Source organism: Bradyrhizobium sp. 35, assembly GCF_023073215.1.
Taxonomy (GTDB): domain Bacteria; phylum Pseudomonadota; class Alphaproteobacteria; order Rhizobiales; family Xanthobacteraceae; genus Bradyrhizobium; species Bradyrhizobium canariense_D.
In genome coordinates this window covers 1-57,671 of the sequence record NZ_JADPJC010000048.1, presented here as the reverse complement: position 1 = coordinate 57,671, position 57,671 = coordinate 1, and the positions used below count along the sequence as shown (strand labels likewise).

The following is a 57,671-nucleotide window of genomic DNA, read 5'->3' as shown; positions in this document are numbered from 1 at the left end:
GCGTTCTGCCGTGGGTGGCACCGGCAAATCCACGGCAGCAGGGCTGTCGTGCTTGTCGTGCGGCCCATCGCGGAACACCCAGCGACGCTCGACCGCCTCGCCCATGAGTACGGGCTGAGGGAGGAGCTAGACGAGGGATGGGCGGTGCGGCCGTTGGAACTCATCCGGGAAGCCGGTCGGACTATGCTGGTCCTGGAGGATCCATGCGGCGAGCCACTGCTAAATTTACTCGGGATCCGTATGGAGCCCAAGCGCTTCCTACGCCTCGCTGTTGGTATCGCGAGGGCCGTGGGCAAGCTTCACCGGCACGGCTTGGTCCACAAGGAGCTGAAACCCGCTCACATTCTGGTCAATTGTCCTGACGAACAGGTGCGACTCACTGGGTTTGGTCTGGCTTCCCGTCTGTCCCGCGAGCGCGTGCCGCCTGAGCCTGCCGAGTTCATCGCCGGCTCGCTGCCCTACATGGCGCCCGAACAGACCGGACGAATGAATCGCTCGGTCGATTGTCGCAGTGATCTCTATTCACTTGGCGTGACATTCTACCAGATGCTGACGGGCGCGCTGCCGTTCACGGGCTCAGATCCCTCGGAGTGGATCCATTGTCATATTGCAAGAAAAGCAACACCGCCCGTCGAGAAGTCGCAAACCCTTCCGGAGCCGATATCTCAGATTGTGATGAAACTCCTCGCGAAAACCGCCGAGGAACGCTACCAGACTGCCTCTGGCCTTGAGCACGATCTGCAACACTGTCTCGCAGCATGGGCCAACCACGGTCGCATCGACCCGTTTGAGCTCGGCACAGACGACACACCTGATCGGCTGCTCATCCCCGAGAAGCTCTATGGCAGAGCCCTTCAGATCGAGGTTTTGCTTGCCTCTTTCGATCGCGCGGTGAAGAGCGGCGCGCCGAAGTTGGTGCTCGTCGCCGGTTATTCCGGTGTCGGTAAGTCTTCGCTCGTCCAGGAGCTACACAAAGCACTGGTGCCCTCGCGCGGGCAGTTGGTATCAGGCAAATTCGACCAACTGAAGCGCGACGTTCCTTATGTGACGCTAGTGCAGACGTTTCAGAGTCTTGTCCGTCCTCTTCTCAGCAAAAGTGAGGGCGAACTCGCCACCTGGCGGCAAGCGCTCCTGGAGGCGCTCGGCACGAATGGACGACTGATGGTCGAATTGATCCCCGATCTGAGCCTGATCATTGGCGAGCAGCCCGCAGTTGCTGAGCTTCCAGCCCGGCAAGCGCAAATGCGTTTCCAGCTGGTGCTTCGCCGCTTCATTGGCGTGTTCGCGCGGCAAACCCATCCTTTGGTGCTCTTCCTCGACGATTTGCAGTGGCATGATGCCGCAACGCTCGACTTGATCGAGGATCTCCTGACGCAGTCGGATCTGCACCTGCTGCTGATTGGAGCTTACCGCAGCAACGAACTTGATGCAGGCCATCCACTCAAACGCAAGCTCGACTCCTTCAGGAGAGCCGACGTAAATTTCGAGGAAATCACGCTCTCGCCGCTCGCTGCAGACGATGTCGCGCAGTTAGTCGCGGATACCCTTCGCTGCGGACTAAAACGCGCTGCCCCGCTTGCAAAGTTGGTGCATCAGAAGACGATGGGTAATCCGTTCTTCGCCATTCAATTCCTTTCTGAACTGGCCGAAGAGCAGCTATTGACGTTCGATCACGAGTCGGCCCGCTGGCGGTGGGATCTCGAGCGTATTCACGCAAAAGCGTACACCAAGAATGTCGTGGATCTGATGCTCGGCAAGCTCATCCGCCTGCCTGAGGCAACGCAGGACGCGCTGCAACAGCTGGCCTGTTTCGGCAACATCGCCGGGTCGGCGGAGCTTGCGATCGTGCTCGAAATTTCGCAGGAGAAGGTGCATGCGACCCTGTGGCCGGCGATCCGGCAGGAACTCATCGCGCTCCACGGAACAGCCTACCGCTTCCTCCATGATCGCGTTCAAGAGGCGGCCTACTTCCTGGTGCCGGAATCCTCGCGCGCTCCTGCCCATCTGCGGATCGGTCGGTTGCTGGCGGCACACGTTCCTGCGCACAAACGCGAAGAGGCTATCTTCGACATCGTCAGCCAACTCAATCGAGGCGTCGCGCTAATTGCCTCCGGTCATGAGCGTGAGCAGCTCGCAGAGCTGAATTTCGTCGCAGGGCAGCGTGCCAGGGCGTCGGCTGCCTACGCCTCGGCACTCACATATTTCACCGTCGGTGCTGCGCTGCTCGCGGAGCACTCTTGGGGAAGGCGCCACGAACTCGCGTTTGCACTGGAGACAAGCCGGGCTGAATGCGAATTCTTGGTAGGCCAGCTGGACATTGCAGAGAGCCTCCTGTCGGTACTGTCGAAGCGCGCCTTGAACGCGCCCCAGCGAGCAACGGTCGCATGCTTGCGGGTCGATCTTTACTTGGCGCTCGGCCAGCACGGGCGGGCAGTGCTCACAGGGCTCGAATATCTTCACGACGTCGGGATCGAGTGGTCGCAGCATCCGACGGACCAGGAAACATTAACCGAATATCAGCGGATGTGGTCACAGCTGCCCGAGGCAATCGAGGATCTTTCTAGGTTGCCTGCAATGACAGATCAGACCATGCTTGCCACGCTTGCCGTCTTGACGCGCATTCTTCCGCCCGCAGGTTTCACGGACGCCAATTTATCCGCTTTGGTCATCTGCAGAGCTGTCACCATCAGCCTCGAATACGGCAACACTGATGCTTCTTGCGCCCATTACGCATGGCTAGGCCGAATCTTGGCCGGGCGCTTCGGCGACTACCAAGCAGCTGACAAATTTGGTCGTCTTGCTTGCGACCTGGTTGATCGCGGTGAGTTCTCCCGCTTTCGGGCTCCCGTCTATTTGGCCTTCGGGTGCAACGTGATCCCGTGGACGAAGCCCCTAAGAGGTGGCCGAGTTTTGATTCGGCGAGCGCTCGCAGCTGCGGTCAGCAGCGGCGATGTCATCTATGAGGCGTACAGCTTGCTTCATCTAACCTCAAATATGATGATGGCCGGAGATCCCCTGAAAGAGGTGCAGAACGAGATCGAGAAAAGCTTTGCTACGATACGGGATAGAAAGGTTCAGTTTGCTGCTGATACCGTAGCCGCTCAGCTCGCAATCATTAGAAGCATGCGCGGCCTCACGCGCTCATTCGGTTGCTTGGATGACCAACAGTTTGACGAGCTAGAGGTCGAGCGATCGTTGGCTCGGAGTCTGGAGCTGTCACCTAGTGAAACCGTCTACTGGATCCGCAAACTTCAGGCGCGATTTCTAGCCGGCGATTATGCTGCGGCTGTTGATGCTCGCTCCAAGGCGGAGCCCAAATTATGGACTATGCCGACAGAGCCCTTGATCGCGGAGTTTCACTTCTTTGGTGCGCTGTCTCACTCATGTTACTGCGACAAGCTAGGCGAAAGCGAACAACAGCAACATTGGCTTATCATTGATGCCCATTACAGACAGCTGCAGATATGGGCGACGAATTGCCCCGAAAATTTTGAGAATCGGACTGCCCTGGTCGGCGCTGAAATTGCAAGGCTCGAATACCGGGATGCACACGCAATGCGACTGTATGAACACGCAATCCAGACCGCAGCACGTAACGGTTTCGCCCACCACGAGGCAATCGCTTGCGAGCTTGCAGCGCGCTTTTATGCTGCGCGTGGTTTTGACAGAATATCCCGGGTTTACCTGCAGGACGCCCGGCGCGGCTACCTTCGTTGGGGGGCAGATGGCAAAGTGCGTCAGCTCGACGAGCAGAATCCCCACCTCAGCCATGAGGAGACCGCTCCTGCCGTGAATGGCCTGAGGATCGGAGCTCCGGTTGAGCATCTTGATCTCGCGACGGTAACAAAAGTGTCGCAGGCGATTTCCGGCGAGATTGTTCTTCAAAAGCTAATCGACACGCTTATGCGGACTGCCATTGAGCAGGCCGGCGCCGAACGAGGTTTGTTGATTCTGCTACATGGAGGCGAGCCACGGATCGAGGCGGAAGCCACAACGGTAGCGGATGCGCTGCTTGTAAAGGTGAATGAACAGCCCGTAACGCCGATGGCTCTTCCCGAGTCCGTGCTGCATTTCGTCCTGCGTGTCCGCGAAAACGTCATTCTCGAAGATGCTGTCGCCGAGCCTTCATTTGCGGAAGATCCGTATATCCGCGAGCGCAAAGCGCGTTCTATTCTTTGCCTGCCACTGATCACGCAGGGCAAGCTGATCGGCGTACTTTATCTGGAGAATAATCTCGCCGCGCGCATATTCTCGGCTGGCCGCAACTCGGTGCTGAAAATGCTTGCGTCCCAAGCTGCAACAGCGCTGGAAAACAGCCGCTTGTACAGCGAAGTTCAGCAACGGGAGTCGAAAATCCGGCGCTTACTTGACGCTAACATCATTGGAATATTCATCATTCGCGAAGGAGGCGAGATCATCGAAGCAAATCAAAGCTTTCTCACGATGGTTGGATACGACCGAGAGGATCTCGTCGCGGGGCGAGTGAACGGTCTCGACCTGACACCGCCAGAATGGCACGAGCGTACACTGAATGCGCGAACAGAAGCAAAAAGGACCGGAGCGGTTCAGCAGTTCGAGAAAGAGTATGTCCGCAAGGATGGCAGCCGCGTGCCGGTGCTAGTTGGCCTCGCCGTATTCGATGCGCGAGACGACCAAGGTGTTGGCTTCGTCCTCGACCTGACAGAGCGAAAGAGAGCGGAAGCGGAAGCCCGTGAAAGCGAACGACGGTATCGCGAGACTCTGATGGGGCTGGCACACGCCAATCGGATCACGACAATGGGACAGCTGGCCGCCTCAATCGCCCATGAGGTCAACCAGCCGATTGCCGCGATCCGGAGTAATGCGGGGGCGGGGCTAAATTGGCTCGGTGCTCAACCCCCAAATCTGGAAGAAGTTCGGCAGACCTTCGGGTTGATTGTCCGTGACAGTATGCGAGCAGGGAACGTGATCCGCCGGATCCGCGCTCTTATGAATAAGGCTCCTATGCAAACGGAGCTTCTCGCAATTGACGAATTGATTTTAGAGGTGCTGGGCCTAGTTCGCGCGGAACTTGCGAAAAATGATGTATGGGTGCAAACGCGACGGACTGAGGCGTTGCCGCTCGTCCGGGCAGATCGCGTCCAGGTGCGGCAGGTGATTCTCAATTTGATCACGAACGCCATCGAGGCCATGAGCGAGATCAACGAAAGTGATCGCGAGTTACTGATCAGTGCGCGGACAGATGACTCGAATAACGTAGTGGTCACTTTTCGGGATACGGGTCCAGGGCTCGATCCGAACTGCGCTGACCGCGTGTTCGATGCGTTTTACACCACCAAGTCCGAAGGCATGGGCATGGGGCTGGCCATTTGCCATTCTATTATTGAGGCGCACGGAGGCCGGATGTGGACGGGCGCCAATGATCCTCGCGGGGCCGTCTTTCAGTTCAGCATGCCGGTTGCGCCGGAGGGCGTGGATCGGTCGGAACAGGTCTCTTCAACGTCTTAGGCTCGAATTCGACATCGAGCAGGGCGCTCCGGGAGCCCCGATCATCGTGACAGAAGCAACGGCGAGACCTCGAGGATTTGAGACATTCGCGTTTCTTACTGCCCATCGGGGAGTGTTGGAGCGTGCGCAGATTGTCGCGAATTGTCAGAAGATCTGCAATCTGACCCTAACGTCGGATTCAAGACGCTTTGAGGGCTTCCTGCAAGTCTCAGAGGCTTGCAGGGCGTCAAGCGGAATCAGACGAAAGCTGCACACGCAGTGTTCGAGAGAATGACGGCAATCGCCCTCCAAAGCATCTTTTGTTTGAGTCGGGAGGGCGACATGATTTAACTTAATGCATGCAACCGTCGCCTGTGGCAGTGCAGATCTTCAGTGTGGGTGATCAGTTCGGCCCATCGCAACATTCCGTACTAAACTGGTTTCGAAACCGCTTGCTTTGATAACCGTGGAGCCGGGGCAGCCCACTTGAATCCGATCTCAATGCAGAGCATTCTGTCATGCGCCCCGAAGCGCACCTCGGATTGCAACCGGTGTACCGCTCTTCTTCTCCGGAGTTGGCCTCGGGGCCGCGCGCCGCTGTTGGCGGTTGCAATAGCTGACGCGCAAGCGATGGCGTCCTGTATGGTTTTCTCTGCTCTGTGAAAAGCACCTGCCGCGAGCAGGAACCGTCCGCTGCCGGCGCATCGCTGTGCAGAAGGAGAGCAGTCGAGATATGGAGAAATGCAGGTGGTACCGCGTCGTTCACAATACGTCGTTCGGGTTCGTCATCGCAATGAGGTGAGCCACACGACGGTCTTCGTCACGGTCGCTCTTTGATAACCCCTCGATGACGCCGGCGCGATCCGCCGCGTTGCGGTTCTGGCTCATCTTCCGCGTGCCATCGAACCGTGTAATTTGCAATCGCAGGCCGACAATCCCCTTCAGCTCCGTTTTGATGAAATCGGCACGGGCGTCAGACACCGCCCAGCGGTCTTTGCCCGAGCGCTCATGCACATCGGTCAGCCGCGTGACCACCCTTCGCAGCCGATCGGCATCATCGAAGAATTCGATCGGCCCGTAGGCATGCACAGCGACATAGTTCCACGTCGGTACGGCCTCGCCTCTCTCGTGCTTGGTCACGTACCAGGAAGGGCTGACATAGGCCTCCGGCCCAGCGAAAATGGCCATCGCCTCGCCAGCCGGTGTCAGCTTCCACTGCGGGTTCGCACGCGCCACGTGGGCGTAAATCGTGCCCATGGAGCCTTCGCGCTCGTCGAGTACTACGGGCAGCATCGTTCCAACAAGCCCTCCGTGAGTAGCGGTGATCAGTGTCGCCGTGCGTGCCTCGCGCATCGTCCGATGAACGTCGGTGATATCGACAACTTGGAAGGAGGGCGGCGTGTACATCGACGAAGCTCCCCGGCAGCCCGACGGAAAGCCGGGCGACTCATGATTCGGACTGGGGTACGCCTCGTGTCGGATCACCGAAACGATCAGTTTTGGTGGGTATTTTCGTTCCTCCGCGCGCGCTAGGCCCTTGGGCCAGTAAGCCTATGATGCGTCAAAGGTGCAGGTGCAGATCGGAGGGTGCGTTTGCACGCTGGCCAGCCGTTGCCTTCCACGCGCCGCCTGCAGACGAATTCGGCTCTTCGTGCCAATGACTGCAGCACATGAGCAGCTTCACCTTAGGGCTATGAGTGGGACGCCAGAATTGCGGCTGAGCCCTGCCGCATCAGCTCGCCGCGCCGCAAGTCGCAGGTTGCCGGTGACTGGTTGTGCTAGATCCGCGCCGGCACTGGACGGACATATCACAAGGAAATCTTAGCCATTCCGGCGGCGTGTGAGTGCCGGTCAAGAAGTCGATAAGAGGCGTCCGTCCGTGCGATGTGTCTGGCACGCGACATACGGGCCCAATCTGGCCCATATCGCAGACAGGGGCCTAACATCCGACGTGAAATCCAGGATTACGAGGATCCCAGCCGCGCCGCCTATCTGTTTCCCGCGGGATGCGAATGCACCACGCGTTCTGGTGCTGGTCGAAAATGCCGAAGAGCTCAAGCGCCTCCCGCCGGTCCAGCACGTCAGGAGCGGCGGCCCATCCTCCTAGGCCAGACGTGTTGCACCCTACACCATTCCTCTGACGGGACTCTCGAAGCATCGACCGCTGCTTTCATCGGCCGTGATTGGCTCAATGGCTACCCAGATCCATCACAGCTGGTGCGGAGCGTGCGGCTGCACCTGTTGCGTAGCATGGTTCCGATATTCCGATCCTGCCTTATTGAGGACGATCTGATGGCGTTAACGCCGGATGCTGATGGCCTATTCCAGTTCAGCATTTGAGTTCGAGAGTTCAAGTCCTCGTGCGGGTTTTCGGGGTAAAAGAGAGCACATGCCTATGAGGGACACGATGAAGCACATCAAACGGTCGTTGCGCGTGCTCGGTGGACTTGCTGTCGTCGTCGGCGTCTCTTCCGTGCTCGGATCGAACTATGTGCGATCGGAAGCCCTCAATGGCTTTGGCTCTGCAGCGACGGGCGGCCTTGGAGGCGAGGTAGTTCAGGTCAGATCAACCAAAGCTCTGAAGTATGAGTTGTGTCGTTCGTACAGCTTCGGGCGCTGCAATGACAATAGTCCGCGCGAGATCCAGGTAGCCGGAACCATAGACTTTACCGGTACGGAAGGGCAAGGCGAGGGGCAGGGTTGCCAATACGGCCGTGCTTGTTCGGCACCGTATAAAAGTGAGTCCCTTCTCCTTATAGATGGCAACGATGCGCATTGCGACGGCAAGGAGAAGACATTGGTCGGCTTCGACAGGGCCGGCAAGCACCCGCTGGAGATTGGCTCAAACAAGACGGTGATCGGCGTTGGCCCGAGCGCGACAATCAAAGGGAAGGGGCTGCGCCTAAATGGGGTCAGCAACGTCGTTATTCGCAACCTGACCATCAGTGATATCAATCAAGGCATGATATTTGCCGGCGATGCTATTGCAATTGCACGAGCCGACCTGGTTTGGATCGATCACAACCGGTTTTATAATATCGGGCGGCAGATGATTGCCGGCGGCCTTGGCCCTACGACGAATATTACGATTTCCTGGAACGACTTCGATGGCAGCGATACCTATTCCTCCTATTGTAACGGGGAGCACTATTGGAATCTCCTTTTTCTTGGTGTCCCGCAGACGATCACCATCGCAAATAACTATTTCCATGAGATCTCAGGGCGGGCGCCGCACATTGACGGTGCCCAGGCTATTATTCATCTCCTCAACAACTACTTCCACAACACGAACGCGCAACAGAGCGGCGGATTCTTCCATGCAGTGGATGCTGGACCATCTGTGCAGGTGCTGATCGAGGGCAACTACTTTGACAACATTGAAACACCTGTAAAGACTGGTAGTGGACATATCTTTGGCTTGTTGGGCAAATCCAGCCGGACCGTGCAGAACATCTGCCTTACCGTGCTCGGACGTCGGTGCATCGAGAACATCGCGAGCGCAGTGCCGCGGATCAATGGCTTTCGCCTGGATGAAGCCGTAGTTCAATCGTTTGGAGCTCTTCCAAGGTCATCTATTGCTCTTCCATTTCCAGCCGATGCTGTTTCGGCAGTGATCACGGCCAGGGCAGGTCCCGGACACCTTGAGAGCCGGTGATGGTCCGTTCGCAGAGGCGGCTCGAGACTGGCCGATTGCCGCAAACTGTTAAGCGGAGGGCGCATACTGGACGAGAACAGCGCGCAAAGCTGGCTGCCCGACGTTGCACGGGAACCGTATGGCCTTTCTCTTCGGGCCGAGCGGTACATTTCCTATCGACTATGCGCCCCATGCCTTTCGCCGCCGACCCGGGTGGGTTGGAAAGAGGGTGGGAGGTGGCATCGAGTTCCTGGCAAACTGTTCGACTCAAACCCGGTCCCGTACCTGACGGAGGTTCACAGCTCCGTTTTCCAACTGGCATGGTGCTTGCTCGAGAGTACCCGTAGCGCGAGGCTCGCCTAGGAAACCTAGTCACACGCGCCCTTGTCCGCTTGAAGAATCCGCAAAGCTTGGAAATATTCGCAATGAAACAAACGGCTTCGACCGAGAGGGTCATTCCACTGACCGACGTCGTCAAGCGCGCAGCGCGCATCGGTGTTGAAATCGGAAATATTAAGCTCTCGGGTGATTTACCGAGCCAAACCATCGCTGAGATCACCAGCTTGCTGCTCGAACACAAGGTGATCTTCTTCCGCGATCAGGGGCATCTTGATGACGCGGAGCAGGAGCGATTTGCTGCTAGATTGGGAAGGCTGGTGCCGCATCCGACACTCGGTACGGTCAATGGAACGGCCTCGATCATCGAGCTTGATTCCGCGCGCGGAGGTAGCCGGGCCGATGTATGGCACGCCGATGGAACCTTTCTCGCGGCGTATCCTAGACTTGCGGTGCTGCGAGCCATTGTGGTCCCATCGTCCGGTGGCGATACGATTTGGTCGAACGCTGTGGCCGCCTATCTGGATCTGCCGCGGCCGCTCCAACGGCTTGCCGACGAACTCTGGACCGTTCACAGCAACGCCTTCGACTACGCCGGGACCTGCCGTGTTCGCGAAATCGACCAGAAGCATTTTGATGAGGTCTTTACCAAAACGATCTATGAGACGGAGCACCCGGTGGTCCGTGTACATCCCGAGACCAGCGAGCGCGCCCTGGTGCTCGGCGATCTGGTGCAAAGGTTTATTGATATCCCAAAACGCGACGGTCAGAAGCTGTTTGATCTATTCCAGTCTCATATCACGGCACCCGAAAACACCGTACGTTGGAGCTGGAAAGAAGGCGATGTCGCGATCTGGGATAACCGCGCAACGCAGCATTATGCGGTCAACGATTACGGTGACCAGCATCGCGTCGTTCATCGTGCCACAATCGATGGTGACGCGCCCGTCAGCGTCGACGGTCGAAGCAGTGTAACGCGCCTCAAGACGACGAAGCGCCCGTCCACGAAGGTTGCCTAGCAAGGCTCGGCAAAATTCACCGATCATGCACTGCTCTTATCGCATGTTCGCGCGAATAGATGTTTGGAAGAGAAGTGAACCCAGCAGAACGCCACGCGCAATTGGATGGGAGCGCTAACGCGCCGCAGACTCGGGAGGCGACCTCCTTGCTGGAGTAAGATGCTAAAGCTCGTCTCGAGCGACGAAAATGAGTCAGCATTCGAGTGGCGCAAGTCATCCGGCCGCGTCCCGTCGATTTGCCGCCGAAGGGAGGCACGTGTCCGCCGACCTCGCGCAGTGCCACGACCGTCGACAGAGATAGCGATTGCCGTAGTTGGGTAGCTTTGGCATCTGTGTCGCGGTTCCGCTTACCACACCCCTTCGGCGTGAACTAAGCTCCGAGGGCACGATTTCGGCCTGTCATGGCAGAGTACGAGCTCGGGCGCGAGTCTGACGAGCTGCACCAGCAATCATCCGAAAGCAATGTCGCTGCCGCAAGCTCAGCACTCGATTGAACAAATGAGCATGGGAGATCATTCCGCGGCCGGAGGGTATAGCTCTTGCGCAAGTACGACGTCGGCCTATCGCTCGTAGACGGAAGCAGCAAAGGCTCTAACCTACCATTCCCAACAGCATGCTACGTTGGATATCAAGGCTCAATTTACGCGGTACCCGGCTTCGCGTCAGGAGCACAGCGGATACCAAAATCGCCGTGATGGGTGGCCCATACCGTTGAAAAGGGCGGGTGGGATATCGACTACATGACGCTCCGCGCAGTCCTGAGAGCCTAGAAGAATACCGACGTAGATACCAATATATTCAGGGCGTGTCCTGTTTGCGGCGTGTAGGTAATGTTTGTCGGGTGATTGATGTACGTCAGTCCTACGGTTGTATATATCCCGGGCGCCAGATGCGCCGTATACAGTCCCGAAATTGCTGTGCTGTCCCGGTGCGCCAGCTGCTCTTTCGCCAATGCAGCGTCCACCGCGAATTGGCTCCAGATGGTGTTGTTGACAACAAGACTCATCTGATCAGTGGGCCGGCTGTCAAACAGGCCCTTCGCATACAGGCGAAGCTCGTAGTACTGGCTAGCCCTATTTAGGTCAGGCGGAGCGTACATTACAGAGAACCCGCCATAGATTCCGCGAGATGCCGAGCCATGGACGTCAGACTGCCAGAATTGCCTATCCGCAGCTACATAGTAGACGCTGTTCGCCTTGGCTGTCGGTTGCGTCGGATGCTGTAGGTCCGTGTAGCTGCTGTTGTTAAAGCCCGCGCCAGCCCGCAGCCAAGTCTCAGGTACCCCGGGAGTAGGCTTGTTCTTATAGCAAACTTCATCAAGTAAAAGAATGCCCGCCTCGCGCGTGCTCCAGTTCAAGCCAGTGGGATTTTCGCTTACATGCGTATATTGACCGGCTGGACTAAGCGAGCGCTGGATTGAGAGCTTGTTATATAAGCGATCGTCAAAATTGTACTTCAGATTAAGAGCCGGCGTTGGCGCCCAATTGTTGCTCATGCCTGCTTGGAATAGCATCTTCGACGAGGGTCCAAAAACTTTTTCTCCGGCACCCGCAAACTCATGTTGGTTCCTGAGGTGACCCACTTTGAGTTCGATCTTCCTTTCGAACAATGTTTGATAGTAGGAAACTGCATTGATTCCCAGTCGGTCTGGTCCGGCGCTCTTCCATGTCCAATATTGATGCTCGGCTCCCACGACGATCTGACCGTCGGGAATTCCAAACCGAGCGAGGTCATAGGTCACGATCATAGAGTTGACCGTACTAAATGTCGGATTCTGCCCGACATATTGTTGATTGGCGATGGTGCTTCTGGCCGCATTACCGAGTTGATTGTTGATAAACGTGTTTAGGGTCCAGCCAGCGAATCCAATCCCGAGATCCGAAAGCTCGGATCTGACAGAAGCTGTATCCTGATCTATGGTGTCCGCAGGACCAGGACCAGTGAACGCCGCACCTTTTTCGCGGAGCTTCTCGAATTTTGCGAATGGGTCAATCTGCTTTTGACTTCTGCTCTTGGCGGTGACCTCCGCACTGTCGCGCGTTGTGGTAGACCTAGTTGCTTTTGGCAGCAAGTTCCCAGAAAGGCGCGCTGCTCCTTTGGGCCTGCCGCTTCGGAAGGTTACAGCCAGATTCGAGATTGTTTGGAGTCTTGCCTCGGCGAGCTCATCGGGGCTGTGACTTCTAGGGCCAGAGATATCACCAGGTTCTGCCTCCGCCGAACTGCAGGCGAGACTAGCTATCAGGGAAAGGAGAATACGCCCTCTTGGCTTCGCACTTGGTCGAGAGATGAAAGCAACTGCGCCAGCCGAGTATGCCCGCATGGATACTGGCGCTATACCGCAACAATACATCGTGATTTCCACGTCCGTCGATTTGAATAAGGTGCACGTCCACCTGACGGCATAGGCCGGTTCGCGATCCTAGCGCTCAGCGCGATGTAGGTGACGCTTGAGGCCAGGCGGCATCTCTGTGCCGACGAGACCCGCCCAGCCTTCCGTGCTATCACCACTGCTGGCGCAGCTTGGCCAACGTGGTGGTACCCAGCGCGGCGCAACCCAGCCGCTCGATCGCTAAGCGAGTGCAAGCATTTGCTGCACCGTGTCGAGACGGAGAGTGGCCTGCTCGATGTGACGTTCGCTGGCAAGAGATTGGCGGCCAGCGCACGGAGCCCAGGGATTCTCGCGACAAATCCGTTGCCACGAGGATGTTCTTCAACAGAGAGCCGCGCCAGTAGCTGAGCTCGCATAAGAACGCGCCGGACCCTAGAAACGCCTGCAGCTCGGTCCATGGGATGAAGCACAGGCGGGCAGAAGGGGCTAACATCTTTTGACGCCCGTAAGCTCGCTGAGGCCGGCACGAGGCCTTGATTGGCTCTCATGGGAAGATGGAGAGCGCGATTGGAGGCGTTTTGATAGCTGCGGGACCAGACAGAACATCCATCAGCTCGATTGGATTTACCGGATCTATATCGCATCGCGACTTCGTCCTTGATGTGGCCCGAGCGAGTTTCACCGGCACTGACTGGCATGTGTCCGTCATCTCCATCAATTGCTAGGTTTGGTAGGTTGACCGGGCGCGGGACGTCGGCCTCGCTGTGCGAATCCTAGGTATCGTGCCGCTCGGCGCGAGACCGTCCCGGCGTCAGGGACGAACTCCGGTATGGCAGCATAGAGTGGTGCCATTCGGGAAGGTCGCTTCGATTCCGGTTGCGCGAGGCTCTTACGGGAAACTTGTTTCGATCCCGCGGGATCCGGTTCTAACTGTGGTGCTCGATTATCGTTGGCGCCGTGTCGCGCTCGGCGCTGGTCCTTTTGTGCTCTTTGGTCTAGCTCATCGCGTCGACCAGCTGCTGCTCTGGATTGCACGCAGCGGATCGTAGCGATCCCGGTCGAGGGGCGACCATGCACATCAATAGGATCCGTCGTGCATCACCACGAAGCGCTCCTCTTTGCTGGGAGTTCCAGCGTAGATCGCAGGCTGATTGCGGTATCCCGCGCTGCCAGCGCTTGAGGAGGTCGAAATATCCTCGTACATCCGGACGAGCTTGATCAGGTTTTCGATACCGAAGTCGCTGAACGCCTAGATCTCATCTTCTCCGGCGCGCTAGACCCAGATGAAGCCGTCCTCGATCGCCATTTTGTTGGCGGCCTCCCGCAGCCAGTCGTCGTCCTGGTCGAGGTCCGCGGCCACACGGGCAATGGTGGTGATGTGATGAACTTTGTCGGTCACGCCGCTTGAGCGGACTGCGTTGCAGTCGAGGGCGTCCAATTCCCGGCAGCAACTCGCCTAGCCGTCTTCGCGGTAGGGCCGGGTCGGCTCTCGTCCCGCAGCTGCGCACGGCGTCGTTTACGAATTTGGCGCTGTACGTGAGTGCACCAGGTGAGCGAAAATCGTTACCCGGGCTTCTGGGCGCATAAGGGAAGGTGATGCATTCATACGATCAGCGCTCCTTGGCTGGTCTTAGCAGAGCGGCGCGCCAAGATAAGTATCGAATGCGGCGGCCACAGCGCGAGTTAGAAAACGATGCTCCTGCCTCACGCGGATGAATCCCTTTTCTACCTCCACGATCCCATCCTCGGCGAGCATTGCCAAGCGTTCGGGTGAACCGAGGAAAGGGACCGGGTCAAATCCATGAGTAATGCAAATTGCCGGCACGTCGACTTCGAAATCGCACATCAGCCGCTCGATGATTGCGGCCCGGACGCGGTCTTCGAGGCTGAGACAGTAGCCCTTTGCCGTCGCCAGACGGCTGGCATTGATTTGGTCGCTGTAAGAACCCGCTTCAACTTCGTTCTGGACGTAACCGTCGCCAAGGCGGCCGATGGCCGACGGGCCAAAGCCGATGACTTTGTGACGGGTGTCGGCCGAGTAACCCAGTGAGTTCCGCCGCAGGCGACCGGCTTTCTGCGCCAGCGTGAGCTCATCGTCCGGCAAGGCGAAATGGTCGAGTCCGATTTGGCGGTAGCCCGCAGCAATCAGTGTATTGGCCATCGCCGCGGCCTGTTCTGCACGGGCAGGGCTGTCTGGCAGCGTTGCCTCGTCGATCAGGCGCTGATTCTTCTTAAAGGAAGGAACGTGCGCGTAGCCAAATACCGCAAGCCGGTCTGGTCGCATGGCCACCGCCGTAGTCGCGGTCTGAACGCAGGACTGCACCGTCTGATTTGGCAGACCGTAGATGAGGTCGAAGTTGATGCGGATTACTCCATGCTGCCGCAGCATTTCGACAGCGCGCTCTGTTTGTGCCTCACTCTGAACGCGGTTAATGGCCTTTTGAACAATTGGGTCGAAGCTCTGGACGCCCAGGCTCGCGCGATTCACGCCGGCAGCCGCTAACGCTTCGGATGTGGCGAGCGTGAACGTGCGCGGGTCGATCTCAACAGCGATGGCGGCCGTTTTCGAAACCGCAAAGCGGCGGCGCAGAAGTTCCATCAGCGCCCCGAACTGCGCGGGCTCGATGAGGGTCGGCGTTCCACCGCCGAAGTGCACGTCGCTCACAGGCAGCCGTTGCGGCACCTGCGCCCCGACCAACTCGATCTCCTTACGAAGAACCGCCAAATATTCTAGGATGGGTGAATCCCGGCGAGTGATGCTTCGAGCGAAGCCGCAATACCAGCAAATCGATCGACAGAACGGAACGTGGAAATAGAGCGACACGGACTCATTAACCGGCAGGCGCTGCAGCCATTTCTCACAGGCTTCGGCGCCGACCACCGTGGAGAACTGGGCTACAGTTGGATAAATGGTGTACCAAGGAAGGCGAGCATCGCAATACTTTTCCAGGACCGAGGTCTGCAACGATTGTTATCCTATGTTTACGAAGTTTGTGGTCGCAAGCGAAGTCTTTTGCATTCCTTTTTGCCGATAGTATCCGGAATGTCGCTAGACAATTGGAAGCTTGCGTGACGGCCGATCTGCTGACGAAACGCGGTGTGGGATAGCAAGCCGTTCCTCTCGAAGACAGAGAACAACCGCTGCAGGCGAGATACTCGAATCAACACGGCCACGGCGGGGCCCCAGATTCAACTCCGCTTCGCTAATCTCCGACGTTCGCCAACGAGACATCCACCGGGGCCGTTGACGGTGCTAGAGCTCGAGCTGCTCCACGACTTGACTCGTGCGAGGTTTGTCGATCAAAATTGGTACGTCGCCTCGCAATCTTCAGCAACTGGCCAGGTTTGGTAGTTGACTTCTGCCTGGCGTATTCCCCATCCACCCAGGATACTGCGCCGGCTCGGGGACATCCCGGTACGTAGTTGAACTTCACCAATGCGCGGATCGTCGGTGTCGCGCGGCGCCACGGCTGTTGGCGTGAGTGTGCTCGAGTTGGTATGGAAAAAGTAATGACCGGGTAGGCGAGCGAGAAGTGATCGATGCAATTGAACAGCCGTTCAGACTTGCCACCGGTTTTGCACAGATCGTCAAGGCACCTATGGTGGGTGGTGGTCGTCTTCGTGTGTCTGGGCACTGCAGGGGTCTATTTTTTCGACCAACGTCAGACCATATCTCGAGAGCTCGGCGGTCCGTGAAGTTGCTCCAAGGCTGAGCTTGTCACCGACGCCGGGGCGGTACCTGTCGGAGGTTCCATCCGGACAGGCTCACGGTCAAGCGGCTTCACCCGAGCCCGTGTACTTCGTCGGGCACGGCGTGTGCAGAAACTTCTAAACACCGGCGCAAACCAGGACGTCGGGCGCTTCCCGAAGACGCATAGCCGGAACCGAGGCTCAAGACCAGAACGCATTCTTCTTCAAACAGAGCATCCAGCCTCTTGAGATTGGATGAATTGACCTACGATCGAGCCTCCGCCTCAAACAGTCTACTCGACGCCACTGTTCGTCCCATAGCCACAAAGCGCGCAAACCAACAAGCAAATCGTCCGAATGGACCATCCGGCGCATAGGCCCGGGAGATCGCGGCGCGCCTGATAGCTCTACGCGGTATTCCTGACTGCGTCAGCTAGCATCGCGTAAAGCTGCCGCTTGCCGACATGCAAGAAATGCGGTTAAGACAACGCCGCAGGCAAATTGCCAGAATGATCGCATCGGCGCGCCCTGAGGCCCAGCGTGACGCAAGGCGCTTCCAAATGACAATTTGAATCTGGGGAGTTCTAGCTTGATGGTCGCGCGACCATTGGAGTTTTTATGCACGCGCCTGCTACTTTGGAGGCGTATGTTTCCCTTTCATGGTTGACAGTTTTCATTCGTCCGCCATAGAAAAAGGGTGGTCCCCCGGGGATGCGCGCAATACTCAACTGCTTCGGTCGCAAGAATCGGATTACCGTTCGCCTAGCATATTCGGTGACGCGGGGACTTCGGGAGGGCGGTGGCTTCAAAATCGTAGGCGAGACAGGTGAGATTAAATTGTATCGCTTCGAGCTGCGAAATCGACCTGAGGCCATCTGACGGAACTGATCGAAAATGAGCCACGCTTCGGAAGTATCAGTTGAGCGGATCACGATTCCAATCCTGCAGCGATGGAAGCAGGAGCGGCGGCGTGTCGCCATGACCACCGCCTACGATGCGGTTACGGCAGGCATCGCTGACCCCATCGTCGACATCATTCTTGTCGGCGACAGTGTTGGCAATGTCTGCCTCGGATTCGACAGCACGTTGCCTGTCAGCGTGGCGATGATGAATCATCATCTCGAGGCCGTTGCGCGCACAAGGCCCCGTGCCCTGCTCGTGGCCGATATGCCGTTTCTTAGCTTTCACCTCTCTCGGGAGGAGACGATACGCAACGCCGGAGGATTCCTGCAGCGAGGTGCAGATGCAGTGAAACTCGAGGGCGGGGCCAAGCGCTTGGCAATGGTGCGCGCCCTGGTCGATTGCGAAATTCCCGTCATGGGCCATCTCGGCCTCACCCCGCAGAGCGTCAATATCATGGGCGGATTCAAGGTGCAGGGCCGGAAAGCCGATGACGCTTTGCGGCTGCTTGATGACGCTCACCGTCTGCAGGAGGCCGGATGCTTCGCGTTGGTGCTTGAAGGCATTCCGGCCGAGCTAGCCCAGCGAGCGACCGAATCGCTGTCGATACCAACTATTGGAATCGGCGCGGGTCCCGGGTGCTCGGGCCAAGTGCTCGTATTCCATGACGTGCTGGGGCTGACCGAAGGTCATCGGGCCAAATTCGTTCGCGCCTATGCAGATGGTTTTCAGCTGTTGCAGGAGGCGCTGTCGCGCTGGGCTACCGATGTCCGCAGTGGAGCGTTCCCGGCGCCGCAAGAGTCCTATCGGCTTCCTGAAAGCCTGGGTGACATCATCGCAAACTGGGCTCCTCCTAAGACAACCTGATGTAAGGTGCTACGATGCAGACGATTACGACGGTCGCTGAGCTTCGTCGTGAACTCGCGAAGGCGTGCAGCGCGGGCAAACGCGTCGGGCTCGTGCCGACAATGGGCTATTTGCACGATGGCCACCTGGCCCTGATCAAGGCGAGCCGAGCACAATGCGACGTCACCGTCGTTAGCATCTTCGTCAATCCGACTCAGTTCGGACCAAACGAGGATCTCAGCAGCTATCCTCGCGATTTCCTGCGCGATGAAAAACTGTGCCGCGATGCCGGTGTTGCGATTGTCTTTGCGCCCGGTGCACGGGAAGTCTATCCGGCTCAATTCGAGACCTTCGTCGAACCGGGCGAATTGGCGAAGCCACTATGCGGGGCTTTTAGGCGTGGGCATTTTCGCGGCGTCGCAACCGTGGTATGCAAGCTGTTCAACATGGTGCATCCGGACGTCGTGTTTTTCGGGCAAAAGGATTTTCAGCAATGCGCGGTCGTGCGTCGCATGGCAACTGATCTAAATCTTCCGATCGAGATCGTCACCGTGCCAACCGTTCGGGAACCGGACGGGCTCGCGATGAGCAGTCGCAATCGGAATCTGAGCGAGGAAGAACGTCGGCGAGCCGTTGCCATCAGTCGTGGGCTGTTCGCCGCGGCGGATGAGTTCCGCTCAGGAGTGCGCGAGGTGGACAAGCTGATTGCGATCGCGGAGCGGCATCTTGAGACCGTTGATCGGCTGCAATACCTTGAACTTGTCGATGGTGATACGCTCAAGCGCGCCACGAGTCCGTTGCGGCTTCCGGCGGCGCTCTGTGCCGCAGCCTACGTCGGTTCGACTCGGCTGATCGACAACGTACTGCTCGCGTTGCCAACTCTGTAGCGCAATTCAGAACCAAATCGACAAACTGTGTTCTTCTTATCCGTTTCGACGGTCTCGCCGGTGTAACCCTGGAAGTTCCGACGCGGCCGCCCCTCGCGCTTCGCCGCGGCAAGATTTCTAGCCGGGTAGATCGAAGTGGTCGGAAACTAATGCGCACGTAGCCCGCGTCGACCGGGGGCTTCCGCAATCAATTCCGACTGAAGATGACGCGCGACTGTCTGGGGCAGCGCGTATTCGCCGATCTTGCACTGATCCTCTTGAAGGAGAGAATATGCGCGTAACGGAACACCGACACGCGATCCGGACGGAGTTCGATGCATTTGGCACCGGATCTAGGTGTTTCGTCCCAAGCTTTGATGGTGCATTCTTATCGCATGATTCGAAGGATGCGCTATGGGTCAAGTTTTACACGGCTGCGCCACCACGACGGAGGCAGTCCGTCGTGCAATACAAAATAGTCAAGAGAGCTTGAGAGCGCTCGCCAAGCGCTACGGTATCAACCAGAAGACTGTCGCGAAGTGGAAGCAGCGCGAGACCGTCGCCGATCGCTCGACAGCCCCAAAGAAGCCAAGTCGACTGTCCTTTCCATCAAAGAGGAGGCGATCATCGTCGCCTTCCGGCGGCATACGCTGCTGCCACTGGACGATTGCCTCTATGCGCTGCAGCCAACCATCCCGCATCTGACGAGGTCATCTCTGCATCGCTGCCTCCAGCGTCATGGGATCAGCCGATTGCCGGAGGTCGAAGGCAGCAAGCCTTCGAAGAAACCGTTCAAGGCTTATCCGATCGGCTATTTCCACATCGACATTGCTGAGCTCCAGACCGCTGAAGGCAAGCTCTACCTCTACGTCGCCATCGATCGCACCAGTAAGTTCGCCTTCGTGCAACTGGTCAGAAGGACCTCCGCCTCGGCCTTCCTCGGAGCTCTGATCGCGGCGGTCCCCTACAAGATCCACACGATTCTCACCGACAATGGGATCCAGTTCACCTTCCCGCCGCGCTACGCGGACGGCCCGACGGCAAGATACGCGATCCATATGTTCGATATGCGCTGCAGGGAAAATGGCATCGAACATCGGCTGACCAAGATCAAGCATCCTTGGACCAATGGCCAAGTCGAGCGCATGAACCGAACGATCAAGGAAGCGACTGTCCAACGCTATCATTACGACCGACACGATCAGCTCGAGGCACACCTTGCCGACTTCATCACCGCCTACAACTACGCTCGGCGGCTGAAAACCCTGAAGGGCCTCACGCCTTACGAATACATCTGCAAATGCTGGACCTCCCAGCCACAACGATTCAATCTCAATCCGCTCCAGCAAATGCCGGGACTAAACACCTAGCACTACAGTTGCAGTTTTCGGGTGGTTCTGAATCTATGGCCACCATCATTCGGGATTTGATGATTGGTGGAGCGTCGGTCGAAGATGCGCAACGCTGTAGGCTTCTTTGTTGCGGCAGGCCAAGCAACGGATTCGTCCGCTGTTTACGCAGGAGCGGGTCGCAATCTCGGGCGGGGCAGCTTTCTGGATGGACTGTTGGGCAACGAGCGCATCCCTCCGCACATGGACAAGAATCAATGCCGGTCCATGTGCACAGCCAATTGGATGAAGAAGTCGTCAATGGCGAGCCGTGAGGGGGGCGTTGACCAAGACCGTGAGTCTAGCAGGCACATAAGCCTCTGCGTGTCTTCCATGATCAAAGTGTTTATGTCGGCGTCTACACTGCGATGTCGGTTGCCACAAACTATGGCAGACTACGCAAGCCCAGAGTAACAGGGTTGTAAACCCATCGCCTCGCATTGAGACCGATTGCGATCGGCCGATGGAGTTTCATCTCGTTGTCAGCTTTGCGACTGAGCCATGTTGACTTGTCGCGGATATGACTACGGAAGGCGAGGCCGCGTTGGCGCGCGCTGAAGGGCGTCACCGAATCGTAATACGCGGTCTCGAGGCGCACTCGGGTGCTTCGTGCTCCTTCCGTGCGCGACCGCGCTCACCAATCAGCAAGTAACAAGCTTGTTGAGAGCCCCCGACGCTCCATGCCTAGCCGGCACAGTTGTCCGATCGTATCGAGGTCGGATCGAGGCGTCACGTGCGTTTTCGCGGTGGCATCGTATTTGCAATCAAAGATGTCGTCGCGGATCGAACTAGAGTGACGATCGACGCGATCCGATATCACGCGCTGAACCGTCCGGCATGGCGGATTGCGCCAACAAACGATGTCCTCTCGACCGCCGAACCTGCGCACTCTCTGTCGCTCGGGAGCCCGTCGCTGGTACAGCGCCCGCGGGTCGTCTATCAATAAGGTCCCTGTCATGGCGTCTGCTGGTCAACCATCCTCTCGGTTAGCAACGCGTCTTGCATTCTTCGTTCCCGGGTTTGGCTTCGGCGCCTGGGCCCCGCTCGTACCATTTACGAAAGACCGGCTGGCGGCCGATGACGGCGTACTTGGCCTACTACTGCTCTGCCTGGGTGCTGGATCCATCATCGCGATGCTTCTGACCAGTGTTTTGAGTGTCCGCTACGGCGTCAGGCTGATCATTCTTGTGGGTGGGCTTAGTCTCGCGATCGTCCTGCCGTGCCTCACGACAGCTAGCAAGTTGGCGCTCGGCGTCGCGCTATTCGCCTTAGGCGCCTCGATAGGTTCGATTAGCGTGGCCGCGAACATTCATGCGATGGAGGTGGAGCGCACGGCGGAGTGCCCGCTGATGTCCAGCTTCCACGCTCAATTCAGCATCGGGGGACTTGTGGGGTCTGCAGCCATGACCGCTTTTCTCTCGCTGCAGATTGACGCATTTGTTTCGACTGTGGTCTGCTCGGGATTGATAGTGATCGCGATCATGCTGGCGTGGCCGCGATTGGTATCAACGGCGCAGGCGGACCAGGGACCGTCGTTCGTTCTGCCGCGTTCCATAGTGCTCCTTCTAGCCGCGATTGCGGCGATCGCCTTCCTTATCGAAGGCGCGATGCTCGATTGGGCTGCCTTGTTGGTCGTCGGCGCTGGTGTTGCTCCAAAGACGCAGGGCGGCTTAGCGTATGTACTGTTCTCCATAGCCATGACGGTGGGACGCCTTGCTGGCGACGCCGTCGTCGAACGCGCGGGGGACCGCGCGACACTTATGTTCGGAAGTCTACTGGCCTTGGCAGGTTTCGGAGCTCTGCTGGCGGCACCGGTGGCCGTCATCGCCATGATGGGCTTGCTGCTCATTGGTCTTGGCCTATCGAATGTCGCCCCGATTCTGTTCCGGCGCGCCGGCACGCAGGAGGCGATGCCCGTTGGTCCGGCGATTGCCGCGATCATGACGGTGGGTTATGCCGGAATTCTCATTGGACCAGCTGGTATCGGCTTACTGGCCAAGTACGTGGGACTGCCGGCCGCATTTGGGGTCCTAGCCGGGCTCATGTGCCTCGTCGTGCTCTTGGCGCCGATCGTGACGACGAACACAAGGTGAATGCGCTTGAAACGTGACATAGTGGCACCTCGCGGGCAAGAGAAGCTTCGATTGTGGCTTGTCTCTGATCGAGCAGACGGCAATGAGTTGCCTAACTGATATCTGCCTGTGGCGCCGATGATCGGCTCCTTTTTGCTGGTCCCGAAGCGGTGCGCTTCTCCGGAAGTGCTTCAGGCCCGGCGATTGGTGGTCGGCGCTCTTACAGAGATCTGCCTTCATGCCTACGATAGGTCGCTTGATGCGCTTGCTGATCGCCCAATCCCTTCCCTAGGCTTCTATGCCTATGTGAGTCCGCGCTTTCGGCTGTTCGCAAGCTCGAGCGTTCAACCCGATTGACCAAAGCGGACGTTCGCCGAGCAGGCGTTGATACCTAACGGACTTGGAAATACAGGTATCTGGTATCTCGCAGCCCCTGGACAGGTTTGTGCGGTGGCCTTAATCAATCTAATTCTGCAAACCCGGTCGATTTGATCATTCTTTCTCGGGACTATCCCGATGTTCGAAGCCTAGGCAACGTCGCGGGTGCGGGCGGTGCTCGATAGGGCCTACGAGAGTGAGAAGGACCACGAGATCGGCCTTCGTACGGATCTCGCATGGAAGAGTCTCGAAGTCGGCACCAGGAGAGAAAGCTCGATTGACGCGTACACGACGTGGAGATGTTGCAATTTTTGGTCGGCACGCTTTCTCATGGGAATGGCCCTTAGGATGGTGCCGCGCTTATCGCAAACCCTGCAGATGAACCGCTCCTTACAAGGCGAACGTGTGTCTGGCCATTAGTCGAGCCTAGACCGTGACGAGGTACTGCCGGACATTGGCGTCGACGATTGTCGTGTTTGAGATCAATTTCGACCGCCGACGCTCCCCGCATTTATCACGAAGCGCCTGCACCCGTTGGTTTTCAGAGTTGGTACGCGGTTTGGTCCGTTCGGGGCAACATTATGGCCCGACAATCACGATGAGAGCGCGTATTGCCTTATGAAGGGGGTGTTCCCGAAGACGATGCCTCATCTATTTTGCCCCCGAGAAGACGGGCGCACCGTACGGGGAGGCCGATCGTGGAGCTGGCCGAGGTTTGCGCAACGACAGGCTTCCCTGTACCGGAAGCGGGCGCTGTCACGGCGCAACCGGTGCGGAGTCGAGCCGCTCCGCAAGATCTGCCGATCCAATCAGTAGCGCGCCTGCCTGCTCGCTGCGTCACGATTGATGCGGCGCTGCGGCTTTCGCAGCAGCTTATTCGGCCAAAGTGACGATCTTTTACCTTGGCATGTGCCATACGCTTGAACACGCCTATGTCTTCCTGATCACGTCAGAGACGATCCATCGCCTCAATCGGCACCACTTGAAACCGCCCGCGCAAGGCATCGGTAATAAGCGCGCTGGCTGCCGAGGCTCTCGAACAGGGCAGGGATGAACCCAATGATGAGACTCTGGCATGTTCGAGACCCCTGCCTCAACGGCTCGTGCGCGCCGCGAGCGCAGTCGCTGACGAGATCGCGCGGCGCGGGCGATGAAAGGTCCACCGGTGAGTTGAAGAGGGGCGTGTTCAACATTGATAGCCACCCAACCCAAGCATGTAGGCGCAGCGTCTAGATGTGCTCACCTGTAGCCAGTTTCGCCCACCGACACAGACGATGATCCTCCTCCAGTTGGTCGTGCGAGTCCAGAATCGCTATCACATCAAATCGCACTCCCGCCGCGACCGCGAGAGGCCGGTGGACGCCCAATGGTCGAGAGGCGTGGTGCGAAGCGTAGTCGAGGGCGGAGCAAGGCCGCTGCAGCCTACCGGTTCAATATACGAGGCCCAAAATGGTCGCCACGTGCGCCCGTCCCCGCTGTTGGTCTGAGGGGCCGGTGGCGGGCGCAGCGGCTTGGCCGCCCTTCATTTCGTTTCGGCCTAAGGTGCGCCGGCCCCCTGAATTCTCCGGCTTCCGAACCCGTGACGGCCGCGGCGGGCTCTCAACCGAGGTTCAGAAAATGAGCAGGAAGAAAGAACGACGCCGTACTGACGTTGATGCGCGGATCGCAACAGCAGCGGCAGCGCAGGAAACTCTATTCCTTCCATTCGCCCGAGGTCGAGTACATCCGCAAAGGCAAGGCGGCAGCGCCTTGGAGTTCGGCGTCAAGGCCTCGATCGTCACCACCAACGGCCGCGCGCCGGGCGGCCAGTTCCGTGCTGCACGCTCGCGCACCGTCTGGCAATCACTATGACGGACACTCGCGCGGCACCATCATCGACGCGACGGAAACGCTAACCGGCTGCGCGATCGAGCGCGCCTATGTCGACCAGGGCTATCGCGGCCATAACACCGATAGGACCGCGCCGCGTCTTCATCTCCGGGCACGGGGCGTCTTCTGTCTTCTGCGTCATCGAGCGCGAGCTCCGGGCCGTTCAGCCAACGACCCATCATTGGCCACATGAAGAGCGACGGCCACCTCAGCCGCTGCCATCCCAAGGGCGTGAGGGCGACGCCAGCAACGTCATTCTCACCGCCGTCGGCGACAACCTCCGCCGCGTGCCCGCCTGGTCGAGGGATTTGCTGACATCAATCCTGATCGTCCTCTGGCAAGCAGGTGTCCGGTCGCAGGCGCTCAAACCGCCTTCTTAGCGGCGACGATTCCACGATGCTTGGCGGCAGCGAGTCAGTCCGAACCTGATGACGTTGGCCGTCGATCAAGCTCGCTTGGCTCCGAAGCCGCCGCACACAAGCTTGTCGAGATCGCGTCTGGTATTAAGCCGGTTCAGGACGGGCCACATCGCGCCGTCAACACGTCCGTCCTTAAGGTCGGCGGCAGCGGCGCAGAGCTTAGCGCCAGGATCAGAGCGCATGGATTTCTGTGGCTCAATTCGTTCGACATCTCTCCTGATTCGGTGTCTTCGACCGAAATGGCCGAGACACCTTATCTCCCTCAGATAGGCCCATCAAACGGCGAAACCACCTCGCACCGGCCTGATGGTGCCGTTGTACAAAGCACCTCGCCGATCCAGTCGAATTGTCGATTTCGCTGGGCTAAGGCTTGATCTCTGCCGCAGCTGTCCGTTTGCCTGCTCTCCTTGCTCCACCGCCTGCCAAACATGAATGCCTGCGGATATCGCATTACATAAAGTCACCATCCTCTTCGGAATCTGCTGCAAGCTCAGTATCACTATCGACCTTGGAGAGATAAAGCTGAGATTTAGTTGCACGCTGCCATTCACCAAGGCTGTTTTTTGTCCACTGGGCGGACTGAGTGGGGTCAAGTACCATGTCGTCCTCATCCACTTCGACGAAGCCCATTGTCTCTGCGCGGGCCTTCGCCTCTGCATTAGCAGGACGCCAGTTCACCAATGGTCGTTCGCCGTCTTGCCGAAGTTGATGTTCGAGCAGAATATCGCCGGCGTTGGCGACAAGCGGATGAGCAACCTGAAAATCCACAATTGAGGTGACTTCACTTCGTCCAGGGAACTGTTCTCGCCACTTATCGCTTTCGAACTCACTCATGTTGAATCCGGCCTCCGTTCTTTGGAGGCCGACGCTCACATTTCCTAATTGGTAGCTGTAATATCGGGCGTCTTCTGAATCTCTTCTGATACCGTATTCCCTCGCGACCTCTGCTGTGCGCTTAGCTCTTGCGGATACAAATTCCGAGTACTCGTGTGGATTGTTGGCGATGCGGTTGATTGCGTCGCTATGAAAGGTCCTCACTTCTGTCCTGAAGGTAGCTCTGTCGATCTCGACCACAGGAGGTTTTCGAACGAGGGAATAACTCGGTTGCGAAGGTGAGCTCTCAGCAGACTCCTGCAATCGCGTTCTAGCGAACGCATCGGCGAAGCCCTGGCTTTCGGCACCCGCTTCCTCAGCGTTGGCTGCCCGATGATATCTTTCCTCGGCCGGAATATCGGGCCAATTGTTAACGCGACCGTACATGACGACTGCACCCGGATCATACATCTTGCATTGTTTCAGGTCGTTAGACCTTACCCGCTTGATAAACAGCCTAGCTGTCCGTAAGCTGACGCCAGCGCATAAAGGAAAATCCGACCACGCCTTTGGGCAGCTCGACCGCGTATCGTGGATGCGTTGCGCGATGCAGGCTTCCACGTTATCCACCCCAAAACAAGGCGAAGAGGTGCTGGACTGGTGCAAGCGGCGCGTGGCAAGGGGAACACGATGCGGCGCACCCGGACCTGCCGAGGCGTCGAGCTCGTCGCGGTGCGCCGTGCTCGAACTCATGGAAGCTCCGCCTTCCAAAGCCGAGTCGGGAAGACAGGCAGCCGGAGCTGAGCCATCGACTACCATGCCCGAGGCTCGTCTTCCGATCTCGAGCCAGCTCTGCTGGGATCATTGGCGGACGACGGTCTGGCCGCCGGCTAAGTGGTAGATTGCCTGAGCGCAAACGCAGCCCTTGTGTCGCCGAAGCGCTCTCGCAGAAGCCGCGCATGCTCGTGGTGATCGCCTTCGCGACCAAGATGGCTCGGGCGATTTGGACCATGGCCACCCGGAAGGTGGATTGCGGAACCCAGCGCAGGCAGTGACGGCATCATGACGAATGCAGCAGAAATAGCCTGACGTTGGTGAAGGGTGTGAGAAGGCTACGACCCAAATGGGCGGAACGATCGAAGAGATCTGGATCAGGAAAACCAGTTAGAGCCGAGGTGCTCGGAGATGAGATTTGGACTTGATCCGCGGATCACCAGACCGGCCACGCGGCTTTTGAGGACGCCGTAAAGGAAGTCCTGACAGAAAACCGCATCGTCCACACGCCGAACGTCAGAAACTTCTTGCATCACGGGCGGCAACGACAGAGGGCTCTACACGAAGTACCGTTAGCCCGCCAGTGGCCGCCGCCAAGTCGTCGTTTGGTCCGTCAATCGCGTATAGGAAAGGACAGATCGCGGAGCCGCGATCCTACGTGCGCCACCGCGAGCGTCTGATTGAGTACGCGGCCTCTCACATCAAGCATATGCAGGGCTTGACGGAGATAAATCTTCAACTCCACCAGGTCCCGCCGACATCAGCGGCGCCACCGGCCGCGCCTCATCCTCGTGATCCTTGCCGGCGAGCGCGATCCTGAGGCGCTGGCGTGCTTGCGCCAATGCAGTTGCCACGCTAGTGCGGAGACGATCGTGAGGGCGCTCACCGGAAGCTATCCCACCGAGCGTCTGGTTGCGCTCCAGCAGGCACTTGCGCTTTAGACGCCTACCACGAGAAAGCATCTGTCTGCGACGCCCCGGATCGAAGCCGTATTGAAGGCGCGTCGGAATCGAACCGATCAGGCGAACGCTCTAGCTTACGAACGTCAGCGTGGCTCTGTTCGGTTGGTCGGAAAGGACATCCACCACGCTCGACGGCCTCGGTCCTTGCCTCTTGCTGAAGATGATCGCTGAAGGGGGCGACGACCTCTCCTCGTGGCGAAGTGCAAAGCATTTTACCTCCTGGCTGGGACTGGCGCCGAACAACAAGGTCTCCGGCGGAAGAATGCTCTCATCCCGAACGCGCCGAGCGGGCGGCAGAACTTCTGCGCATTGCTGCCGTGACCGCGGGTCGTACAGACACCGCGCTCGGCGCCTTTTACAGGCGACTTTCATCGCGCATCGGCAAGGCCAAGGCGGTAACCGCCGCGGCCGCAAGATCGCAGTTCTGTTCTACAACGCTTTGCGATGCGGACGGACTATGTCACCAAGGGCCTCGTCCTACGAGACGCGTCACCCAACGCGAGTGGTCAACAATTCGCATGGGCGTGCCAAGGCATTGCGCTTTGCTCTCGAACCCTTCGAGCAGCAAGTCGGTGCTGCCGTTTCTTAGGAATCATTCTCCAGCGTCAATTCCCCGCTCTTTGCACTAGTGACTTCACATCGACCGCGGGCGCAACCGTCGCGGAGCCCCTCGCGCCGAACACGTCAGAAGCCCGGCCATCAAGCTGAGCTTTCCAGGCCGTCACCGGATGGGGTGGACGTCGAAGTGCTCGGCCCATTCGGCTATCGTCCGGTCGCCCTTGACGGTGGCAAGCGCCCCCTTCGCCTGAAAAGCCGGCGGGCTGTGGCTCCTGCGCGGTCATCTGTTCAATCTCAGCTGCTCGCGGCGATGATCGCCGCTTTCAGACAGAAACTCCAATTGCGACCTGTTCAAATTTGCGGAGCCGGCTTCTCAGAAGATTGGCGCCAGTTGCTTGGGGTGCGCCTCGCGTGCAGCGCGCGTTCTTCCGCCGCCGCTTGCCGAGCGGCGGCTTCGCCCTGATGACGTGGCACATACCGAGTTTCTCGACGCCGTACAGTCGAGCGGCGCAGAAGTTGCAAGGGTCCGTCCCTGCATACGAATCCGCACCTTACCCGCAACTCGCCTTTCAGGCCACCGTCTGAGACAACGGCGGCGTAGCGACCTGACTCGGAACGCCTGCGGCCTGCATGGGCTCGGTAAGGCGTGCCTTCAGGTCGTCCAAATGGTCCTCGGCATAGGACTGCACTTTCGAGATCGCCGTATCGAGGCCGAATTGCACGCTCTGTTCGAGCATCTCCTTTGCGAGGCCCTCGCGCAGCGCGAATTTGACCTCGGGCCCAGCTACAAAGCTAATGGCCTGCCCCGCAAGATTAAGGCCAACCTCTTCCAGCGCCTGTTTCATATTACCCCCGCTAATGCCCGTATGCAGAAGGCTCAATGCTTGCGACTCGAGCTCGAGCACCATCGATATGCCATCGGCCAACTCGCCCAGTCCCGGAATGACGCCGAGCAGGCCTACTGCCGTCGCCTCCCAGTCGAGCACCTTCGAACCCACCTTGGCTACGTCATCGACCGCATGCATGAGCACCCCACCATTCTTCTTCGGAGACGCGACATCGGGTTGGTCGGATACCCCCATCACCATGTCTGTGACTGCATTTTGTTCAGCGGCGGTCTTGGGGACATGGGTCTTGATCTGCTGAACGGTATGGTTCGCAGGTGACATGTTGCTATAGAAGTGCCTAAAGTCGTTGTTGCTGATATTACCGGAGTCGACCGTATGCCCGCCGCCTAAGTCGAAGAACTCCTGATGGGTCTTGTAGCCCGTAATCGAATTGTTTAGCAAACGGAACAAGAGCGGGTCCGAGAGCAGTTGCGATGCCGCTTCTCGTATCTTCGGGTCGAGAGTCTTGTCCTCGACCATACTCGCCAACTTGTGTCGTGTCAGGTCACCGTCCCCGAAGAAGGCGTTCTGATTCTTGTTGATCGTGTCGAGCGTGTTCAGCTCGCTTTGCGTGGAATTCATCGACGACGAGGCGACTTGCAAGAAGTCTTCCTTGTGGATTTTATCAGTCGCACCACCGCACAACTGCTTCCAGGCTTCCGGGTGCTCGAGGAAGTGTTGAGCCGCCGCGATCAGCTGAGGCGGACACTTACCGACGTCGGCTTTGCCGTCGACGATCCGCTTGAAATCGTCCAGGCTCAAATTCTTGGGCAGGTAGTCAGAATACTTGTAAAGCTCGCGCGATGCATCATTCAAGGTCATGACCGATGCTTGTCCATTCGAGGTGCCGTCGGATGGAATATAGTTCTGCGCGTAGCTTTGCGCTTGCTGCTCCTGGAATGTAGCAACCTGCGAATGGCTGGCGGAAAACTCTGACAGATCCTTGGCCTTGATCTTGCCGCCGCAGCGGCCGTCCCCTTGGGAGCCAATCGCATAGAAGAGCTCTGGATCGCGTCGCAATCCTTCGATCGCCTCCTTCAGGTCCGGGGGCGTCGACGGATCGCTGGCCTTGGCTGCCAGCGAGTCCCAGCTGAGTGGGCATTGGTCCTTGTGCCGGTTCAGCACTGCCACGATCTGCAACTCGGCATTGGTGAGCGTGCCGCCGTTCCAAGTGATCCTAGAGCTTGGCACCGGAGTGCTCGGTACGTCAGGCGATGGAGCAGCCGTCGACGATGCGTCTGCACCAGGGGTGTCGACGGAAGAGGAATCGACCGAGGAGGAATCGACCGAGGAAGAAAAAACCGGATCCTTCATCAGCGCCTCGATCGCCGCCTTCCCGTGCGCTGACAACTGGTCCAGCGAATCCTGCGGGATCTGTCGCTCTGATTGCAGCAGATCCGGTGGCGTGGAGGGAACGTCGGATTTCTCTTCCCGCGAGCAGATGGACACCATCGCCTCGAACATCGAAGGTTCGCCTTCCCGAATCTGGCCGGGGGTCTGCGCGGATGATCCCAAGGCCGACAAAGCCCCCGGAACAAGCCCGAACCGAGCTGGATCTGCACTGGCGGGCAGCGAAACGCTGTTGAGCTGCATTTGGTTCATTTCCATTCCATTGCGGTAAATACTTGGCATCGGCGTCGTAAGATCGAGGCCTTCTGTTAAGGGGGCGAGCTTTCGAGAAGCTGACGACTTTAGACGGAGCAGGACGAGCCAATGTCGGTCGTCTTAACATCCCGAAGAGGCGTCATCGTGCTCATGAAACTCATCTCCGGCTCAGTGCATGCGCAGGCACGACGTTGCTCTGACGCTTTCGCAAAGCAGGCGCCTGCGGTCGTCAGTCCCGAGTGACGATCGCTGTGGAGCCGCGAAACAACATCACCACCGATTCCCACGGTGGCATTTCGAATTGCGCGCCGTTTTGCCGCTGACTTGCCATCACACCATTGAGCGCCTGATCGAGGAATGTGATGAGGTGCGTTGGGCCTGCGCCGCGATCTGGCGCTCGTCGGTATAATGTAGAGATTGAAAGTGGGGCCGAGAATTCGCGCGGTGGCAGTCGCGGCATGTACCTGCGAATCCGCGCTCTCAGCTGGGGTTGACGCTGACGATATTGAGCTTGTTCTCCTTCTCGTCAGCTTCTCGACAGCTAATCCCAGTAGCCTGAGCAAACTGAATCGCTCGGTGGTGATACCACCGTTTTGGCGGAACTGAAGTGAGGGGCACCAGATGGCCGGGGCAATCGAAGGCGTGATCCATACCAATTCCGACAGTGACAGCTCGCAGTCGGTAGCTGATCGTCAGAAGTTCGAGTCGGCTTTCGGTTCGGTTCTTGCCAACTTCGCGATGCAGGCGATGGAGCGAAACATGGCAAATCTTCACGAAGCTGTAGCTGAAACAGAAGAGGATACCTGACGCCGGTTCTTCGACGTCAGTGGAGTGCCGCCATCGATGGCGGCAAATAAACAGAAGGTGAAGCGATATGACGAAAGCAAGTTCTACTAGCTCTTCTACTGGTAGTACCCACGACGCCAATGATAGCAAGGCTGATAATAAGTCCACGGGTTCCAGCGGGTCCACGGCGTCTACCGCCGCATCAGGCGCGGGAACTGCACTTGAGAAGGTTGGTGGGGCGGCTACGTTCGAGACGCTAATCGCGGAGTTGAAGGCCGTTAGCCTGCAAGCCATGGTGCAGGACATCCGGTTGCGTTCACTGTCGACTGAGCTATCGAGTGAGAGGAAGGTGGCCAGCGAGCGCGTCAACGGATAACCGTGAAAGGCGGGGCGAATCCTCGCCCCGCCTTTCCCCTCATCGGGATGACGTGAGTGGTGCGGCCTAGGAATGAGTCGTGCGGACCAATCGCCCTGCTGTGCTCCTCATAGTTCGGAGAATTGTCCGTGAATGAGGCTGCCTCCTTACATTTCGAGGTGCTGTCGGGACCTTATGCCGGGCTAAGCGGGAAGGCGGCTGTCGGAACGAGCCTTATCGGTAGCGGCCTCGACGCGGATATGGTTTTCGTCGAACAAGGGCTTGAGCCGCATCACCTACGTATCACCCTCGTTGGCAATTCAATTGAGCTTGAGGCTCTTGCGACCGTAAGCACCCCAGAGGGCGAGGGGGATATTGCCGCAGGTGAGCGTGTTGTTCTTTTTCTTCCCGCCGTCATTCGTGCGGGCGCCGTGTCTATTCGCTGGTCGATGCAGAATGCAGTTGAGGCTCGGTCGATTAGCCTCTCGCGCGTTTGGATCTCAGCTCTCGCCCTCGTGCTCCTCAGCTGTCTTGGTGTAGGCTGTCTCTCGGCCGTTTTCTTCAAAGCCAGCGGAGGTGCACCGACCGGCATTGCGCCGCCTGCCGCAGAGCTGGTACCCAAGCTGGGTATGAACCGGCCTGACGATCGGCGAGCTCAGGCTGCAGCCGAAGTCCTGAAACAGGAAATTGATAAGGCGGGCCTGCTCGATATCAGGGTTGGTTCGGGGCCGGGTTTTGTTAGCGCTGAGGGAAAAGTCACGCCTGCAACCGCTGCGAAATGGCAGGAGCTCCAGCAATGGTTCGATGGTCGTACATACGGCGCGGTGACACTTGTGAACGGAGTGATAGTCAAGGAGGAAAAGCAGCCATCCTCAATCGCGATCGAAGCTGTTTCGCGCGGACCCCAGCCCTATCTGCTTGTCGGTGGGCAGAAGTATTTCGTCGGCGCTCTCTTGACCGACGGATGGGCGGTCACTCGAATCGAGGATGGGCGTGTGTTGCTAAGCCGCAATGGCCGCGTTGTTGCCGTTCCGTATTAGGCTTTCCGGGCCCGAAGGAAGGATAAGGAGATCGTCATGTCAAAGGTGTCCCGCTACGATGTCGGGCCTGGCGCTGCTTTGCAGAGACTCAGCGAGCACCATCATCAACCAGCGATAGGGCCGACCATCCAACCCAATAAAGGTGAGGCGGACGGTGCTCGTGCAAACGGCGAGAAGGAGCTGGCGTCGATCTGGGGCGAGCTGAACACGCGTTATATGCCGCTGGATGTAGCGATCGAAGCCGCATCGGGGGCCAAAGATATTGATGCAGTCGGGCGTGTCAGTCTCAACGAGATGCGCACTCGCATTTATGAGCTCGAGCAACGCGCTGGGGTGGCATCGCTCTACGGGCGCGATATCGCGCACGATCTACTCTCCTTCGTCATGCCAAGCCTTCGTCATCCAGACATGCTGCGGGCAGAGCGGTATAGCATTGTTCTGGAAGGTCTCGTCCATAAGCTGGCGGCCGCGCCTGCCGATCCAATAGCTGGAGACGGTATCGTGGTCCTACGGCAGGGACTGCACTGGCTAGCGCTGCTCCGCCAGAATCGGAATAGCTTGATCGAAGCCTAACAATGTTCAACTCCGATAGAGCGCAACGGACGACCAACGTTTCCGAATCCGATAACGTCTCACTGCGTTCAGGGCAGGAGCGCGATTTGCTCTGTACACTTTCCTATCTTCACCTTGCATGTGGGCAGAGCGCAGAATGCGTTGCTCTCTTGCGACTCATCGTCGGCAAGGACTCGCGAGATGTCGATCTATTACGGATTCTCGCCTATGCCCTCATCTTGGAAGGTCTCGGAGGTGAGGCGTTGCAGGTCATAGATAGACTGAGCACACTTGATGACGAACCCTCGGCGCGTATCTCTTTGATGCTGTTGCGTAGCCACGCCCTGCGGCGGGCCGGCCTCATAGACGAGGCGCTCGCCGCATTCCAACGCTATGTCTCGTTGCGTGACGGCACTGGCCTGATCAGTCAACGATCGGAAGGTCCCCATGACCAGCGTCCTGCGTAAGATCATTGCGCGCGCGTCGGCCAGCTCCGATTTGATGGTCGCGTTGATGCTGCTTCTGACGGTCGGCATGATGATCATGCCGATCCCGATAGTGGCGATCGATACGCTCGTCGGCTTCAATCTGGGCTTCGCCATATTGCTGCTGATGGTCGCTCTCTATATTAGCACTCCACTTGATTTCTCGTCCTTGCCAGGCGTCATTCTGATTTCCACAGTATTCCGTCTGGCGCTCACCGTATCAACGACGCGGCTGATCTTGGCTGAGGGGGATGCGGGCAGCATCATTCGCACGTTCGGTGATTTCGTCATATCGGGGAACATCGTCGTCGGCATTGTCATATTTTTAGTCGTGACCATGGTGCAGTTCATCGTCGTTGCCAAGGGGGCTGAACGCGTGGCGGAGGTGGCGGCGCGGTTCACGCTCGATGCTCTGCCAGGCAAGCAGATGGGAATCGATGCGGAATTGCGCAATGGCCATATCGATCAGAACGAAGCCCGCAGCCGGCGCGCTACATTGGAGAAAGAAAGCCAGCTTTACGGGGCTATGGATGGCGCCATGAAATTCGTGAAGGGCGACGCCATCGCAGGATTGGTGGTTATCTGCGTCAACATGCTGGGCGGGATCACCATCGGCCTGCTCTCAAAGGGCATGTCTTTCCAGGCGGCGCTGCATCAATATACCCTGCTGACCATAGGTGATGCGTTAATCTCACAAATTCCCTCGCTGCTGCTCTCGATTACGGCTGCGACAATCATCACTCGTGTAAATGGGGTTGTAAGGCTCAATCTTGGGACCGACATCGTTAACCAGCTCACAGCAAACTCGCACGCATTGCGGCTGTCTGCCTGCGTCCTCGTTGTAATGGGGGCTATTCCGGGTTTTCCGCTCCCTGTCTTTCTCGTCTTGGCTACAGTCTTTGCAGCAGCGAGCTTTGCCGACGGTGGGGCCCAAGGCGGCAAGAAAAGCGCTGATGTCTCTCGCCCCGCTCCCACACAGTCTAACAAGGAAACCGTGCCTGCGGAGGCGCTTCCCATCGCATTGTTCCTTGCGTCCAGTCTGACACGGGCGATCGACAAAGAAGAATTGCAACAGCACATTGCACGCGTTTCGGGACTGATCTCGTCTGATCTCGGCATCACAATTCCGCGCATCCCCATCGAGGTCGACGAGCGCTTGCCAGAGTTGCAGTACAGGGTGGATGTCGAGGGCGTGCCCGTCGAGCAGGAGTTAATTGATCCAACCCAGCTCGCACTCCACGACGATCCGGCCAACATTGAATTGAGTGGCATCCCGTTTCGGCATGACCGGGAGACGGATCAAATCTGGATTGAACAGAGCAATGCACCGGCTCTCAAAGCAGCCGGCATCGGGCACCACCGTCCCATTGAAATCCTGGCCTTGCGCGTCCATTCGGCGTTGACCCGCTATGCACAGTCCTTGGTGGGTATCCAGGAGACGCGCCAGTTGCTGGCCCGCATGGAGACGGAATATTCCGATCTGGTCAAGGAGGTGTTGCGTACGACGCCGATCCCTAAAGTAGCCGACGTCTTGCGGCGCCTCCTGGAGGAGGGTATTCCGATCCGGAATACACGGCTGGTCTTGGAGGCATTGGCCGAATGGAGCGGACGTGAACAAAACGTCGTCTTGCTCACGGAACATGTTCGCTCCGGTCTGAGACGGCAAATCTGCCACCGGTATGCCAACGCACACCGCGTCGTGCCGGTCTTTATCATCGAACGTCAAACCGAGGATATCGTGCGCAGCGCGGTTCGAGAGACTGGCAAAGGACCCTACTTGGTTTTGAGCGACGGGCAAAGCGAGGCGCTGCTCTCAAAAATGCGTCAGATCCATTCGAACGTAGTTCGGGGGCAGATCAAGCCCGTTATCCTTGCTTCGATGGATATTCGACGCTTTGTCCGCGGCTTTCTCACCCGTAATGGGATCGATCTTGCTGTTCTATCCTATCAGGACCTTGCCTCGGACTTCACAATCCAGCCTGTCGGATCCATTACACTCGCAGCTGCAAAGGACGACGACGCCCCGTCCGAGGAACTCAGCAACACGCTCCTTGCAGCCGATTCACAGGCGCAGCAGGCAATTTAAGGAGGACCGCATGAATTCACCTCGAAAGGCAGTGCGGTGGCGCTTGGGTTCATTTTGTCTGCTTTCGTGCTGGGCTCTCTTCGCCACTCTGGGGCTCTGCAGTTGCGCTAGCTGGGATAGACCAGCTCTTCAAATGCAAGAGCGGCCGGCGCCAAAGTTGCTCGGCGCCAAAGATATCGATCCAGCTATGCGCGAACGCATTGAGTGCGCGATCGGCCGGACTCCTGACCAGGAGCTTTGCGCGACGCGTTGAAGCAAAAAAGCTCGGAAGATCAATGCAGCGGATCGGTCTTGCGTGTCGATGCGAAAGCGCCTCGCATTGATTGCTCGTCAAGTCTGCCTGGATCTGCGACCTATATGCGCTCAAGACTAAATGCGTTAACTCGAGAACGTGGACGCTTGGTGAGCCACAACCGCAATACAAGCAATCGCGACAGCGCAGCGTATTCCGATTGCGCGGACCAAATCACGTTGTCCGCAACGATCGGTGCACGATATCGCGCAATGCAAGCACCCGCCCGCTGCGCCTGGCGCTGCCGCCCTACACAAGTGACTCGGGCTTAGCTAGTAGCGGACCTATTGGTTCTGTTGTCTCTTGCTCGAGGTCTCGCCAGCCGGCTATCACGCCTGGCGCGAGCGTCCGGACAGAGCACGCACGACGACCAATGCTGCGCTCTTGATTGATATCTCATCAGGACAGCGGCGCTCGGGGACGGCAACCCACGGGTCTATGCCGCGCTGCGGGCACAGGGACCTGGCGCCAGCCGTGGCCGGATCGAATGCCTAATGCATCGGCAAGGCATCGGCGCCACGATGGCCCGGGCGCACCGCGTTGCCGACAGCCGTCATGGCCTGCCGATCGCGCCAAACCTCATTGATCGCAACTTTAGGGCCGCGGCAGCGAACCGGATCTGGCTCGCCGACATCACTTACGTTTCGACTGCAGATGGCTGCTGTACCTGGTGGCGATCATGGACCTCTGTCAACCGGCAGCGAACTTTCCGTGAGAATGTCCAGATTTCCCTGGGTGACGGCGATTGTGGTTCGGGGATCAGCCGCTATCGGAATCGTCATTGGTCCTTCCAGGCGGGCGGCCGCGGCGCTCGGGCTGCGGCGGGTTGGCGAGCGGACGTTTTCCGGAACGAGAGCGGCGTGCTGGCGGAGCCGATAGCTCGATCCCTCGATGTGATAACAATTGCGTGGGGAAGCAGTCGATCAAGCACTGCTGTGGCCAGTTCGAATTGAGGATCATCGCGCCCTTGTCATAGCGGGCGTCTTCCAACTGGAAGAACAGGTTGCCGCCGCCAGGCGCGACCGGGAGGTAACCGTTCTCGTCGACGACAAAGAGGGAGGCGCGGGCGAGGAACCGCAGGTGCTCGCGTACGGTGGTGGTCACGATGTCCGCGATCGTGGCGAACGCGACGCTCTTTCCCGCCTGCACGGCCTCGACCGCGAGTGCCGTCGTGAGATCGCTCTTGCCGGTGTCGCAAGCAGATGAATTTCGATTGGGCACGCGCCAGAATGCGATTGCGATGGAGCTGGAATGCGAAGTCGAGCCAGCGAGCCTTTTTGACGGTGGTCGGGCGAGACATTCTCAGCGCGGTGCTGACACGGCGACTGTCGCGCAAGGTCAGCTCCTCGATAAGTGTTTCGAGCGCCTCAATCCAGGTGACCTCACCCTCTTTCAATTCCGCAGCGTGGTGTCCAGCATTCTGAGCGCACCTGGCATCTTGAGTGCGACTAGGCCTTTCTTGACGCTGTCGATCACTGCCGGCTGCGCGTGGATGGTTATGGCCGGCCTTCCGATTGGGGGAGGCGTTTGCGACACCTCGGTAAACCCAGCGACCGCCTTGGCATGCGATCGCCGGCCCGATCGACGAGGGCTTCGGATATGCCTGGTCGCGACCTAGACCGGTTGACCGCCTGTCGATGCTCCGGCGCGACGCGAGTTCGCCGGCGGCCTTCTCCAGAACGGGATGGACGGCAACGATTGCGCCTTGATCGAGAATGGGATTACATCGGGCAATTGCTGCACCTCGACACTGCGCCACGTATGGTCGGGTATGCTGTAGTAGTTCCCACCGATCCACACGAGCCGTCGTGGCTGACACGGGTGGCGTTCGGCATTGGACTGGGACCCCGATCGGCATCCAAAAGGGGCTCTGACTGATATGTGGAACGGCCCGGGCTGCAAGATCTTTCTCTGGTTGAACAAGGGATGACGGTGCGGTCATATATTCGACCTGTAAACGCGGCGCCCGGCCGCTGGCCACGATGATATCCGCGGAAGCAATCGGCCAATCAATTTCTCGCGCTCGAAGCGCAGTGAGCCAGGCGGTCTGATTGCGACCGGGAATGTCGTCATTCGGGGTTCATCCAGATTTGCAACTTGCCTCCTCGGCAGCTTTCTTCTTCCGCCGGAGACTTCTTAAGGTTAGGTTTTCAGCATTGCAGGCGACGCATGATAGATGTCGTCTCTGACCAGCAGGGCCCATATGGTGCGCGCAAGCTATTGGCGAACTCCACCGCTATGAGCTTGACGGCCCGTCCGAATCCTGAGCGGGACTTTCAAGCCTCGCTTGCCAAGCTTGATGATTGAGGTCGCACCAACGATCAAGAGCGTCCGTAGTCGCCGATTTCCAGGCTTTGATACCGCCCCGAGCCATTCTTTGCAGCCGCTCGACTGTGCCCTCGGTGTTAGCCCCGTCCAAGCCGCAAAATGTGGTGCAGTCGCAAAACCGCGACCATTCAAGACTGGTATCCGAACGCCAGCGCCGCCACCAGTGCCCTCTCCGAGCACTGATAGCTTGAACAGCTCGGTCGAGAACCGCCCCGGCGGTCCTGCGGCACCTTCACCCTGGGGTGATCAGCGAGCGGGTATAGTAGCCGGAGCGATAGCCCAACCGCGCCTCGCCGCGCCCAGCGCCTCGGCCATCGTGGCTTCGAGAGTTTCCTGCACCGCACCCTGGATCAGCGCTTTCAGGATCCCTGTCCGACGCAATAAGCTGTTTGACGGCAGAGCCATCCGTCCTAATCTTCGTCACGGTCTTGGTGGCCTTGCTCGGTAGGGGCGGTGATCTTCGCAAGTACCGGATTTACTATGACCTCTTCAGCCGCTCAGTTTTTGCAGAACCTCCCGCACACTACCACCGGATATCCCGATGGTGGACAAGGTCGCGCAGCGACAATTCTCGTGTTCTGGAGCCGATTTACGAGACGTACGTCTCGCCGTGCTTGTGCGGCGTCTGATCAGATGATCGGTCCAGCCTCCTTGCACACCCGCGTAACGGCTGATTGAGCGGTATCATCTTGGGCCCGGCCCTTGCGCAGGCAAGGTACCCTCCCGACGCGGCATCTCTGAAGAGTACGGGGCTTCAGTTCGCCCATCCCGAACGATCGTCGCGGAGGCGCCGCGATATAACATCAGCACAGATTCCCGAGACGGCATCTCGATGGAGCGAGGTCGCGCCTGCGCCTCCGCCACAAGACCATTGAGCGTCTGATCCACGAGTGCGATGAAGCGTGGTGGACCGGACGCAAGGACTAGGCCATTTCCCGGAGCCGATCTCATGATGTAGCGTTCGTCGGAAATGGCGAGCGCATCGAGGGTTGCCTTGAGCGCGTCGCAGCTGATTGAAGTTAGCAGAAGCAGACGAGTTTGCGCTTCCTTTGCGGTAGAGACGTAAAGCACGAGCCCATCGTAATACCATTGAAGATTGTAGACTTGAGTCAGATGATCAAGGAACTCGCGCGGTGGCAGGTCCGGCATGTGCCCGCGAATCCGACCCTTCACCTCGGCGCTGATGGTGACTTTAATATTGAGGTTGTTGCCGAATTCCTGCAGCGCGGCAGAAAGCTCCTGATCCAGAACCGTATATCGATAAGGGGTCGAGGGCAGCGACAGGGGAGCGCCGCGCGCGATCTGTGTTCCGCCGGAAACGAAAACGGCGACACACAGAACTCCGTTCAAAACGTGCGGGATTATGGATCGGATGAGCATTCACGGTTCTCTTTGACTTAAACTAACAGGAGTACGTTCGGTACGTGAACGCGAAACGTGATCTTTAGATGGCGATGTGCGGGCGAACTCGTCAGCTTGTCGTCAGCTGGCCTGTCTAGGACATTGAGCCGCTAATCGGCTTGAACGGCTGGTCGTATCACATCTCGATGAGAGCGAGTCTTTCCATGATGATGTTAGGCGCTGCGCCGATCTCTCACAATCTAGAAGGCCTGTCCAAGGCCTGTTCGGCAACAGCGGTCGACGAGCAGGTCCAGTTTCAGCAGAGTCTCTTGCAAGCGGCTTCGGTTCAAGACCTTGCGCCTCCAGTACCGGGAGCGGATGCGGTTCCGCCGACATCCGAGGTATCGCGTGCAACAACACAGGCGAGCCCGCTGGGCGATCGCATCCTCCAGAATCTTTCTGCGATGTATCCGGTCAATGCAGTTCCAAAAGGTGCGGAGACCGGGTCGACATCGGAGCCCCTTTTGCTGCAACCGGGCAAAGCGGAAGCAGGTGTGCCGGGCGCCCCCAGTGGCGCAGGTGACTTCGAGGCGATGTTGGCGAATCTGAAGGATGTTTCTGACAGCGTCATCCAGGTAACACTCATTTCAAATGGCATCGGTAGCCTCGGTTCATCTCTGAATAAGCTGATATCGGCGGGCTGAGTGGGGCGAATGATTGGTTTAATTGATCGCGAAAGCGGTCAGGCGCGCCCATTCCGCAAGCGGCTTCAACTTCTGGCTCTGCTGCCGCTCCTGCTTGCCCTGGTTGGTTGCAAAGCCGATCTCTACACGAAAGTTCAGGAGCGTGAGGCCAATGAGATGCTTGCGGTCCTCCTCAAGAACGGGGTCGATGCGCTCCGCGTTGCTGCTAAGGACGGGACTATCACGATCCAGGTCGAGCAGACTCAGATTGCTTCCGCAATCGACCTGCTGAATGGCGAAGGGTTGCCGCGCCACGCTTTCAAGAGTTTAGGCGAAGTGTTCAGCGCGGCGGGTCTGATTGCTTCGCCAATCGAGGAGCGCGCCCGTTACGTCTATGCGCTGAGCGAGGAATTATCTCGCACGATCAGTGATATCGATGGTGTCCTCTCGGCGCGCGTCCACGTTGTTCTGCCAAAGAACGACCTGTTGCGACGTGACACCACGCCATCTTCGGCGTCGGTTTTCATCCGACATGACTCGAGGGCAAATCTCTCAATCTTGCTGCCGCAGATTAAAATGCTCGTCGCCAACAGCATCGAGGGCTTATCCTATGACAAGGTGGCTGTTGTTTTCGTCTCAGTCGAGCGGCCCGCACTAGAGCCGCGACCGGCGGCTGCGGCTGGTCTCGCCCAAGCATCTGGAGTCATTTCGACGCCATTGGTTGCGGTTGGCATGGGTCTCGGCGGGTCTGTATTCGGCGTGCTGTCCTGCGTCTTGCTGAGCGCTCGTGGGCGTCAGCGCAGGCAATCATCTCAGAAAGTTAGCGCTGTTGGTGGGCGCTCGGCTGTCTCTGCTATGGAGATGATTCGCAAAGCGATTAAGCCTAATGCGGCGTAGTGTGGTATCCGATATGCCGAGACCGAATCCGTCTGCCGAGCGGCATGATCCGCTGAAACTAGCCTCTGTAGGTATTCGTAAGCTTGCTGCCACGATTCATCCGACCCGCCTTGCCGCGCGACTTGACGCGAACCTCTCGTCCGCGACGTTGGTGCGACTGCAGAAGAGTCCTAGGCTGCAGATAAGACTGCAAGCGTTGCTGCTTGAAGATGAACTGGGCTTGAACGGAGGTGACTTCGGGCCAGACCTTCTCCTCGGGCATGATCCGAGCAGGGCTGCCCTGCTCGCCGGCGGCATTTGGCATGCCCGTTCGCTGACAAGGCTGATTTCAAAGCATGATGTCGCCGTTCTGGTTGAGCACGTCGGCACCGAGGTGCAGGCTTTCGGGATCCGACATGCAGCGCATGCGGTTTCGACCAGATTGATTGCTGATCCTCAACAACTCGCGCTAGCGATTGAAGACGATGGACATGCCTGCCTCGGCGCTTGGCTCGATGAAGCGTCAGCGCTTGATTGCCGCCGCGTGCTTCTACGCCTAGCTGTCGGAACGGCCGCCGACAATCCGGCGACTGAACACCGCGATGCCGCGGGCCAATTGTTTTCGCCGGTGTTGGCCCATTTGGCGAGGGAGGCCCCAGCGGGATGACAGACGACGAAACTGCGCCGCCCGTCGCTCCGCACATCCGCCCCCTTGGGCCACTCATAGCGGCGAGGGATCTCGAGATTTGGCACAGCGCCCTCGAGGCGCGTGCCGTGGCCGAGCGCAATCTGAAGCGCGTTCGCGGCTGGGCGCGCAGAGCTTATCAGAAGGAGCGTGCGCGCGGCCATGCTGAGGGGGTGAGGGCCGGCGCCGAGGAAATGGCACAGCTGGTCGCGCAGGCTGCCTCGGAAGTGGCACGACGAAAGGCCGTTTTGGAGCAGGAACTGTCAGCGCTCGTGATGGACATCGTAACTGATCTACTGGGCGATTTCGATCCCGGCGAGATGTTGGTGAGGACGGTTCGTCACACGATTTCGCACAGATATGGCGGGGCGAAACTGTCCCTTCATGCGTCCCCCATGGATGCTGATGCGCTTACGCGCGAATTTGCTGCCTGCGACGGACGGGAGGACCGGCCGGCGGTCCGAATTATTCCGGACCCGGCGCTGTCAGCGAACGAATGCGTGCTGTGGAGCGAATTTGGCAATATCCATCTCGGACTTGACGCGCAGCTCCGCGCACTGCGTTTGGGGTTTGGGTTAGATCATGAGGCAGACGAATAGTGACGGCGCCGAGACCAGACCATAGCTGTCCTGATGGAGATGGGACTCTGCACGCGGCGCTGGCGCGTCTGCGAACGACGGCAAGCCATGTGGACACGCGTGCCGTACGCGGGCGGATCACGCGTGCGATCGGCACGTTGATCCATGCAGTTTTGCCGGATGCTCGTATTGGAGAAATTTGTGTGCTCAAGGATCCGCGCACCGGATGGTCGCTTGAGGCCGAGGTGATCGGTCTGTTGCAGGACGGCGTATTGCTGACGCCGATCGGTGACCTGCAAGGGATGTCCGGCCGCGCAGAAGTCGTTGCCACTGGCCGAATGCACGAAGTGCCGGTCGGCCCCAATTTGCTTGGCCGGGTGATCGACAGCTTCGGCCGTCCACTCGATGGCAAGGGCGCAGTCAAAGCAATGGAGACGCGCCCGCTGCGCGGCAAAGCGCCAAATCCAATGACGAGGTGCATCATCGCTCGCCCTCTGCCACTCGGTGTTCGCGCCTTGGATGGTCTTCTGACATGCGGCGAGGGCCAACGCATCGGCATTTATGGAGAGCCTGGTGGCGGCAAGTCGACGTTACTGTCGCAGATCGTAAAAGGCGCGGTCGCTGACGTGACCGTGGTTGCGCTGATAGGCGAGCGTGGACGCGAAGTGCGTGAATTCATCGAGCGGCATCTTGGGGAGACTGCCCTCCGCCGCACGGTCGTCGTCGTTGAGACCTCCGATCGCTCAGCGGCGGAGCGGGCGCAATGTGCTTATACGGCAACCGCGCTCGCCGAATATTTTCGCGATCAAGGTCTGCGCGTCGTTCTGATGATGGATTCATTGACGCGATTTAGCCGCGCTATGCGGGAGATCGGGCTTGCTGCCGGTGAGCCTCCGACTCGCCGGGGCTTTCCTCCCTCTGTCTTTGCAATGTTGCCAGGTTTGCTGGAGCGCGCTGGTATGAGTGAGCGTGGCTCAATCACCGCCTTCTATACCGTGCTTGTGGAAGGTGACGGCACGGGCGATCCAATCGCCGAGGAAACGCGTGGCATTCTCGATGGTCATATCGTTCTTTCACGCTCTCTCGCGGCGCGGGCGCATTTCCCCGCCATCGACGTACTGTCGAGCCGCAGCCGCGTCATGGATGCCGTCGTATCTGCACCGCATCGCAAGGCAGCATCCCTCTTCCGTGATCTTATCTCCCGTCATGCAGAGGCCGAATTTTTGATCAAGGTTGGCGAATACAAGCAAGGCAGCGATCCGCTGACGGACCGAGCTGTCGCTTCGATCGATGATCTGCACGAGTTTTTACGCCAGGGTGAAAACGATGCGTCCACTTTTGAGGAAACCGTCACATGGATGTGCCGTCTGACCGCATGAGTTGCATACACGTTTCGAGCTTGCGGCAAGTGAAGGATATGCGCGAGCGTAGTGCTCGTAGTGAGTTGTCCAATATGGAGGCCAAGCGTCATATCGCGACCTCGGCCGCGGAGCACGCATGGCAGGAACTGGGAATTGCTGAAAAGCATCATACAGAGGCCCAGGCGGAGGTTTACCAGCAGTTGATGTCGGTCGGTACCTTGTCCGTCGTTGAACTCGATCATTGCCAGCTCACCCTTGAGAGGCTAGCGATTGAGATCACCTCGAAACGCCGCACACTTGAGGAGGCGCGTATCACTCAAAAACAGGCCGAGATAGCGGCATCCGAGAGGCGTGCGCACTGGGCGAAGCGTTCCGCAGCGACTCATAAATGGCGACAAATCGAGACCGACGTCCGGCGTGCGGCCGATACCCATTCGGAAGTAACAGCCGAGCTAGAGGCTGATGATGAAGTCTTGCTTCGCCATGGGAGGGGTTTGCCCACGCTGGTGGCGGGCGGTTCAATTTGATGACCGCTAGTCCAGTTGGGAACCAAATGCGCTGCCCTGTACAGTCGTCTCCTGCAACTCGTGCGAACGCATACGCGAAGTACGAGCCGACCCAGCGTCTAACCCAGAGTCTCGTGTCATGGCTCAACAAAAACGTGCGGCCCTCCGCCTCTTTGCGGAGTAACCTGTGCGACAAGCCGCTATCGGTGCGACTGGAACGAGTTGTGTGGCAGCAGGAACCTCCGGTTCTGTCGATGCTCGATTGCGTTTGGCACCTCGGCGATGATGCGCTCGTGTTGTCGATACCGCATGCGCTTGCGGAGGTCTTGATCTCGACAGTACAGAGTAGCCTAGCTTTACTTTCCGAGCCAAGTCGTTCGCTGGTTCTCGAACTTGCACTTGAACCGTTGCTCGCGCACCTGGAGACTGAGACAGAGCAGCAACTGCGACTCCTTCATGTTGGAAAGGCCGAGAAGAACGGGCCTTATATCGAACTCGACATCATCTACGGTCCGGTCAGGGGCAAAGGTCGCCTATTTCTTTTTTCGCCTCTTGACGGACCGATACCGCCGGCGTTCCGCGCCTTAGGCGAGCTGCTCGGCCAATTGCCGCGACAGTTGTGTGAGGTCCCCGCACAGCTACCCGTTACAGTTGCAGGAGAGATCGGCTCACTCCGGGCGTCAGCCTCGCTTCTTCGCAAAACGCGTAAGGGCGACGCTTTGTTGCCGGATGTAATGCCATTCGCCCGCGGTCAGATCATCCTCACTGCCGGCCGGTTATGGGCCGCGGCAGATGTCACTGGCAACCGCCTGATCCTGCACGGACCCTTTCGCTTGCGGCCGCGCCCTCTGGAGTATGCGCATATGACGACACTGCCCGGTTTACAGCAGCCGCCTTCGGAAGCCGATCTCGACGATATTGAGATTTCGCTTGTCTTTGAATGCGGCCGCTGGCCCATCACGCTGGGAGCCCTGAGAAGCATCAGCAAAGGATATGTATTCGAACTTGGCCGGCCTGTCGACGGCCCGGTCGATATCCTTGCAAACGGCGTACGCATCGGGAGTGGCGACATAGTACGTATTGGGGACGAGCTCGGCGTTAGACTGCGTTGCGGGTTAGCGGGCAATGACTAACATTGAACCAGCAATACTGCCGCTTCTTGCGGTCACGGCCGCGCTCGGCTTGTTGGTCTTCGCTGTCGTCACGACCACGGCGTTCGTAAAGGTATCTGTCGTTCTCTTCCTCGTTCGCAATGCGCTTGGGACCCAATCGATTCCACCGAACATCGTTCTATACGGCGCAGCATTGATGCTCACCGCCTTCACGAGCGCCCCCGTCTTTGAGCAGAGCTACAATCGAGTCGCCGATCTGCAGCTCCGCTATCAAACGCTCGAGGATTGGGTAGCCGCGGCGAAAGTGGGGCAGGAGCCGCTGCGAGGCTATCTCAAGAACTTCACCAATGAAGAACAGCGAGGCTTCTTCCTGTCCTCGACCGAGCGTGTCTGGCCGGAAGAGATGCGCGGCAGAGCCACAGCCGATGATTTTGTCATTCTCGTCCCATCGTTTCTAATCTCAGAACTCAAGCGTGCGTTCGAAATCGGGTTTTTACTATACCTTCCGTTTATCACTATCGATCTGATCGTAACGACCATTCTGATGGCCATGGGCATGTCAATGGTGTCTCCGACAGTGATCTCAGTTCCTTTCAAGCTGTTTCTGTTCGTGGCGATTGACGGCTGGTCGCGGCTTATGCACGGGCTAGTGCTGAGCTATACAACACCCGGAGGGTGAGCATGGATGAGGCCACTATTCTTCCTTATATGAGCCGATCACTGGTGCTTTTCATGACCTGGGTTCTGCCTCCGCTCATTGCAGCGGCGGCCGCCGAAACCGTCATCGGCATCATCCAGGCGGCAACGCAGATCCAGGATCAGACATTGCCACTGACTGTGAAGCTTTTGGTCATTGTTGGGATTATAGGTTTGTTTGCTCCGGTGCTGAGCGCCCCGCTCATCGAACAAGCCAAGCAGATCTTCACTGATTTTCCCGCGCTCACGACGGGCTACTAGCAGCCGCCGTCATGTATGATCTGTCAACCACCGACACGCAAAGTCTGATCCAGGCGACCATCGAACTCGTCGTTGCTGCCGGCCTTGGTGCGGCCCGCCCCGTGGGCATCATGCTGGTGCTTCCAGTATTTACGCGTCCGCAGATCGGCGGCCTGATCCGCGGTTGCCTGGCCGTCGCGCTCGAACTACCATACTTGGCGCACGTCGCCGATGGCCTGAAGGAGCTAGATCCGGACACTCGTCTGCTCAAGATCCCGCTACTCGGTCTTAAGGAGACGTGTGTCGGCCTGCTGATCGGCGCCCTCCTCAGTATTCCCCTCTGGAGTCTTCAGGCCGTCGGCGAGTTCATCGACGCGCAACGGGGCATCAGCAGCGTGGTCACTCCCGCCGATCCCGCGACACGCAGTCAGGCTTCGGCCACGGGACTTCTTATCGGGACCACCGCGATCACGATCTTCGTCGTATCAGGGGGCCTGCAAACCATGATTAGCGGGCTTTACGGCAGCTATCTGGTTTGGCCGGCTTATCGGCTTGGACCCACGCTGAGCATGCAAGGGACACTGGAGTTGTGGGGCGTGCTCGACAGCATCATACGTACCGCCGTCCTGGTCTCTGGACCTGTGGTAGCTTTCCTCTTGCTGGCCGACATATCAGCGCTTCTGCTCGGGCGCTTTGCGCCGCAATTCAACCCGCGGGACCTATCGTTGACGATCAAGAATATAGGTTTTGCGATCGTCATGGTGACTTATACGCTCTACCTCATCGAATACATGCAAGCGGAAATCATGCAGTCGAGCCGAGAGCTGGAGAGGCTTGAGAGGAAACTGAAGTGAGCGACACGAGCGAAGAGAAAACGCTCGCCCCCACTGAAAAGAAGCTAAGCGACTCGCGCAAGAAAGGCGTGGTTCCGCATAGCACGGATTTAGTCAGGGCCCTCAGCGCTTGCGCCGGTCTCGGTTATCTCTGGTTAGAAGCGAGTTCCATCTACGACAAATGTCGTGAAGCGCTCATGCTGACTGACAAGCTGCTTGATAAGCCGTTCAATATTGCGGTCGATCTTGCGCTCGGCGTCTTGCCCCAACTTGCACTGGGAATTGTTGGCCCGCTTCTTGGGAGTATGGTCACCTGCGCAATTCTGACGACGGTCCTGGCCAATGGTGGATTAGTGTTCTCCTCCGAGCCGATGACGCCGAAATTCGAGAACATTGATCCCATCAACGGACTGAAGCGCATCGCCTCTTTGCGTTCCCTCATCGAGCTTGGCAAGACCTTGTTCAAGGTCTTCTGCCTCGGCACGATCTTTGTCCTCGTCGTTGTCGGCGCGTGGAAGACACTGGTCTATCTGCCGGTTTGCGGCACGGGCTGCTTCGAGTTCGTGTTCATTCAAGTCAAACTGTTGATCGGGATTGCAAGTGGTGCATTTCTGATCGGCGGATTGATCGATCTCCTCGTCCAGCGGTGGTTGTTCTTGCGCGGCATGCGCATGACTAAGAGCGATATGAAGCGCGAGGACAAGGAGCAGCAAGGCAATCCGGAGGTGAAACGCGAACACCGACGCCTTCGGCGGGAGCAGGCGAGTGAGTCTCCACTCGGCGTGCGTCGCGCGACATTGATCTTGACTGGGCGCGAGCTGCTGGTCGGGGTACGCTACATCCGTGGCGAAACGGGCGTCCCGGTCCTGGTTTGCCGCGGCGATGGGGAGGCGGCTTCACGGCTCTTTGATGAAGCGAGGCGCCTTCGTCTCAGTATGGTCGAAGATCACGTCCTGGTCCGTGAGCTAATCCGCAACACTAGCCTTGGCAATTCCATTCCTATCCAGTATTTCGAGGCTGTCGCAAAAGCACTCCTTGCCGCCGGCCAAGTCTAGTTCGTGTTTGAATGAGGTCGCATCGGAATGCCTGATGTTCTCGCTATCGAGACGGCTGCACGGTCTGGGTGCCGGCAGACGTGGGATCTGATAGCAGCTTGTTGTTAGCTACACCCGAGTTGCTGTTATTGCCGGCCGCGAAGGCTTTGTATGTGGCAACGGGAATGGCCGCACGATTGCCATCACTCGGCACAACGGCCTGATTGTCAATCAAGTCACGCGGATCATTGACCATGCCGGCCAAGTTGTTGCGGATCGAGCAGCCAAGCGTCGGATCGAAAGAATTGTCGTTCACCGAAGGGCCGACGATCGCAATCGACGGACAAGCGGGAGGGTGCGCCTCGTACGTAATCGCCTCGATTCGGGCGGCAGAGCCATCACGCCTATCGACGAATGGACCGTACAGGCGGATGTTGTGAGCGTCGACGCCCACTGCGCGGGCCTCAGCTGCTATCTGCGCCCCGAGCCGACGTGAGCCGACGATATCAAGACGGAGCGTGTCGTACCGACCGCGACTGGTACTCGCTATGAAGTAACGCAGACGCTGCCGTTCGCGCCCTCCAAGGGTCTGTAACAGTAAGACGTTCTTCTCTTGTTCAACCAGGATCGCTTGCGCGGTCGGCTCGACGTAAGTCGGCGCGGTGCTTGCGCACCCACCTAGACTGGCCGTCAGACCGATGAAGGGGCGCACGAATCGTAATCTCATTGGTCGATCCTCATTCGATGATGTGGCCGGTGCCCCTTGTCGCGCCTGGTACGCTTATCGGGGAGCACCGCGAACAGGCGAGCGCGTTGCCAACGTGTTCGTCAGACTGCGCGCGAGGTCTGAGGGCGGAGCGATGCGGTCGGTGGGCGCACTCATCTGCTTCGAGTTCGATCTTGGACGCACGACGTAAGGCGTGACGATGATCACGAGTTCCGTCTCATCCTGTTGAAATGACGATGAGCGAAATAGCGCACCAAGAATCGGAACGTCGCCGAGCCAGGGGAAAGTCGTGATCTCAGTGCTGAAGTTGCGCCGGATAAGCCCACCAATTGCAAAACTTTGGCCGCTGGCGAGCTCGACAACCGTGTTCGCACGCCGGGTGGAGAGAGCCGGCACGGAGATGCCGTTGACGTTGACAGCACCTTGTGACGATAGTTCGCTGACTTCAGGCTTCACGCGGATATTGATCTGATTGTTACTGAGAACGGTCGGCACAAACTCCAGGCTGACGCCGAAGTGACGGAACTCGACAGAGACCTGCCGATTGTCCTGCAACACCGGAATGGGAAATTCGCCGCCGGCGAGGAAGCTGGCGGATTCGCCTGACATTGCGGTGAGGTTCGGTTCAGCAAGTACGGAAGCGAGGCGCTCGTGAGCCAGTGCATCGAGCATAGCGCTGACGTTCACATGGCCAGTGTTGACTCCCATCTTGGCCGTACCGCCGCCCTGCGCCGCGCCGTATCCACCACCACTACCACTGACCAAGCCGAGAGTGAAAGGGCCAGCTTGCCCCGAAGCGGAGAGGTTGACGCCGAGCTCCTTCATGGCGCTCCGGGAGACCTCCGCCACTCGCACGCTCAGATTCACCTGCAATGACCCCGCCACCTGAATCTTGTTGACGACGAGCGCACCAGACCCAAGAAACTGCTCGGTCACTTTCATCGCTATATCGACGATCTCCGCATTGGGCGCCGTACCGCTAAGGATGGCCCCGCGCGGGGTGTAGCTTACCTGGATGGGATAGTCGCCGACCTGGGCTTTCAGCGTGGCGCGCAGATCCTCGATCGGCTGCGTGACGACAACACGCAGTTCAGCGAGAGCCTCCCCGCCCTCGTTCAGTGCGAACAAGGTGGTCCGCCCGGATTTTTTGCCGAAAACAAAGATGGTCTTGTTCGAAGGTGCCTGATAGTCCGCGACCGTAGGATCTGCGACAAAGATGCTCGCAGCTGGCGCTGGCAGATGAATCGTCTTACCCAGCGAAGAGGAAAGGGTCAGCGTTCCGCTAATGCCGTCGGGAGCCGTACGCTGCGGCCCACCTCCATCATCCCGCTTGATCTGAGCTACGGCAACAGCCGGGAATAGCAGGACGACCACGCACAAAGCATGCAAAAGACAGGACGAAAGGCCGTTGGCGGTGATCGGTCCTCGAATGACGCCAGCATGCTTGTCAAGAATGATGCTCAAGATGGTCTTTACTTTCAAGTTCGATTGACTACGCGGTCGATGCCGCGCATTTCAATTCAAGGACGTAGCCGATCCCGCGCGCGGTTTTGATCCGGAGCGTCGCACCGGACTGACTCAAATGACCGCGCAAACGATAGATTCCGACCTCAAGCGCATTGGCGGAGACCTCGTCGTCAAATGCATAGAGGCTATCCTCCAATGCCGCGCGAGCCACGGTACGGCCGGCGCGGCTGAGCAGATGTTCGAGAATGCATACCTCGCGGCGCGCAATCTTCAGCGGTCGACCATTAACGGACGCCTGCCGACCGATGGGATCGAATCGTAGATTGCCAAAGGTAACGATGGGCGCCGTCATTTGCGTTGATCGGCGCAGAGTAGCGCGCATCCGTGCGATGAGTTCATCAGTAGATACGGGCTTGGGCAGGAAGTCGTCCGCACCGGCATTGAACACCGCTATCCGCTTACCGAGTTCGTTAAAGTGGCTCATCATCACGGCAGGCATCGAATGACCGTCACGTCTCAACTGCTTCAGCCAATCCAAGCCGTCTCCATCCGGTAGAACCAACTCGAGCAAGAGAATGTCATAGCTGGCGCAACAAAAAGCGGCGGCCGCCTCATCCAGGGTGCACGCTACATCAACGGCAAAACCGCAATGGGAGAGCGCCTGTTGTACAACGCGCGCTGGGGCCGTCTCATGATCAACGAGTAGCGTTCGCATTCCACCTCCTATCACGCCACGCCAAGACACCCACCACGTCTCGTTCAAGCATGACCGCCCCGAGCGGAATTGAACAGTCCGGCCTCCGCGTAAGCGTTTGAAGCCGGAATAGACGAAGAGCAGCGGTACTGGCGCATCGCATACTGGATCGGGATTCCATTGTAAGCTCGACCGGCAGTGTTCACTGTCTCACGTGGCCCGCATGCATTTTGGTGACGTCGAATGTGCTCTTACCACCGGGACATTGCAGGCAATCAAGTAAACGCATCGATAGGCTAGCAGCACCCCGCTCATCGCCGGAACAATCCCGGCAGTTGTCGCCGACAGCGTGAGGTCGAGATGATTGCCGAGAACACATTAATTGGTGAAATCGATGGTTTGGATCGATGCATTCACATGGCGGATCAGTGACAATGCCGTTCCATGGTCTCGATCTAAATCTCCTCATCACGATCGATGCTTCCGGTGGCGAGCGCAGCCGTACGGCCGCAGGTTTGATGGGAGAGCAGCGATGATATGCGATTTGCATCGCGGCCCTCAATTTGCAAAGCCTGACACGCCGGCAGACGTTCCGTGCTTGAGCAACGAACTTCCTCATTCGGCCCGGAAGGTGAGCCTCCTTCGTGCTCCGATCACCGGAGCGACAGTGATGGCCAAGCGCGGCTACGCTCAGCTGGAGAACGCCACAACGAGGCCGTCCTGCCGCGCCTTCCTTTTTAAACTTTTATAAAATCACCGAGACGCTGGAATGAACTGCTCAACGGCCGCACAATCCAAAGACGGGGGGTGACATGAAGTTGGCCGCACCGGGCAAAACCGTGCTTACAATCCGATCGCGGCGTCCATGATCACGTGCTCATCGCAGCTTTGCCGACAGCAAACCTACCATGTTGCGTGATGCACGGCGCTTTCCCTACCCGGCAGCACATGAAGTGTGAAATCAATTCTTTGGATGGATTGCATTCACATCCTGGATAGTGACGATACGTGTGAGGTCTGTGTCTCCGTCTCCTAGTCGCACCTGATGCTCTGATGAGCGAACGCAATCTGTCGCTGGCAGCTCTGGTGGGGCGAGCGATGATTTTGCTGATTTGCATGGCGGCGTCCTCCTGCAAGGCTCACAGTGGGCGCCGACTCTTCTGGACTATCAAACCCAGGTGATGGTCACTCGCCCAGCAATGTCGGTTCGCCGCCACGACCCACCTCGCTCCATGCCGGCAACCGCTTCCGCAAAACGGAGCACCGATTCTGCCATACATCAGATCACTCCCGCATTGGCAAAATGCACGCGATTGAGCTCGTGCCGCGCAAGCTTTGCCGAGGAGGATATACAACCTAGCTGACACAACCTGACCAAAGCATCTGTCCGCACTCCGATGCGACTGCCAAGCACTCTGCGGAAGACTCATTGGCCGTCAAGCTCTCTAGGATCGGGGCGCTTCGGCTGAGACGGAAGAACTTGCAGACGCGCGGTCATGCACCATGCGAATTCCGGAGCAAGTCGCCCCCGATTCCGAGATGATGCACCATTCTGATCAGACGTAGAATGTCGATCACAATAACACTTTTCCCCACGTCCGGATGGATGGGCGCGACGCCATACTCCCTGGTTCCAATCCGCCCATTGGCCTCGGTGTTTTGCAGTTTTCTGCCCTGGGGTCAGCGCTTCGGCGCTGAAGTTTATGCGGGCGGCAATCCGGGATTTGAACCTCCGAAGACGGACCCATGTGTCAATGGCTGCCATCCCTCGGCAGCTCAATCCACTCCTGCGGGGGTGGATTAAGTATTACGGTCGATTCACGCGGGCGCCTCTGGGGCAATCCTTCGATAGTCAATCAGACAATGGAGGCTTGGATGATGCGAAAGTTCAAACACTTTATGGGTCGCAAGGCCAAGACCGGCCGCGTTCTCGAACGACTATCTCGCGAACGTCTCGGGTTGTTCGCACACTGGAAGATCGGCATGCGCGGCTCGTTCGCCTGATGGGAGCCCAGTGACGCGAGAGTGTCACGCTGGGATCGATGAGAGGCCGGCGGTGAGAGTCCGCCGGCTACTCGCCAAAGCCGTCTGCCCGGATCTGTGAGGGCAAAGCCAAATGGCCGAGCTACTCGACCACAACCCACGGCGATCCGGGTTTCCTGTGCAACCGGAAGAACGCCCTTCGTCAGCTACTCGTCAGCCAGCCTGTCTATCTAGATTGGCTGCGCATTCTCAACTTGATTGGAGATGGAATATGACGGGCATTGGCCGATCTGGCAGATCGCGCATTGGGGATGCTGGAGCCGGATCGAGCAGTTCACGCTCGCACTCAAGTCTAGCCCCTGGGGAAGGCAGTCAATCGTTCGATTCCGTCGTGGAGCGGATGCGCTCTGGGCCCCAAGATAGAGGGACGCCCTCCGCTAGCATGGCGCGCGGTGCCGACAATGCCCTTGGCGACAGGTCTTCCGGTCCCTCCGTTGGCCCAGATCGAATCCTAGGCGCTGCGCCACGTGCAGCCGCTGCGCCACGTGCAGTCACTGCGCGGCGGCGCGGCTTTCCTTCATTGTCGGAGCGTGGAGACACGGCGCCGGTCGCGAGTCAGCCGCCAACTTCGGGTGTGGCAGTCCCCATTTCCTCATCAGAGGAAGAAAACAACGCAACAAAGCGACACATGGACCACCTGCGTGAGAAACTTGACGCTTACGCTCAAGCGACCACCCTTACCTCGGACTTGGAGGTGGTGCAAAAGCTGACCGAGCGGTTCGCCGAAGTAGGGTCGGTATTTCTGGACTACTACGCGAGCCTGCCCCCGGCCGTGGCGCCGAGCATTCTGCCCGACGATGACGCCCGTCGTTATGGCGCTCTCGTGCTCGGAGCGTGCCGCGAATGCGACGAAAAGGCTGCAGAGGGTTCCGCCGCCTTGCTGGAGGGCAAACAGCGTATGGTAGACCTGTTCGAGGGGATGCTCAAATCCAACGCTACCCCCGACCAGCTGAGCCGAGTGGCTTCCAGTTTGGCGAAGCACCTTGCGCCTTGCATCGAGTGGTGGGGAAAGAAGATGTTGTGGAAGGAACGAATGCGGTCCGCCTTGCAAGCCACTGCCAACTTGCCAAGCACGTCCGAGATGCGGAAACTCGAAGAGGCCGCACTACGCGTGCAAACCGGCTGGGCACTTTATACGGCGTGCATGTGTCTGGAATCGCGGATTGCTCTCGCGAAGCTTCGGATTGAGTCTCAGGCGAGCAGGTTTGAACCAGCCCTCAGGGCCGCCCTCATGGATGAGAACGGGCAGGTGCGTCTGCTCGGGACCTATGTCGATGATGCTTTTCCGGCATTCCTCTCGACGTACGAGGCCGTTCTGAACAATCACGGAGAGCCACTCGACGCGGAGCACTGCACCGTTCTGGAAGGAGTCATGGAACGGCATTCGGAATTTGCCTCAGGGGTGGAACGCATCGTTGCCAGGCTAAGGGATGCTAAAACGGATGCCGACATTCCAGTGGAACAGTTGGACCAGATCGTGGAAGGTGCATGGGTCGCCGCGAACCAAGTGACGCGACTTTTGGCAGCGCAGCCAAAGAGCCCGGTCCTGATTGAACGGCCTGCCCAGGCTGGGATACCGGAAACGACCGGCTTAGCGGCTGAGAGCCACGCGGCGCGCAGGAAGGGGAAAGGCAAGCGCGCACCGGCCGGAGGCGAGAGGAGTTCAACGGCCGGGCTGCGCGAGCCGCAGCTCGCTAGGCCCGATGCTGCCACAGCCCCGACTGCCAAGGTTATCGTACTCTCGGATCTGGGTACGAAGAAACTCGCGAGTGCGGAGGAGGCACGCGCGAGGGCGTCATCATCGGGGACCGGGCACCTGGAGGGGGGGCGGACTCCGCCCTCCATGAATGCACTGACGGGATTACTCAAGCGATTGGACGAGCTGCTGCAGTTCGATCTGCCGGCTCAGCAAAGTGCCGTCTCGCAAGCGCGCCAGATGAAGCCTGAGGACGCCGACCACGTCGTGGATCTCGTCCTTAAGCGCCTGCAGACGCAGGAGGCCGCGATTGGTCCCTGTGTAGCCGCGCTGGAGGAGCCGTGCCGACGTGTCCTCCTCACTCCTGCGCAACTGACCCAAGTACACGGAAAACTAGGCCGGCTTAAGGCGATGTTGTCCGAGGTTCAGGGACAGGCAAACTCATTGAACGCGCGAAAGGCGGCGATCACGATCGATTGCATGAAGACGTACGCGTTTCCATCGCAGAAGTACCTTGAACAGTTGCGGGCGGCCGAAGAACTTGCGTCTGTGGATCCACCCCGCGCCTTGACGGACGAGCCAGCGACGCTGTTCGAGATCAAGCTGCAGCCCAAGGCGTTGCGCAGTGGTAGAATGCCAAATCCGATGTGGGTGCACATCCATACCAAGCGGGCGGTACATGCCTCGCAGTTGGTCACGCTGGGCGGCGCCGAGTTCGCCGCTTGCCACGTGAAGTCCAATGAACAGCGCGGCTACAATCGGCAATGGCAGAGTGCTCGAGCCGCCACGGGGCACAAGAACGTCGTGATCCACCGCGGCAAGCTCACGCCTGCGTTCTGCAAGTCATTGTTGAGCATCGCCCCATTGTCCCCCTTTCGCGAGGCGGAGCACGCGTCGATGCAGTTCGCGCGCCTCGGGATGTAGTTACCTGAGTGTCTCGCGCCCAGAGCGTCGCTGTGATGACACCATCAAGCAGACCGTTATCACCGAGTGGAAATCCTCGATGAGCTCGAAGGCCGGCGGGCTCCTCGAACAGATCGACAACGGCGTCCGACTGAAATTCGATCGGGAGTGTCGTGACCCCGACTTCCTTTCGCTTGAAAAACAGCATCGCGGCGCTTGTCGCCGCGCTTGCGATGGCCGGCCGGGTCCGAATCGCGACCCGGCTATGCTTCAGATCGTAAATGAAGCAGTTTTGCGCATTTGTGTTCGAGATCCCGTCGCCGATCGCTTCGGTAAGTGTCTGCGGCGCCGTGCTTAGCGCCCCACAATGATTGGGCTTCCCGGCCTGGAGCACCAGAATGCGGTGTAAAGGGCCAAACGCGTGCGGGCCAGCCGCACCGGACTCTCGTCGTCCGTTAAGAAGCCGAATTGAGCGGGGCGGTACAGGCGAGCGTTCGCCATAGCTGTGCCAGGAACATGCACAAGAGTTCTCTGAGCCAGGCGAGGATGCGGCGGAAGTTGTAGCCCACGGCTGAGAGCACGACGTTGGCAGCGTCGCCGGCGCGGCCTTTGAGATAGCAGCGGCCAAGGTGACCTTCGGCCTTGAGGTGTCCGATGAGGGGCTCGATCGCGGAGCGGCGGCGCAGCTCGCGTTTGATGACGCCGAAGACGCCGCGCTTCTGGCCGGAGATGAAGACGCGACGGGGATTCTGCGCGTCGTGGCCGCGGTATCCCTTGTCGACATAGGCCCTCTCGATCGCGCAGCCGGTGAGCGTCTCGGTGCGGTCGATGACGTCCCGCAAGGTGTGACCGTCGTACGGGTTATCGGGCAGCGCCCTGGCGTGCAGCACGAACAGGCCACCGGGAGCCCGGCGGTTGTTGGTGACGATGGAGGCCTTGACGCCGAACTCATAAGGCGCGGCGGCCTTGCCTTTGCCGATGCACTCCACCTCCGGGGCGTGAAAGGAATAGAGCTTCCAGCCGCGCTGGCGCTGCTGCTGCGAGCGGATCTGGGAGGCCCGGCCGAGCGGGAGGGCGAAGGTGTTCTCGAGCACCGCCTGACCTTCGATCTTGCGGCGGATATCGCGGATGATCCGGCCCAGCCGGCTGCGCAGGATGCGCAACTGCCGCTGATGCCGCTTGAACTGTTTGGCATGAGCGTAGCGACCCGCAATCATCGCGGCGGCCTTGGCGATGTGAGAATAGGATTGCCGCAGCCTGACGGCGTGCCTTCTCGCCAGGCGATTGAGGCCCTGGATGGCCGCATGAAGCAGCTTGGCGTCGGTCGGAAAGGTGATGGCCTTTGGCTGCACCATGGTATCGACCGTGACGCGCTTGAGGTCCTGGCTGCGTAAGGCGCCGGCTTCGTGCGCCACCCGCAGGCTCTCGGCCAGCAGCAGCTCCAGCTTGTCGCCGAGCCGC

37 protein-coding genes and 4 pseudogenes (1 of these 41 running past the window's edge) are annotated in these 57,671 nt (G+C 58.6%); 27 read left to right on the top strand and 14 right to left on the bottom strand.

The genetic code is table 11. The features are described 5' to 3' along the window. Positions 1-5,487 carry the 3' portion of an AAA family ATPase gene (locus IVB36_RS08100; protein ID WP_247391149.1) on the top strand. 81 nt of this gene lie to the left of the window's left edge, so the window shows 5,487 of its 5,568 coding nt (coding positions 82-5,568); the start codon falls outside the window, past its left edge; its stop codon occupies positions 5,485-5,487. A gap of 741 nt (positions 5,488-6,228) precedes the next feature. Here IVB36_RS08100 and IVB36_RS08095 read toward each other — a convergent pair. Next, a complete protein-coding gene (locus IVB36_RS08095) occupies positions 6,229-6,873 on the bottom strand; it encodes an FMN-binding negative transcriptional regulator (protein WP_247391147.1) in 645 nt (214 codons plus the stop codon). A 1,000-nt stretch (positions 6,874-7,873) separates the two neighbouring features. Here IVB36_RS08095 and IVB36_RS08090 point away from each other — a divergent pair. Both IVB36_RS08090 and IVB36_RS08085 read left to right on the top strand, forming a co-directional pair. Then, a complete protein-coding gene (locus IVB36_RS08090; protein WP_247391145.1) occupies positions 7,874-9,121 on the top strand; it encodes a right-handed parallel beta-helix repeat-containing protein in 1,248 nt (415 codons plus the stop codon). Between the two features lie 404 nt (positions 9,122-9,525). Further along, positions 9,526-10,455 carry a TauD/TfdA family dioxygenase gene (locus IVB36_RS08085; protein ID WP_247391144.1) on the top strand — a complete coding sequence of 310 codons (930 nt, stop codon included), beginning with the start codon at positions 9,526-9,528 and terminating at the stop codon, positions 10,453-10,455. 766 nt (positions 10,456-11,221) lie between these two features. Here the strand turns inward: IVB36_RS08085 and IVB36_RS08080 are convergent. From IVB36_RS08080 to hemN, 3 genes are all read right to left on the bottom strand, one after another. Further along, the gene (locus IVB36_RS08080; RefSeq protein WP_247391142.1) at positions 11,222-12,526 is read right to left on the bottom strand and encodes a carbohydrate porin; all 1,305 of its coding nucleotides are present in this window, start codon (positions 12,524-12,526) and stop codon (positions 11,222-11,224) included. 1,531 nt (positions 12,527-14,057) lie between these two features. After that, positions 14,058-14,183: a hypothetical protein gene (locus tag IVB36_RS40115; RefSeq protein WP_256374451.1), complete on the bottom strand. Its 126-nt coding sequence runs from the start codon at positions 14,181-14,183 to the stop codon at positions 14,058-14,060. 231 nt (positions 14,184-14,414) lie between these two features. Next, positions 14,415-15,749 (bottom strand): oxygen-independent coproporphyrinogen III oxidase, encoded by a 1,335-nt coding sequence (hemN, locus tag IVB36_RS08075; protein ID WP_247391140.1) that lies wholly within the window; start codon positions 15,747-15,749, stop codon positions 14,415-14,417. Between the two features lie 1,619 nt (positions 15,750-17,368). On the opposite strand from hemN, the gene panB reads away from it, so the two are divergent. The 5 genes and pseudogenes from panB to IVB36_RS08050 form a co-directional block, all read left to right on the top strand. Then, positions 17,369-18,241, top strand: a complete 873-nt coding sequence (gene panB / locus IVB36_RS08070; protein WP_247391138.1) for a 3-methyl-2-oxobutanoate hydroxymethyltransferase — start codon at positions 17,369-17,371, stop codon at positions 18,239-18,241. 14 nt (positions 18,242-18,255) lie between these two features. Continuing rightward, on the top strand, positions 18,256-19,107 hold the full coding sequence (panC, locus tag IVB36_RS08065; protein ID WP_247391136.1) for a pantoate--beta-alanine ligase: 852 nt from the start codon (positions 18,256-18,258) through the stop codon (positions 19,105-19,107). A 393-nt stretch (positions 19,108-19,500) separates the two neighbouring features. Then, positions 19,501-20,456 (top strand): annotated as a pseudogene (locus IVB36_RS08060) (IS481 family transposase). Between the two features lie 974 nt (positions 20,457-21,430). Then, positions 21,431-22,567 (top strand): MFS transporter, encoded by a 1,137-nt coding sequence (locus IVB36_RS08055; protein ID WP_247391134.1) that lies wholly within the window; start codon positions 21,431-21,433, stop codon positions 22,565-22,567. Positions 22,568-24,584: 2,017 nt separating this feature from the next. Beyond that, a pseudogene (locus tag IVB36_RS08050) lies at positions 24,585-25,173 on the top strand (IS5/IS1182 family transposase); the annotation flags it as partial. A gap of 489 nt (positions 25,174-25,662) precedes the next feature. On the opposite strand, the gene IVB36_RS40275 reads toward IVB36_RS08050, so the two are convergent. Beyond that, positions 25,663-26,844: a hypothetical protein gene (locus IVB36_RS40275; RefSeq protein WP_276576954.1), complete on the bottom strand. Its 1,182-nt coding sequence runs from the start codon at positions 26,842-26,844 to the stop codon at positions 25,663-25,665. A gap of 1,077 nt (positions 26,845-27,921) precedes the next feature. Between IVB36_RS40275 and IVB36_RS08040 the strand changes: the two genes are divergently transcribed. Next, a complete protein-coding gene (locus tag IVB36_RS08040) occupies positions 27,922-28,350 on the top strand; it encodes an IS110 family transposase (RefSeq protein WP_247391155.1) in 429 nt (142 codons plus the stop codon). Between the two features lie 538 nt (positions 28,351-28,888). Here IVB36_RS08040 and IVB36_RS08035 read toward each other — a convergent pair. After that, positions 28,889-30,799, bottom strand: coding sequence for an HrpF/NolX family T3SS translocon protein (locus IVB36_RS08035; RefSeq protein WP_276576953.1), 1,911 nt, complete (start codon positions 30,797-30,799; stop codon positions 28,889-28,891). A 633-nt stretch (positions 30,800-31,432) separates the two neighbouring features. Here IVB36_RS08035 and IVB36_RS08030 point away from each other — a divergent pair. From IVB36_RS08030 to sctV, 5 genes are all read left to right on the top strand, one after another. Then, the gene (locus IVB36_RS08030; RefSeq protein WP_247391132.1) at positions 31,433-31,618 is read left to right on the top strand and encodes a hypothetical protein; all 186 of its coding nucleotides are present in this window, start codon (positions 31,433-31,435) and stop codon (positions 31,616-31,618) included. A 483-nt stretch (positions 31,619-32,101) separates the two neighbouring features. After that, positions 32,102-32,992, top strand: a complete 891-nt coding sequence (locus tag IVB36_RS08025) for an FHA domain-containing protein (protein WP_247391130.1) — start codon at positions 32,102-32,104, stop codon at positions 32,990-32,992. Positions 32,993-33,028: 36 nt separating this feature from the next. Beyond that, positions 33,029-33,565, top strand: coding sequence for a hypothetical protein (locus IVB36_RS08020; protein ID WP_247391128.1), 537 nt, complete (start codon positions 33,029-33,031; stop codon positions 33,563-33,565). A 2-nt stretch (positions 33,566-33,567) separates the two neighbouring features. Further along, positions 33,568-34,011 (top strand): histidine kinase, encoded by a 444-nt coding sequence (locus tag IVB36_RS08015; RefSeq protein WP_247391125.1) that lies wholly within the window; start codon positions 33,568-33,570, stop codon positions 34,009-34,011. Beyond that, positions 33,992-36,115 (top strand): type III secretion system export apparatus subunit SctV, encoded by a 2,124-nt coding sequence (gene sctV / locus IVB36_RS08010; RefSeq protein WP_247391123.1) that lies wholly within the window; start codon positions 33,992-33,994, stop codon positions 36,113-36,115. The genes IVB36_RS08015 and sctV overlap by 20 nt, the downstream gene beginning before the upstream one ends. 1,051 nt (positions 36,116-37,166) lie before the next feature. Here sctV and IVB36_RS40270 read toward each other — a convergent pair. The 4 genes and pseudogenes from IVB36_RS40270 to IVB36_RS07990 all read right to left on the bottom strand — a co-directional run bounded on the left by IVB36_RS40270 (position 37,167) and on the right by IVB36_RS07990 (position 40,115). Beyond that, the gene (locus IVB36_RS40270; RefSeq protein WP_346731037.1) at positions 37,167-37,628 is read right to left on the bottom strand and encodes an ATP-binding protein; all 462 of its coding nucleotides are present in this window, start codon (positions 37,626-37,628) and stop codon (positions 37,167-37,169) included. 275 nt (positions 37,629-37,903) lie between these two features. Beyond that, positions 37,904-38,227, bottom strand: a pseudogene (locus IVB36_RS08000) (IS21 family transposase); the annotation flags it as partial. A gap of 397 nt (positions 38,228-38,624) precedes the next feature. Beyond that, positions 38,625-38,915: a transposase gene (locus IVB36_RS07995; RefSeq protein ID WP_247391122.1), complete on the bottom strand. Its 291-nt coding sequence runs from the start codon at positions 38,913-38,915 to the stop codon at positions 38,625-38,627. 504 nt (positions 38,916-39,419) lie between these two features. After that, positions 39,420-40,115 carry a nodulation protein NolW gene (locus IVB36_RS07990; RefSeq protein WP_247300621.1) on the bottom strand — a complete coding sequence of 232 codons (696 nt, stop codon included), beginning with the start codon at positions 40,113-40,115 and terminating at the stop codon, positions 39,420-39,422. Positions 40,116-40,300: 185 nt separating this feature from the next. Here IVB36_RS07990 and IVB36_RS07985 point away from each other — a divergent pair, with 185 nt between their 5' ends. From IVB36_RS07985 to IVB36_RS07935, 11 genes are all read left to right on the top strand, one after another. Then, complete coding sequence (locus tag IVB36_RS07985) at positions 40,301-40,780, top strand: nodulation protein NolB (protein WP_247391120.1); 480 nt, start codon at positions 40,301-40,303, stop codon at positions 40,778-40,780. 9 nt (positions 40,781-40,789) lie between these two features. Beyond that, positions 40,790-41,656, top strand: a complete 867-nt coding sequence (gene sctJ / locus IVB36_RS07980) for a type III secretion inner membrane ring lipoprotein SctJ (RefSeq protein WP_247391117.1) — start codon at positions 40,790-40,792, stop codon at positions 41,654-41,656. 13 nt (positions 41,657-41,669) lie between these two features. Continuing rightward, positions 41,670-42,302 (top strand): nodulation protein NolU, encoded by a 633-nt coding sequence (locus tag IVB36_RS07975; protein ID WP_247391116.1) that lies wholly within the window; start codon positions 41,670-41,672, stop codon positions 42,300-42,302. Further along, positions 42,299-42,919, top strand: a complete 621-nt coding sequence (gene sctL / locus IVB36_RS07970) for a type III secretion system stator protein SctL (RefSeq protein ID WP_247391114.1) — start codon at positions 42,299-42,301, stop codon at positions 42,917-42,919. The genes IVB36_RS07975 and sctL overlap by 4 nt, the downstream gene beginning before the upstream one ends. A gap of 89 nt (positions 42,920-43,008) precedes the next feature. Continuing rightward, the gene (gene sctN, locus IVB36_RS07965) at positions 43,009-44,277 is read left to right on the top strand and encodes a type III secretion system ATPase SctN (protein WP_247391113.1); all 1,269 of its coding nucleotides are present in this window, start codon (positions 43,009-43,011) and stop codon (positions 44,275-44,277) included. Next, on the top strand, positions 44,253-44,786 hold the full coding sequence (locus IVB36_RS07960) for a hypothetical protein (protein WP_247391111.1): 534 nt from the start codon (positions 44,253-44,255) through the stop codon (positions 44,784-44,786). The genes sctN and IVB36_RS07960 overlap by 25 nt, the downstream gene beginning before the upstream one ends. A 203-nt stretch (positions 44,787-44,989) precedes the next feature. Further along, complete coding sequence (gene sctQ, locus IVB36_RS07955; RefSeq protein WP_247391109.1) at positions 44,990-45,898, top strand: type III secretion system cytoplasmic ring protein SctQ; 909 nt, start codon at positions 44,990-44,992, stop codon at positions 45,896-45,898. Continuing rightward, positions 45,891-46,556 (top strand): type III secretion system export apparatus subunit SctR, encoded by a 666-nt coding sequence (sctR, locus tag IVB36_RS07950; protein WP_247300634.1) that lies wholly within the window; start codon positions 45,891-45,893, stop codon positions 46,554-46,556. Before sctQ ends, sctR begins: the two co-directional genes overlap by 8 nt. 2 nt (positions 46,557-46,558) lie before the next feature. Then, positions 46,559-46,834 carry a flagellar biosynthetic protein FliQ gene (locus IVB36_RS07945; protein WP_247391098.1) on the top strand — a complete coding sequence of 92 codons (276 nt, stop codon included), beginning with the start codon at positions 46,559-46,561 and terminating at the stop codon, positions 46,832-46,834. Between the two features lie 11 nt (positions 46,835-46,845). Next, complete coding sequence (sctT, locus tag IVB36_RS07940; protein ID WP_247391093.1) at positions 46,846-47,667, top strand: type III secretion system export apparatus subunit SctT; 822 nt, start codon at positions 46,846-46,848, stop codon at positions 47,665-47,667. Next, entirely contained in the window at positions 47,664-48,701 is a 1,038-nt protein-coding gene (locus IVB36_RS07935; RefSeq protein ID WP_247391092.1) for an EscU/YscU/HrcU family type III secretion system export apparatus switch protein, read from the top strand. The genes sctT and IVB36_RS07935 overlap by 4 nt, the downstream gene beginning before the upstream one ends. 43 nt (positions 48,702-48,744) lie before the next feature. Here the strand turns inward: IVB36_RS07935 and IVB36_RS07930 are convergent, their stop codons facing one another. From IVB36_RS07930 to IVB36_RS07920, 3 genes and pseudogenes are all read right to left on the bottom strand, one after another. Next, the gene (locus IVB36_RS07930) at positions 48,745-49,407 is read right to left on the bottom strand and encodes a CpaD family pilus assembly lipoprotein (protein ID WP_247391091.1); all 663 of its coding nucleotides are present in this window, start codon (positions 49,405-49,407) and stop codon (positions 48,745-48,747) included. Positions 49,408-49,417: 10 nt separating this feature from the next. Continuing rightward, positions 49,418-50,838, bottom strand: a pseudogene (locus tag IVB36_RS07925) (type II and III secretion system protein family protein). Between the two features lie 61 nt (positions 50,839-50,899). After that, complete coding sequence (locus IVB36_RS07920; protein ID WP_247391089.1) at positions 50,900-51,589, bottom strand: response regulator transcription factor; 690 nt, start codon at positions 51,587-51,589, stop codon at positions 50,900-50,902. 1,854 nt (positions 51,590-53,443) lie between these two features. Here IVB36_RS07920 and IVB36_RS40110 point away from each other — a divergent pair. Both IVB36_RS40110 and IVB36_RS07915 read left to right on the top strand, forming a co-directional pair. Further along, on the top strand, positions 53,444-53,572 hold the full coding sequence (locus IVB36_RS40110) for a hypothetical protein (protein ID WP_256467238.1): 129 nt from the start codon (positions 53,444-53,446) through the stop codon (positions 53,570-53,572). Between the two features lie 667 nt (positions 53,573-54,239). Continuing rightward, the gene (locus IVB36_RS07915) at positions 54,240-56,231 is read left to right on the top strand and encodes a hypothetical protein (protein WP_346731036.1); all 1,992 of its coding nucleotides are present in this window, start codon (positions 54,240-54,242) and stop codon (positions 56,229-56,231) included. A 434-nt stretch (positions 56,232-56,665) separates the two neighbouring features. On the opposite strand, the gene IVB36_RS07910 is transcribed toward IVB36_RS07915, so the two are convergent. Continuing rightward, positions 56,666-57,671 (bottom strand): IS5 family transposase (locus tag IVB36_RS07910; RefSeq protein WP_247391088.1); only part of this gene is annotated, 1,006 nt, incomplete at its 5' end.

What these genes read in the sequence shown, in the direction of transcription:
- IVB36_RS08095 (WP_247391147.1), bottom strand. Translation starts at nt 6,873, where the DNA reads ATGTACACGCCGCCCTCCTTCCAAGTTGTCGATATCACCGACGTTCAT.
- IVB36_RS08090 (WP_247391145.1), top strand. Translation starts at nt 7,874, where the DNA reads ATGAAGCACATCAAACGGTCGTTGCGCGTGCTCGGTGGACTTGCTGTC.
- IVB36_RS08085 (WP_247391144.1), top strand. Translation starts at nt 9,526, where the DNA reads ATGAAACAAACGGCTTCGACCGAGAGGGTCATTCCACTGACCGACGTC.
- panB (WP_247391138.1), top strand. Translation starts at nt 17,369, where the DNA reads ATGAGCCACGCTTCGGAAGTATCAGTTGAGCGGATCACGATTCCAATC.
- panC (WP_247391136.1), top strand. Translation starts at nt 18,256, where the DNA reads ATGCAGACGATTACGACGGTCGCTGAGCTTCGTCGTGAACTCGCGAAG.
- IVB36_RS08055 (WP_247391134.1), top strand. Translation starts at nt 21,431, where the DNA reads ATGGCGTCTGCTGGTCAACCATCCTCTCGGTTAGCAACGCGTCTTGCA.
- IVB36_RS40275 (WP_276576954.1), bottom strand. Translation starts at nt 26,844, where the DNA reads ATGGTAGTCGATGGCTCAGCTCCGGCTGCCTGTCTTCCCGACTCGGCT.
- IVB36_RS08040 (WP_247391155.1), top strand. Translation starts at nt 27,922, where the DNA reads ATGATCGCTGAAGGGGGCGACGACCTCTCCTCGTGGCGAAGTGCAAAG.
- IVB36_RS08035 (WP_276576953.1), bottom strand. Translation starts at nt 30,799, where the DNA reads ATGCAGCTCAACAGCGTTTCGCTGCCCGCCAGTGCAGATCCAGCTCGG.
- IVB36_RS08030 (WP_247391132.1), top strand. Translation starts at nt 31,433, where the DNA reads ATGGCCGGGGCAATCGAAGGCGTGATCCATACCAATTCCGACAGTGAC.
- IVB36_RS08020 (WP_247391128.1), top strand. Translation starts at nt 33,029, where the DNA reads ATGTCAAAGGTGTCCCGCTACGATGTCGGGCCTGGCGCTGCTTTGCAG.
- IVB36_RS08015 (WP_247391125.1), top strand. Translation starts at nt 33,568, where the DNA reads ATGTTCAACTCCGATAGAGCGCAACGGACGACCAACGTTTCCGAATCC.
- sctV (WP_247391123.1), top strand. Translation starts at nt 33,992, where the DNA reads ATGACCAGCGTCCTGCGTAAGATCATTGCGCGCGCGTCGGCCAGCTCC.
- IVB36_RS07990 (WP_247300621.1), bottom strand. Translation starts at nt 40,115, where the DNA reads ATGCTCATCCGATCCATAATCCCGCACGTTTTGAACGGAGTTCTGTGT.
- IVB36_RS07985 (WP_247391120.1), top strand. Translation starts at nt 40,301, where the DNA reads ATGATGATGTTAGGCGCTGCGCCGATCTCTCACAATCTAGAAGGCCTG.
- sctJ (WP_247391117.1), top strand. Translation starts at nt 40,790, where the DNA reads ATGATTGGTTTAATTGATCGCGAAAGCGGTCAGGCGCGCCCATTCCGC.
- IVB36_RS07975 (WP_247391116.1), top strand. Translation starts at nt 41,670, where the DNA reads ATGCCGAGACCGAATCCGTCTGCCGAGCGGCATGATCCGCTGAAACTA.
- sctL (WP_247391114.1), top strand. Translation starts at nt 42,299, where the DNA reads ATGACAGACGACGAAACTGCGCCGCCCGTCGCTCCGCACATCCGCCCC.
- IVB36_RS07960 (WP_247391111.1), top strand. Translation starts at nt 44,253, where the DNA reads ATGGATGTGCCGTCTGACCGCATGAGTTGCATACACGTTTCGAGCTTG.
- sctR (WP_247300634.1), top strand. Translation starts at nt 45,891, where the DNA reads ATGACTAACATTGAACCAGCAATACTGCCGCTTCTTGCGGTCACGGCC.
- IVB36_RS07945 (WP_247391098.1), top strand. Translation starts at nt 46,559, where the DNA reads ATGGATGAGGCCACTATTCTTCCTTATATGAGCCGATCACTGGTGCTT.
- sctT (WP_247391093.1), top strand. Translation starts at nt 46,846, where the DNA reads ATGTATGATCTGTCAACCACCGACACGCAAAGTCTGATCCAGGCGACC.
- IVB36_RS07930 (WP_247391091.1), bottom strand. Translation starts at nt 49,407, where the DNA reads ATGAGATTACGATTCGTGCGCCCCTTCATCGGTCTGACGGCCAGTCTA.
- IVB36_RS07920 (WP_247391089.1), bottom strand. Translation starts at nt 51,589, where the DNA reads ATGCGAACGCTACTCGTTGATCATGAGACGGCCCCAGCGCGCGTTGTA.
- IVB36_RS40110 (WP_256467238.1), top strand. Translation starts at nt 53,444, where the DNA reads ATGATGCGAAAGTTCAAACACTTTATGGGTCGCAAGGCCAAGACCGGC.
- IVB36_RS07915 (WP_346731036.1), top strand. Translation starts at nt 54,240, where the DNA reads ATGGACCACCTGCGTGAGAAACTTGACGCTTACGCTCAAGCGACCACC.